Raw genomic sequence first — 48102 nt, forward strand, 5'->3', positions numbered from 1 at the left:
CGACCTGCTCATTTCGGCGTTGGGTAGGGTGTTTTCCTCATTTTTCATGCTGAAGAGATGGTTGCAACTGACCTAAATCACCAGACTTCTAAATTTTTTACAATTTGTAGTCACTTTCTAATATCAGCGTACAAGTTCGGAAATGTCCGGCAAACTTCTCTTGAAATCAACATACGATTAAGATATAGTCAGGTTGGAACTTATGAGCTGGAGGGTTACCATGGCAAACTTGCATGCCGTCGTACTTGCCGCTGGGCAGGGAACACGGATGAAATCGAAGCTTTATAAGGTTCTTCACCCTGTCTGCGGAAAGCCGATGGTTCAGCATGTAGTAGATACGTTAGACTTGTTGCGGGTGGAGGATGTCATTGTTGTTGTCGGTCACGGAGCTGAAGCAGTCCGGACTACCATTGGTGATCGCGTGACGTATGCGCTGCAAAGTGAACAACTAGGTACAGGTCACGCCGTCAAGCAGGCCGTGCCTTTTTTAACGGACAAACAAGGAACGACAATGATTTTATATGGTGATGTACCGCTGCTATCTGCGGAGACGCTTAAAGCGCTTGTGGAGCGTCATATCGAGCAAAATGCTGCGGCTACCGTGCTGACGGCGATGGTGGAAGACCCGACAGGTTACGGGCGGATTGTACGGGATGAGACAGGAGCGTTGTTGCGGATTGTTGAGCACAAGGATGCCTCGCTTGCCGAGCGGGAGATTCGTGAAATCAACACCGGAATTTACTGTTTTGATAACGAAAAAATGCTAAAGGTATTGTCTGAATTAAAAAATGACAATGCACAACGCGAATATTATATTACCGATTGCATCGGTCTATTACACCATGCCGGCGAAAAAGTGGACGCATTCATCGCGGCGGATGCCCAAGAAACAATGGGGGTAAACGATCGCGTTCAGCTTGCCGAAGCGGAGAGCTACATGCGGAAGCGGATTAATCAGGCGCACATGCGCAATGGCGTGACGATCATTGATCCTGCGACAACGTATATTGATGCCGATGTGACGATTGGCGCGGATACCGTGATCTTGCCGGGAACTTATTTGCGAGGGAAAACGGTGATCGGTGAAGATTGCAAAATTGGCCCGCAAACCGAGCTGAACGATGTGACGGTTGGCGATGGCGTCAATATTTCCTATTCCGTTCTCTTTGACGCAAAAGTGGGCGTTCATGCGGTTGTTGGACCGTTTGCCTATGTGCGTCCGGGATCGGAAATCGGTGAATCGGTAAAAATCGGTGATTTTGTTGAACTGAAAAATGCGAAAATAGGAAAAGGCAGTAAAATCCCGCACCTCAGCTATGTAGGGGATGCCGAAGTTGGTTCGGGTGTGAATATTGGCTGTGGGACAATCACCGTTAATTACGATGGGGCCAAAAAGCAAAAAACGATGATCGGAGACAATGCTTTCATCGGGTGCAACACCAATTTGATTGCGCCTGTCCAAATCGGGAAAGATGCATATATAGCAGCCGGATCGACTATCAATCAGGATGTGCCTGATGAAGCCATGGCGATTGCTCGGGAGCGGCAAACCAATAAACTTGGGTATGCGGCCAAATTACCCTATAAACAGGGGAAAAAGGAATAAAAACGGGAGGTTCTTTACGAAAATGGCTAACTACCGCGATCCAAAACTGAAAGTTTTTACATGCAATGCAAATCCTAAGCTTGCACGGGAGATTGCCGACCATATTGGCGTACAACTTGGAAATTCGGAGGCGATCCGTTTTAGTGACGGGGAATGCCAGATTAAATTGAATGAAAGTGTTCGCGGTGCCGACGTTTTCGTCATTCAACCGACAAGCGCTCCCGTTAACGAGCATTTGATGGAATTGTTGGTGATGGTAGATGCTTTAAAACGGGCATCGGCCAAAAGCATCAATGTTGTAATCCCTTATTATGGCTATGCCCGCCAGGATCGGAAAGCGCGGGCACGCGATCCGATTACGGCAAAATTGGTAGCGAATCTGATTGAAACTGCTGGAGCGCATCGTGTCATAACAATGGATTTGCATGCCACGCAAATCCAGGGGTTCTTCGATATTCCGGTTGATCACTTGCTGGGTGTGCCGATCTTGGGCAACTATTTCTCCGAAAAAGGGTTGGAAGATATTGTTGTGGTCTCCCCTGATCATGGCGGGGTGACTCGCGCGCGAAAACTGGCAGAACGGTTGGAAGCGCCGATCGCCATTATCGACAAAAGACGCCCTGAACCGAACGTGGCTGAAGTGATGAACATCGTGGGCAATATCGACGGAAAAACCGCGATTATTATCGACGATATTATTGATACAGCTGGTACGATTACACTTGCGGCCAATGCTTTGAAAGAAGCGGGTGCCCGCGATGTTTATGCTTGCTGCACCCATCCGGTGCTGTCCGGACCGGCGATTGAACGGATCAATAATTCCGTGATTCGTGAACTGGTTGTAACCAATACGATTCCGCTTTGCCAGGAACAGATGTGTGAAAAGATCAAGGTGCTCTCGGTAGCGCCGATCATTGGTGAGGCGATTATTCGGGTTCATGAGGAGTTATCCGTAAGCAAGCTGTTCGATTAGGCAACAGACTAATTTTGCGTGTCAAAATAACCTCCATTGGACAAGCTAGAAAGGAATCCATTCTGGCTGGTCAAAGGAGGTTTTTTTGTGGAGACAATTCAAGCAGAAAAACGAAGCGTTGGTCAGAGAAGTTCCAATAAAGCGCTGCGGCACTCCGGTTGGGTCCCTGCCGTTGTGTACGGTTCTGACGTGAGCCATCTAGCGATCCAGATCAGCAAACCGGTGTTGGAGCAGGCCCTGCGAAGCCAGGCGATGAGTAAACCTTTTAAGCTGGCAGTTGACGGCAGCGAATGGAATGTGATGGTTTACGAGATACAGCGCGAACCGGTCGGAAGAGAGATCATCCATGTCGATTTCAAGCAGATCAATATGAATGAACGAATCCACACTTCGGTTCCGATCGTCTTGACGGGAACCCCGCAAGATGGCGTAGCGGCATTGGTTCGCCATAACCTGGAGATCACCTGCCTGCCTGCCAACGTTCCGGAATCTTTTACGATTGATGTCGGTGAATTGTCGGTTGGAGATGTAGTAGTGGTCAGGGATCTGGACATTCCTGCGGGCGTGGAAGTGGAACTGGATGATTTGGAAGTTTTGGTTAGCGTATTGGCACCGAAAGTAAGTTCTGATGAAGCTGTCGAGGCAGAGCGGGAAGCGGAGGCTGTAGCGGAAGAAGCCGGCTCCTCGTAAGCAGCGTCAGACCTCGCTGCACGCTGTGTCGAACAAAGAGTCGACACAGTTTTTTTATTTTTCCTCTTTCTATTTGGTTCGCTACCTACCATAATAAAATCATAGGAAAATTTTCGGTAAAAAAGGAGTGGATAGGGCATGGAAAAAACATGGCTAGGCAATTCGGGGATCGCCTCCAGTCGGATTGGACTCGGTACTTGGGCGATTGGCGGATGGATGTGGGGCGGTACAGATGAACAAGAATCGATTCGCACCATTTTGCACGCATTGGACTTGGGGATCACTTTGATCGATACAGCGCCAGCGTATGGTGCCGGTGTATCCGAAGAGATCGTGGGCAAAGCGATCAAAGAATACGGCGAACGGGACAAGGTCATATTGGCCACAAAGGTTGGTCTGGAGCTGTTGCCGGGCGGAGCGGTTCGTCGCAATCTGACCAAGCAGCAAATTGAGAAAGAGGTCGACGATTCGCTGCGCCGCTTGCAAACCGACTATATTGACTTGTACCAGGTTCATTGGCCGGACCCATTGGTTCCGATTGAGCAAACAGCCGAGGTTTTGCATAGCTTGCTAAAAAGCGGAAAGATTCGCGCGATTGGCGTGAGCAATTTTTCAGTCGAGCAGATGCGCGCTTGGAAAGAAGTGGCGCCCTTACATACGAATCAGCCACCTTACAATCTGTTTGAACGGGAAATTGAGCAAGACATATTGCCGTATTGCCATGAACAGCAAATTGCGACTTTGCTGTACGGCAGCCTATCAAGAGGTTTGCTGACCGGAAAAATGAAAAAAGATACGGTATTTGCCGGCGACGACTTGCGGAAAACCGATCCGAAATTCCAATCGCCCCGCTATGAGCAATACTTGGCGGCTGTTGACAAACTGAGTGAAATCGCGCATCGGTATGACAAAACGATTACCGAATTCTCCATCCGCTGGGTGCTTGATCAGCCTGGGGCGTCCGTGGCCTTGTGGGGAGCGAGACATCCGGAGCAACTCACTCCGGTCCGTGGCGTGGACGGTTGGAAGATCAGTAAGGAAGATCTGGCGTTGGTCGACGCGATTTTGCGAGACACGATTACCGATCCGGTTGGTCCCGAGTTTATGGCGCCGCCTTCGCGCGAATCGTGAGCAACTTGGAAATCGCTTTTGTTCCCCGATCTGTTTTAGTACAATAAAATAGATTGGAGGGAAACACGTGAAAATTATTGTTGGCTTGGGCAATCCCGGCAAAAAATATGAGGATACCCGACATAATGTAGGATTTATGACCATAGATAAGATTAGCGAGCAGTGGGGAATCCCGGTGCAGCAGGCCAAGTTTCGCGCCTTGGTTGGCGAAGGGCGGATCGAAACGGAAAAGGTCCTGCTGGTGAAACCGCAAACCTACATGAATTTGTCAGGGGAATCCGTCGCGGAGATTTTGCATTTTTACAAACGGACTGCGGACGATATCCTCGTGATTTTTGATGATATGGATATTCCTCTGGGACAGGTCCGGTTGCGCGAAAAGGGAAGCGCCGGTGGACACAATGGAATCAAATCGATTATTCAGCATGTTGGCACCCAGGAGTTTCGCCGAATCAAGATTGGAATCGATCATCCGCTGCCCGGACGCAGTGTGAGCGATTACGTCCTGCAGTCGTTTGCCGGCAGTGAGCGTCCCGTGATAGACGATGCGGTTGCTTTGGCCGCCAAAGCCGTTGGCATGTGGATGAATGAAAGCTTCCCCCGGGTGATGAACCAGATCCATACGATGCAAAATTAACGTAAAGCAGCGACTGGTCAATTTGTATGTTTTTCCACCTTTCCGGTCATACTAGTCGATATGAACGGTTGGGGGTGGGGTTTTGAGCTATCAATACGTTTGTCGATGCTGTGGCATGAAAATTGCCGAATTTGACCAATCCCGGGTGACGGAAGGGCAATTGGGACTTGATTCCTTGACCCCGGATGAACGTCAACATATGATTACTCAAGATGCTGGCGGAGATACAGTTATTCGCATCATCTGCGATTACTGCCGCGACGCGCTTGAGCAACACCCGGAACTCTCATTGGTAGGAAACCCTCTGCAATGAGAATTCGCATAGTGCTGTAGGAGACAGAAGGCTTGGAACAGAAGAAGGCCTTGGCTTATGCAGAAGCTAAGGCTTATTTTTCTATTAAACAGCACACATTACGTTTTTGGTATGCACCTAAAAAACACAACATAAATAAACTAATACTAAAATTAGGCATTCATCTACCTCTTCACTCCAGGAATGCCAGATTGTTGTGCGCATTAGAGAAGGGCTAGAGAGGAGACTTAGTTAATGCAAGTCATCATTAACCCGATCAAAGAGGACTCCCACTTTGAAACAATTGTCGCCGGATTGACAAAAGGTTTACATGAACAGCTCATCTCAGGATTGGCAGGTTCCGCGCGGCAAGCAGCGATGGCAGCGCTTTATCAGGAAACGAAACGGCCAATGTGCGTGGTTACGCACAATATGTTTCAGGCGCAAAAAGTATACGAAGATCTGGTCGAGCTGGTACCTGCCGAAGACGTCCTGCTTTATCCCGGAAATGAATTAATCGGATCAGAATTGGCGATTGCCAGTCCGGAAATGCTGGCTCAGCGAATTCATGTCTTTAACCGTTTAGCCCAAGGCTTTACGGGTATTTTGGTTGTACCATTTGCCGGATTGCGCCGGTTGGTTGTACCGCCGCAAGTTTGGAAAGAATCCCAGCTTACCTTGCGCGTCGGCGAAGAACTGCAATTGGAGTCGTTTTTGCAGCATTTGGTTGAATTGGGCTACGAACGGGTGGAACTGGTCGAGCGAAAAGGGGAATTTTCCGTTAGAGGCGGGATTATCGACCTTTACCCGGTTGACTCGGAATGGCCGGTACGGATCGAACTGTTTGATGTGGAAATCGACTCAATCCGGACGTTTGATATGGTCACCCAGCGGTCGCACGAAAGCGTGCAAACTTACGTCGTTGGCCCTGTAAAAGAGATGTTTGTTTCCGCGTCATTGCTGCAGGAAGCGGCCGGTCGTCTGGAAAAGAAGCTCGGGGAAACGGTCGCCAAATTGAAAGATAACGGCACCAAGGAAAAAATGATGCAAAAAATCGGCGGCGATATAGAGCTGATGCGGCAAGGCCAGCGCCTGTCCACGTTGTACGCGTATATCTCCGTGATATATCCGGAACACAATACGCTTTTTTCCTATATGCCCAATAATACCGTGGTCATTATTGATGAACCTTCACGTGTATTGGAAACCGCTGCGCAACTGCAGAAAGAGGAAGCGGAATGGCTGACGGGCCGAATCGCCGAAGGAGAGTTTATGGGCAATCTCACTTTGTCCTCCACCTACGAAGAGCTTGTTTTGCCGAAAAGCAGACAGGTGGTTTATCTTTCCTTGTTTTTGCGGCAAACCCCGAAAACGCAACCGCAAAATATCGTCAATCTAAACTGTCGAACGATGCAGAACTTTCATGGCCAGATGAATGTCTTAAAAAACGAACTGGCTCGTTGGACGAAATCACACGATCGCATCGTTTTTGTCGCTGCCGATGCCGAACGCGCCAAACGACTGGAGCGGGTTCTGCACGATTACGACATGGAAGCGGATCTGCTGCTCGAGGCAGTCGATACCGTACCGCCAGGACGGCCGACGATTATTCTCGGCAACTTGCAAACAGGGTTCGAGTTGCCTTTAAATAAGCTCGTTGTGATCACCGAAGGAGAAGTGTTCACGGCCAAACAGCGCAAAGCTCGCAAAGTGCAGCAAACGATGAGCAATGCGGAACGGATCAAAAATTATCTTGAGCTGAAGCCGGGCGATTACGTCGTCCATATTAATCATGGGATCGGGAAATACCTCGGCATTGAAACGAAGGAAATATTGGGAATTCATAAAGATTACTTGCACATCCGTTACGCCGGCGGCGACAGTTTATTTGTTCCGATTGAGCAAATCGATCACGTCCAGAAATATGTCGGCAGCGAAGAGGCGGAGCCGAAAATTTACAGTCTGGGCGGAAGCGAGTGGAAGCGGGTCAAGAACAAGGTGCAATCTTCCGTCAAGGATATTGCCGAAGACTTGATCAAACTGTATGCGGCGCGGGAAGCGGCAAAAGGGCACGCATTCTCGCCGGATACGCTGGAACAGCGGGAGTTTGAAGCGATGTTTCCTTATCAGGAGACCCCCGATCAACTGCGGGCGATCAATGAAGTCAAGGCAGACATGGAACGTGAGCGGCCGATGGATCGGCTCGTCTGTGGCGATGTGGGCTATGGGAAAACCGAGGTGGCGATTCGGGCGGCATTCAAATCGGTCATGGACGGCAAACAGGTTGCCTTGCTTGTGCCAACGACGATATTGGCTCAACAGCACTACGAGACGTTTGTTGAGCGGTTTGCCGATTACCCGATTCGCGTGGAAGTGCTGAGCCGCTTTCGCTCCCGCAAAGAGCAGACCGCTACGATCAAAGGGTTGAAAGAAGGGACGGTCGACGTTGTCATCGGGACCCATCGCTTGTTGTCCAAAGACATCATTTTTCGCGATCTCGGCCTGTTGATTGTCGACGAAGAACAACGTTTTGGCGTCAGCCACAAGGAGAAGCTGAAGCAGTTTAAAACGAATGTCGATGTACTGACCCTTACGGCAACGCCAATTCCGCGAACTTTGCATATGTCGATGCTCGGTGTTCGTGATTTGTCCGTCATTGAAACACCGCCGGAAAACCGTTTTCCGGTGCAAACCTATGTTGTGGAGTACAGTCCGATGCTGGTGCGGGATGCAATCGAACGTGAACTGGCAAGGGACGGGCAGGTCTTTTTCCTCTACAACCAAGTGCAAGGAATCGAGCAGATGGCCGAGCATATTTCTACGCTTGTCCCGGATGCGCGGGTGGCTGTTGCCCACGGGCAGATGAATGAAGGGGAATTGGAGAGCGTGATTCTCGATTTTCTGGACGGCAACTATGATGTGCTGGTCAGCACAACGATTATTGAAACAGGAGTGGACATTCCCAATGTGAATACTTTGATTATTTACAATGCAGATAAAATGGGTCTGTCACAACTGTATCAGCTGCGGGGCCGGGTCGGTCGTTCTAACCGGATCGCCTACGCTTATTTTACTTATCAGCGGGATAAGGTTTTGAGTGAGGTCGCGGAAAAACGGCTGCAGGCCATCAAAGAGTTTACCGAGTTGGGTTCCGGTTTTAAAATTGCGATGCGCGATCTGTCCATACGCGGTGCGGGAAATCTGCTTGGAGCGGAGCAACACGGGTTTATCAATTCGGTAGGGTTTGATTTGTATACGCAGATGCTGAAAGATGCCATTGACGAACTGAAAGGGGAAGCGAAGAAAGAGATTGTTTCTCCCGTCGAGATCAATCTGCAGCTGGATGCTTATATTCCTTCGCTTTACATTACAGACAGCCGACAAAAAATTGAAATGTATAAAAAGTTTGTCGCCGCTTCCACATTAGAAGATGTGGACGATTTGCGCGATGAACTGGTGGATCGATATGGCGATATTCCGAAACCGGTGGAAAACTTATTGGTGATTTCCCGCCTGCGGGTTTATGCCCTGCAGCACAAAATCACGGAAATCAGCCAGAGAGAGACGGATATCATCAAAATTTACCTTGATCCGAGTCAAAACAGCAATATTGATGGCGGCGCCTTATTTGCTTTGTCCAATAAGTGGGAGAGAAGGGTTGGACTCACAGGTGGACAACAGATCATCATAACTGTTAAAGTAAAGGGACTGAGTATTGAACAAGGGGTGCAGCTTGTTGAGAACTTGCTGAGCGAATTCCATACGATACGCAAGGACACCACAGCAGGGAGTCCCGTCAGCTAGCAATCAACCCCGTTTTGAGAAGGGAGTTTTAATCCATGAACCGATTTGTGGCGATATTTTCAACGGCTGTCCTGACCCTCTCTTTGTTATCCGGCTGCGGAAAAGCAGAGGATAAGGCCAAACCGGATCAACAGCCTGCGGCGGAACAACCGCAAGATAACAAACAGGCGGCTGCCGATGATCCGTTGGCGATGTTTCCGGCAATCACCTTGCCTTATACAGCGAACGAGAATGATGTTTTCAGCGAATATCAAGGCGGCAAGGTGACGGCAAAAGAATTCAACACATTTTTAAAGACGTTAAATTTGGTTAACCCCCAACAAGGCAGCATGATTTCTGCAGCTGACGAAAATTCGTTGAAGTCGTTTATTCGCGAATATACCGGAACGAAGATTTTGGCGGCGAAAGCGGATGAAAAGATGAAGCAGGATGCGCATAAATTGTCTGCGACAACGTTTGAGCGAATCAAAGGTCAATATGTGCAAATGTTGGGCAATGACGAGAGCAAGTTTGCCAAACTGTTGGAAGGACATGGCTTGACCAGCGATGAGGTTATGGCGGAATTGGACTTGATCAACAGCTCGGTGGCCGTCTTGAAAAAAGATATCAGTGAAGACACCTTGAAGCAGGATTACGAAAAAGCGGATAAAGCGGAGTTTACCGTGGCTTCTGTCCGTCATATTCTGATTACCACCGATAACCATACGCAGGAAGAAGCGTTGAAATTGGCCAATGATATGGTTGCCCGCCTGAAAAAGGGTGAGGATTTTGCGGCGTTGGCCAAACAATACAGCGAAGATCCGGGCAGCAAAGATAACGGCGGTTTGTACGAAAACGCCAATGTGAACCAATGGGTGCCGGAATTTAAACAGGCGGCACTGACCTTGCCGATCGGGCAAATCAGCGAACCGGTGAAAACAGACTACGGCTACCATGTAATGAAAGTGGAAAGCCGCAACGTGCAAACATTTGAAGAAGTGAAGGACCAACTTGCACAAAGCGAGCTGCAAAAGTCATATGAACAATTTATGGGCAGCGATTTGGACAAGCAGATTACCAAATATAACGTGCCAAAATTGAATGCTGCTGCAAGCAAATAATGATCGAAACAGGGAACAGACCATGTTCCCTGTTTTTTCGTTTGATCGCATATTCTGCAAAAGAAGGTTAATACTATACTCACTTGCTGCCGCCCGGGGGAGAGAAAAAAGGCAAGTTGGGAAATTTTGCAGACCAAGGAGATAGTTAATTTTAGGAGCCAAGGAAAAAATAAAGGTAACCCACAAGGTTCACAACCCAAATTCTCAAGAAAGCGAGGCAACAACATGAAAGCAACCGGTATCGTTCGTCGAATTGACGACCTCGGACGGGTCGTGATTCCCAAAGAAATTCGTCGCACCCTTCGCATTCGTGAAGGCGACCCACTTGAGATTTTTGTTGATCGCGATGGGGAAGTTATTTTGAAAAAGTATTCGCCAATCGGCGAACTGGGTGACTTTGCCAAAGAATATGCGGATTCGCTTTATGAAAGCATGAACCATACGGTGTTGATTTCCGATCGGGACAGTGTGATCGCCGTCGCAGGCGCTTCCAAAAAGGAATACTTAGAAAAAGCGATTGGGAATATTGTGGAAAAAGCTTTGGAAGAACGGAAAAGCCGGGTGGAAAAAAACTCGGGACAATATGAGATCTGCCGTGATATGACTGAGCAATATTCCTCGTTTGTGATTGCCCCTATTGTAGCGGGCGGCGACCCGATTGGTTCGGTTATTCTGTTAAGCAAAAACGATGCGGCAAAAATGGGTGAACTGGAAATGAAGATGGCCGAAACTGCAGCAGGCTTTTTGGCCAAGCAGATGGAGCAATGACGGACAGCCTCGCGGATGCGAGGCTGTTTTTTCCTCTCTAACAGCGTTATGGTATAATGAACCCAGCTTCTGTATGGAGAGGAGAACTACGGTAAATGTCAGGCGCTAGAGATTCCGTGCATTTTGTAAAGGGTGCCGCCATATTGGGAATCGCTGCTTTGGTTTCCAAGCTGCTAGGCGCCGTATATCGTATTCCTTATCAAAACATTGCCGGTGATATCGGCTTGTACGTATATATGCAGGTATATCCTCTTTATACAACCTTGTTGATTCTCGCGACGGCAGGGTTCCCCTTGGCAATCTCCAAAATGGTTTCGGAACGTGTTGCCCTCGGTGATTACGTTGGGGCACGCAAGGCGTTTCGGCTCGCCAGTATCCTGCTGGTCGCACTCGGCGTTTTGTTTTTCCTGATCTTGTACATCGGCGCCCCGGCTATTTCCCGATTCATGGGGGACGAGCAATTAGCGAGGCCGCTTAGAGCAGTATCCTGGGCATTGCCCTTGGTGCCAATGGCCGCGATACTGCGCGGGTATTTTCAGGGATATCAAGATATGATGCCTACCGGAGTCTCCCAGGTAATGGAGCAGCTAGTCCGGGTTGTGTTTATCTTGGTGTCCGCTTTCTGGGCGATGGATGTCTATCAGGATGCTTATCTGGCGGGCATGGGGGCTGTGTTTGCCGCTTTTCCGGGGGCACTCGCCTCGATTTTGGTATTGCTTTATTACTGGCGGCGCAGAAGCCGGGCAGAAAACTCATTGATCACAGACGAACCGTCTGCGGGTCTTTCCTGGAGCAATCGAGAGATTTTGCGCAGCCTGTTGTATTATGCTCTCCCCATTTGCATCGGCTCCTTGGTGCTTCCGCTGATTCCTCTGGTAGATTCGGTCACAGTTGTAAACTTGCTGCAATGGAGTGGAATGCATGAGGATACGGCCAAAATATTAAAAGGGGCGTTTGACCGGGGACAGCCATTAATTCAGTTTGGGACCTTTTTTGCCACATCGCTTTCATTGGCTTTGGTTCCGGCAGTGAGTGAAGCCAACGCGCAAAAGCAGACAGCGTTAATTGCGAGCCGGACGGAAATGGCCTTGCGCCTGACGTTATTATTGGGTTTGCCGGCTTCCTTTGGCCTGTTTTTGCTGGCGGAGCCGATCAATGTAATGCTGTTCGGCGACTCCAAAGGTACGGACGCATTGGCTATTCAATCGTATACCATTCTGTTTGCGACATTGGGCATTACGACCGCCGGCATTTTGCAAGGCTTGGGACAAGTGGTTGCTCCCGCCCGCAATTTGTTTGTCGGCGTCGTCGCCAAACTGTTGTTCAACCTTTTGCTCGTTCCCGTCATAGGAATTGCGGGCGCTGCTTGCGCTACCGTGATTGCCTATGCGATCTCGATGTTACTGAATATGTTGGATATACATAAACACACCAAGGCGGTCGTTAGCTATCGGCAAGTGTTGGGCAAGCCTTTCCTTGCGGTGATCATCATGGTGGTTGCGGTTGGTTTGACGGACTGGATCGCTGCCGAAATCTTCGGCCGGGTGATTGGCTCTCAGCGGATGCAGCAAACCGCGGTCGGGCTTGTCTCTGTTTTGGCGGGCGGGCTCGTGTATTTTCTCGCTTTGCTGAAAACCGGCGGTATTTCCGTGGAGGATCTCCACTATTTGCCTAAGGGAAAGCGGGTTGGCAATCTGTTGTCACGATTCAACCTACTGAAAAATAAGTAAAGGAGGCCGCATGATGACGGCTGTAATCCGTGTAGTCGGACTGGGTGCCGGCGATTTGCAACAATTACCGGTTGGGATTTATCGAAGGTTAAAGGAAACCGCCCATCTCTATCTGCGTACAAAAGAGCATCCGGTTGTTGCTCAGTTGAGCGAAGAAGGCATCCGCTTTGAAACGTTTGACGAAATTTACGAAAAGCATGATACGTTTGAACCTGTCTATCTGGAAATCGCCGAAACCTTATTGAATAAGGCCGCTGAACAACGCGAAGTCGTTTATGCAGTGCCGGGACATCCGTTGGTGGCGGAACGGACGGTGCAGCTGTTGCTGGACATGGGCAAAACGCGCGGTTGTGAGATTGAGATTATGGGGGGCCAAAGTTTTTTGGACCCGCTGTTCGCTCGATTAAAGATCGATCCGATTGAAGGATTCTCGCTGCTGGATGCAACTGCGCTGAAGGCGGCACAGCTGCACCCCGGGTTGCATACGGTCATTGCTCAGGTATATGACAAGCTGGTTGCCTCCGATGTAAAACTGACGCTGATGGAGGTCTATCCCGACGAATATCCGGTGACCGTGGCTACGGCAGTCGGCGTCAAGGACATGGAGCGTGTGGAAACGATTCCGTTGTACCGGTTGGATCAGGTGGAGCATCTAGGCAATTTAAGTTTGGTCTACGTCGGGCCGACCGAGCAAGCTGATGTGCAAAATCGGCAGTTTTCCTATCTGAAAGAGATTGTCGCGATCTTGCGAAGCCCGGAAGGCTGTCCGTGGGATCGGGAGCAAACGCACCAAAGCATCCGCAAAAATCTGTTGGAAGAAACGTATGAAGTGCTGGAAACGATCGATGACGACGATCCAGATGCGATGTGTGAAGAGCTGGGTGATTTATTGCTGCAGATCATGCTTCATGCCCAGATGGCTGCGGAGGATGGCTATTTCACCATCGAAGATATCATCGCGGGGTTGAATGAAAAATTGATTCGCCGTCACCCGCATGTATTTGGAAACAGAGAGGCGGAAGATGCCGATCAAGCGATGGCCAACTGGCAGCAGATCAAGGCGGAAGAGAAGGCGAAAAAAGGAATCGATTTGGCCGAACTGTCCCATCTGGACGGGATTCCGCGCGATTTGCCGGCGCTGCCATTCGCTTACAAGTTGCAAAAGAAAGCGGCGGAAGTGGGATTTGACTGGGAAGATATCGCTGATGTTTATCGCAAGGTCGAAGAGGAGTATCGGGAACTGCGGGAAGCGGACGCTGGGGAAAAGCCGGGTGAATTGGGAGACTTGCTGTTCGCGGTCGTCAACCTGGCCCGTTTTTACAAAATTGATCCCGAGCAGGCGCTTGCTTTGACAAATCGCAAGTTTAAACGGCGCTTTGCCTATATCGAAGCCAAACTGCGGGAAGCGGGCCGCAGCTTTGCGGAAAGCGATCTGGCCGAGATGGATCGCTGGTGGGAAGAAGCGAAACAGCACACATAGGGGGAAAGAGAAAATGAGACTGGATAAATTTTTGAAGGTGTCACGACTAATCAAGCGGCGTACACTGGCCAAAGAGGTTTGTGACCAAAACCGGGTCGAAATCAATGAGCGGCCAGCCAAAGCATCAAGCAATGTGAAAATCGGCGATAAGCTGGCAATCCGCTTTGGCCAGAAAATTGTCGTCGTTCAGGTGGAAGAGATCAAAGAGAATCCACGCAAAGAAGAAGCAGCCAGTTTGTATCGGGTTATCGGGGAAGTGCCTGTCCCTCGAGACGAAAAAGAAGAAGAAGCTTACATTCGCGGAAATTAGCAAAGTGGACCGCTTGGGAAACCCCAAGCGGTCTTTTGCGTGCACCACTCTGTCAAAGTTGGTTAATTTCGCGATGAAATCGTCCGCTTCGGGTTCTAAACGGACATCCCTGCCCATAGGATGGTACAAGAATCGACTTGTTGGTACTTTGTGCAATCATAGGTAGGAGGGCTGGATTATGAGTGAGCAACTAAAGCGGCCTCGGCATGAGATCGTAATGATCAACCGGCGCAGCCTGGCGATTTCCGGGGTAAAGAAAGTAGAGAGTTTTGACAGCGAAGAATTTCTGCTTGAGACGGAAGGCGGCTTCTTAACCATTCGCGGCCAGAACTTACATATGAAAAATCTTAGCCTGGAGACGGGCGAAGTGGCGATCGAAGGCCTGGTCCATGAGATGGCCTATCTGGAACAAGGACAAATGGGGGATCGTTCGAAAGGATTTTTTGGCAGGTTATTCAAGTGAGTATCGCCGTCCAAATACAAACCGTAGCTTTTATGGCTTTCTGCGGAATGCTGATGGGCATGGGCTTTGACACGTACCATGTATTCAAAGGAAAAGGGCGGTTCCCCAAGTGGCTGGTCTTTATTACCGATCTTATCTTTTGGGCGTTCAGTATTTGGCTTGTTTTTTTTGTCCTTGTGAAAATAAACGACGGAATTGTACGATATCCAATCTTTATCAGTATTATGGTAGGTGCATGGACCTATTTTCTACTAGGTAGTAAGAAATATATTAAGTTGCTGCTTTCTGTGATAAGATTTTCTAAATGGTTATATCGAACGGGTGTATGGTTGATCAATACAATGGTTGTCCGGCCAATCTTGCTGCTCTACAAATTGGTCTGGATGCTGATTTCCTTTTTGATCTCTGTAATCTTGACAATTCTCAACTTTATCTGGAAGATCATTTCTTTCTTTTTTGCTCCTTTTATCAAATGGGGTCAAAAAATCGGGAGAAAATTCAGCAAGCGGCTGAGAGGAATCTGGACATCCGCAAAGAAATGGTTTCAATGGAAAAAGCGACAGTGACAAAGGTGGCTTGTTTATGAATGGAACCTCTCCCCAAATGAACAAAACGGGGCAAAAACGACGAATTCGCTTGCTACTCTTTTTTGTTCTCTGTTTTTCGATTTGGACTGGCTATACCGTCTATTTGCAAAGCGGCATTTTACAACAAAAAGAAGCCGAGCTGCAATCATTGCAGACGGAGGTAGCCAAAGTTCAGGCGCAGCAAGACGAGCTGATGTATAAAGCAAGTCGTCTGAACGACAAGGAGTATATCGCCGAGTTGGCCCGAAAACGGTACAATATGGCGAAGCCAGGTGAAATTTTATTTGTCATTCCTGAACAGTAGCACCCAGTCTCACAACCTTTAAAAGGGAGGATCTCTGTATTCATGCCAATTGAGGTCGGAGGCAAGCTTGAGGGAAAAGTGACCGGAATCACCAAGTTTGGGGCTTTTGTGGAATTGCCAGGAGGCATCACTGGATTGGTGCATATCAGTGAAGTGGCCAACACGTATGTAACCGATATTCATCAGCATCTGAAAGTTGGCGATATCGTTACGGTAAAGGTGCTGGCTGTCAAGGAAAACAAAATTGCACTGTCGATCAAAAAAGCGGTGGAACGTCCCCCTTTTTCCTCTAAGCAGGAGCGGCGTGAGGGATTTGAGGAGAAACTAAACAAGTTTTTAAAAGAAAGTGAAGATCATCAGTCCGGTCTCCGCAGGCATCTGGACAAAAAGGGGAAGGGACGTTAACAATATTGTCACCGGAAAACATCACGGTTTTGACAAAAATGCGTAAATTGGCGACAAAATCAGGAAGGTCATTTGCAATCGATAGCGAATGTATTTATATATAAGCCCGTTTCGCTAAGCGCGAATCACCCTGAAACCGACGTTGAGCGCCAAACGTCGGTTTTTTTTGTCCGTTTTTCCGGTTTGCCGGAAAGCGGACGCTTTTTTTTGCAATATCGCCTTGAAAAAGCAGAGATATTTGTCGGACGATTTTTGGAATATAGCTCGAGCTTTTGACAAATTTTACATAGCCGCCTCCGTATAATGAAAACCACATCATATCTTTGAACGGGGTGGTTGAAAAATGATTATTAGCAAAAATGTATCCAGTACCGGTCATGCCTGGTCGCAGCGATTGCAAAGCCAGTTAAGCCAAACGACAATCTTGTGGGGGGACAAGATTGCCGACTTTGCCCAAAGGTGGAAACTGCTCCCCTTCATTATGGGCTTCCTGCTAGGACGGGCGCTCATCTTGGAAGATTTAACACCGTTTGTTGTTCCCTACTTTATCGTTATGTACTTTCTCAAACGGGACTGTCTGGTTGCTTGCACCATATCTTTGATTGCCGGGGCATTTTCCAACACGGTTCCGCTAGGGCTGCAATCATTGCTAAGCGTTGTTGTCGCCTTTATCGCTTGCCGTCTGACCGAAAAAATGCGGCGGAAAGATTTTTCGTTAACCCCGTTCGTTGTATTGGTCAGTGTTTTTGCCAGTCATCTGCTGTTTGACGTCTTGACCAATCAAGTGAACACATACAATTTGATCATGGTTGCAGTGGAAGCGGCCTTGAGCTTCATTCTGACCCTGATCTTCGTTCAGTCATTATCGATTATTCACCTGGCCAAGCCCTACGAACCTTTGAAAAATGAAGAAATCGTCTCAATGGTCATCCTGCTGGCTTCACTGATGACCGGAACCGTCGGCTGGACGGTTGAAGGGATTTCGATGGAACATGTGCTTTCCCGTTATTTGCTGTTGCTCTTCGCTTTCACCGGAGGCGGAACGATTGGCGCTGCGGTCGGTGTCGTTACCGGTTTAATATTAAGTTTGGCAAATGTCAACGCATTGCAGCAAATTAATTTGCTGGCATTTTCCGGACTATTGGCCGGCTTGCTGAAAGAGGGCGGAAAACTGGGGGTTTCCGGCGGGTTGTTGATCGGTACTTCGATTCTCGCCATCTACGGCGGCGGACAAAATACGGTGTACCAATCGTTGATTGAAACGACACTGTCGATTCTGTTGTTTTTGCTGACACCGGCAGCGCTTTGGAAAAGAGTATCCCGCTTTATTCCGGGCACTCCGGAAAACTTGCAGTCACACCAGGAGTATATGCGCAGAGTCAGAGATGTTACCGCAGGCAAGATCCAACAATTTTCCGAACTATTCACACAATTGTCGAGAAGCTTTGCGCAAACTGCAGAAAAAGAAGTGAGCGAAGAAAAGGTAGATCTGTTTTTAAGTCGGGTTACAGAGTTCAGCTGTCAGAAGTGCTGGAAAAAGGAACAGTGCTGGGAACGGGAAACGGAAGCTACCTACGATGCGATGCGAAAGATGATCGAGACCGTTTATGAGACTGGTTCCTTGCCTGCTGCACAAATTCCCCGCGATTGGGAGAGGAAATGTGTCAAAACCGAAAAAGTCACCACCTTAATTGAGCAGGAGTATAAACGCCATTTAACCTATGTTGAGTTGAAAAAACAAGTGCAGGAAAGCAGGAAGCTGGTGGCCGACCAACTGTCCGGTGTCTCTCGCGTAATGAGTGATTTCGCCAAAGAGATTCAGCGGGAAGGAATTGAGCTGTCGTTTCAGGAGAAACAAGTGACGAAAGCGCTGGAAGGACTGGGATTGTCCGTACGCAGGGTGGATATTCACAGTTTGGAGGAGGGCAAGGTCGATATCGAGATCAGCCAACCGACTTGTTATGGACGCGATGAATGCGCCAAAATTGTCGCGCCGATGTTGACCGAAATTCTCGGGGAGAATATTGTGGTCAAAGAACGCCATTGCGAAGCGTACAAGGACGGCCACTGCACGATGTGCCTGGCATCGGCAAAAGCTTTTGAGATCGATATTGGCGTAGCCGGCGCTGCGAAAGACGGAAAACTTTTGTCCGGCGACAGTTTCAAAACAATGGATTTGGGTAATGGCCGGATGGCACTGGCGATCAGCGATGGAATGGGCAATGGTGAACGGGCTTATCTGGAGAGTCAGTCCGCCTTGGATATACTGCAACAGCTGCTGAAGTCGGGGATGGATGAGAAACTGTCCATAAAAACTGTCAATTCCATTTTGACGTTGCGTTCAACCGACGAGATGTTCGCCACGGTCGACCTGGCTCTGATCGATTTGCAAACCGCTCATACACGTTTTATCAAAATTGGCTCTACACCGAGCTTTATCAAACGCGGCTCCGATGTAATCACGGTAACGGCCAATAACTTGCCTGTGGGCATTTTGGAAGAGATAGAAGTAGATGTTGTTTCACGAACATTGAAACCGGGCGATCTGTTGATTATGATGTCCGATGGAATTTACGAGGCGCCGCGGCATATTGAAAACAGACAAATGTGGATGAAGCGGCTTATCTCCGAATTGGACACGGAAAACCCGCAAGAAGTTGCTGATCTGCTGTTGGAAAAAGTTATTCGGCAGCATGCCGGTGAGATTGTTGATGATATGACGGTGTTGGTTGCGCGGATTGACCGGTTCATGCCGCAGTGGTCGGCGATTCATGTCAAAGGCATGGAACGATTGGAACGACCGAGAATAGTGAGTTAACGGATGTGGAGGTTAACTTACGGCTGTTGTAACGGGTATGTTTTGTACTCTCCCCGTCGATAATGGTAGAAAAACGAGCAGAACGGGGAGATTGCGATGAAACAAGCAACTTTGCGTCAGATTTTGATTGTGACAGATGGTTGTTCCAATTCCGGGATGAGTCCGGTTGCAGCCGCCGCACTGGCGAAAGAGCAGGGCATCACCGTAAATGTGATTGGCGTAGTCGAACGCAACGAGGTCGGCGAGCAGGGTGAAGCGGAAATTAAAGAAATTGCAGAAGCGGGAGGCGGTTTGTTTGATATCGTCTACCCTGCACAGCTCGCTCAAACCGTTCAAATGTTAACCCGCAAGGCAATGACGCGAACGATTCACCAGGTTGTCAATAAAGAGCTGAAAGAGATTCTGGGCGAATCGGCTCTGGAAGGTTTGACGCCGGAAAAACGCATGCAGGTGGCCGGTATGGTTGATGATTTGGGCGAGCGAAGCACTCTTGAAGTTGCGATGCTTGTGGATACATCCGCCAGCATGAAACCGAAATTGTCCGCCGTGCAGCAGGCAATCCATGATTTTAGCATCAGTTTGCGTTCCCGCAGCGGAACCAGCCGAATGTCTGTTTGTTTATTTCCCGGGAAAGACAAATATCTCGACATTGTTATCCCTTGGACAGAGCAAATCGAAAAAGCGCATCAAATTACTTCCAATCTGACCATGAGCGGATTAACGCCAACCGGTCCAGCTATTGTTGAAGCCATTGCCTTGTTTAACCATGTTCCGCTGCCAGCAGAACTGGCTGATTCATATCGCTCGAGATACAATGAAACCGAAGACGACGACGGGTTCTTGCGTGACCATGTCTTCTAAACTTGCCATACCTGAACTGCCAAAACAAATTTGCGGGAAATGGTACAAAAAGGTTTATTCCATTCATAAAAGGATCGGACAAGGGGCTAACGGGGTTGTTTATCTTGCTGAGTCCGCAGGTCAAAAACTTGCCCTAAAGGTTGGCCAGGAGCCCTTGGATATGTTAATGGAAGTAAACATGTTAAAAGCGGTTCAACAGAACGCTGCCGAAAAGATCGGACCGCGCCTGTGCGATGTAGATGATATTCAACTGGATGGACAAACCTATACTTTCTATGTCATGGAATTTCTGCAGGGAGAGCAGTTGGACAAATATATTGCCCAGGCGGGAGAAGAATGGGTGCCCATCCTCGTTTTGCAGCTGCTGAACCGACTGCAAATCTTGCATGAGCAAGGGTGGATTTTTGGCGACCTTAAGCCGGAAAATATGATCGTCACCTATCAAGACAAACAAATTCGATTGATTGATTTTGGCGGAGTGACGAAAATCGGCAATGCTGTGCGGCAATTTACCGAAGATTATGATCGGGCAACTTGGCAAGCCGGCGATCGACGGGCGGAAATTGCTTACGATCTGTTCTCTCTGGCAATGGTAATGATTCGCTTGTTGCTCAAGCCGGCGGAATGGAAAGATTTGCGGGTGCAAACTCATGAAATTCAGGAGCTCTGTGCTATAATACTGAATAATGAGAGGTTATACCCTTATCGAATACCACTGGTAAGGGCCTTGCATGGCAAATATGACAGCGCGGATGCAATGAGACAGGAAATGCTGGCTTCCTTGCAAAATCGGAAAAAGGATCAGACGGCCCGATCGCATGTCCGCCATCAACATGGCGGCGATTCTGCGGAAAAGTGGATTGGCGGGATTTTTGTCGCTTCCTTGCTGTTGCTTGCCGGTTCTTTGTACTATGCATGGTTGTAAAGGGTGAGTAGACCGTGGGAGAAGATCTGGTGATGGATACTTGCCTGCTGGCAGGTGAGATTATGTTGAGAAGCGGCGGTGAAACATACCGGACAGAGGATACAATGGTGCTGATTGCCCGAGCGGCCGGCATGGATGAAGTACATAGTTTCGTTACGCCAACCAGCATCATTTTGTCTTACCGCTATATGGATAAAAGTTACACGCGGATGATCCGTACACCTGAGCGGACGATCGATCTGAATAAGGTAACTTTGGTGAATGATGTTTCCCGCAAGTATGTTTCGGGAAAGATTACTCTGATTTCCGCATACCAATTGTTACAGGAAATTGATCAGAAAAAGCACATTTACCCGATGTGGCTTCAAAATGTGGCGGCTGGCGTTGCCAGCGGCTCTTTTGCTGTTCTCAGCGGTGCTACTTATTATGCCTTGCTTCCGACTGCATTGGCAGGAATGATCGTAAATATCTGTCTTTTTTATTTCGGAAAATACTTGCCATTTCGTTTTTTCATTGACTTCATGTCAGCGATCATCGGCGGTATGTTTGTCTTGCTGATCTACTCCCTGTTCCCCACTTTGCGTCTTGATCTGATGCTTGTCGGAACAATGATTCCTCTGTTTCCGGGGGTGGCCGTAACCAATTCGCTTCGCGATCTGCTGTCGGGCGATCTGATGGCTGGAGTATCGAGGGGGGTCGAAGCTGTGCTGACCGCTGTGTCAGTCGCAGTGGCAACGGTGATTATTCTTTCCTTGGCGAGGTGAATGGGGTGGCTTGGTGGCATGGCATTATTCTCAGTCTTTGTTCCACAACGGCGTATTGCCTGTTGTTTAATGTGCCGGTTCGCGTTTTACCCGCAGGCGGTGCAGTCGGCGTAATCGGTTGGATCGTATTCAGCTTGTCCCCTTATTTTGGTGCCAGTCAAATCATGGCAACCTTTCTTGCGGCGATTACGCTGTCGCTGGTAAGTCAAATTTTATCCATTTATATGCGCGTTCCCTCCACCAATTTCAGTATTTCCGGAATTATCCCGCTCGTACCGGGATCAATCGCTTATAAGGCGATGCTTTCATTCGTCAATGGAGATAATTTGGGAGGAATCACGCTGTCGACGCAAACTTTTTTGCTGGCTGGGGCAATCGCTTCCGGGTTGATTATGGGCGTCTCGATTTTTTCGCTTTGGAAAGGAATTGTGATGAGAAATGCTCTCAAGCGTACGAAAGCAAATTGAGCAGGAAAGGCTCATGCTCCCTGGCGAAAACATCGTGGTAGGGGTTTCCGGTGGAGTAGATTCTTCTGCTCTTCTGCATATCTTGTGGTCGCTAAATAAACAATATCAATACGGTTGGCGACTTTACGCCGTTCATTTGAATCATTGCTTTCGCGGCGAAGAATCAAGGCTTGACGCGCTCTATGTGCAGTCGCTGGCAGAACAGCTCGCTATTCCTTGTTTTGCTTTTGAGCGAGATATACCACTATATATGGAAAAAACGGGGATGGGCGCGGAAGAAGCATCACGAGAAGTCCGATACGAATTGTTTCGTGAAGTCGCCGAGCAGGTCGGCGCTACAAAAGTAGTCCTTGCTCATCATGCTGATGATCAGGTGGAGACCGTCCTGTTCCGGATGGTGCGCGGCACACGATTGGCTGGATTGGCGGGCATTCCGGTTCGCCGCTGGCTTGTACCGGGAAAAGTCGAGGTGGTTCGCCCGTTGTTGGCAACGAAGCGAAGCCAGTTGGAGGCATATTGCCGGGAGCATGCGCTGTCTCCCCGTGAAGACAGCAGCAATCAGTCCCGCAAATTCAAGCGCAACCTGATCAGGCTGGAGATCGCCCCTTTGCTGGAAGAAGTTAATGCAAGGTACCGCGAACACATCTTGGAGTTAGCGGCGGCTGTCAGGCAGGACGAAGCTTTTTTGACCAAAATGAGCCAAAATCAACTCAACACAGTCATAATGGAGCAAACCGGGAATAAAGTAGTAATCTCAGGCAAGAAGTTGCAAAGTTGTGACCTTGCTTTACAAAGGAGAATGATTAATCTAATATTAAGTTATCTGTCAAATGGAATAGAATGGTCTTCCCAGCATGTGGAGGCCGTCTTAAACTTGATACAAAGCAACAGTCCATCGGCTGTTATTCATTTGCCAGAACGAATGATTGTGAAACGGTCTTATGAGCAAGTTTCTTTTTTGTTTAGTGATTCGAGTGAAAAAACGCACTCTTTTTGTTATGAACTGATGGTTCCAGGTAGCACCTATGTTTGGGAAAGCAACGCGACCATACGGACTTCTTTACACCCCCATTTTTCTGACTGGAATCGGCTTCCGGCCAATGCGATCGTGTTGGATGCAGAGCGGCTTCCAGGCAAATTGCTGATTCGCAATCGGTTGCCAGGGGATCGGATCAAGCTGTTTGGAACAAAAGCATCAAAAAAACTAAAAGATCTGTTGATCGATGCAAAAGTGCCAAAAAGCTACCGTGAAAAAATTCCGGTATTGGTTTCGGGGGAGGAAATCGTTTGGGTGCCAAAGTTGCGAAGATCTTCAACAGCGGTAGTGACCCGAGAAACAACCAGGTTCCTAATGGTAGAGGTTGAGTACGGAGAAGATTGGCAGGAGGTTTTTCAATGAGAGACGACATCAAGGAGATTTTGCTTTCGGAAGAAGAGATCGCCGAAAAAGTAAAGGAATTGGGCACTATCCTAAGCAATGAGTACAGGGATAAAAATCCGCTGGTGATCTGTGTTCTGCGGGGAGCTGTCGTATTTATGGCTGACTTGATCCGCGAGATGGACATTCCTTGTGAAATGGATTTCATGGCCGTTTCCAGCTATGGCAGCGGTACGGAGTCAACCGGCGTGGTGAAAATCCTCAAGGATCTCGATACTTCGGTACAGAATCGGCATGTACTGGTGGTGGAAGACATCATGGACAGCGGGTTGACCCTCAGCAGACTGGTTGAGCTGTTGCGTCACCGCGAAGCTGCTTCTGTGAAAGTAGTCACACTGCTGAACAAACCGGAGCGCCGGAAAGTGGATATTACACCGGATTACAGCGGTTTCACGATTCCGGATGAGTTTGTTGTAGGGTATGGACTCGACTATGCGGAAAAATACCGCAACTTGCCATATATCGGTATTTTAAAACCGGAGGTATATACGAAGTAGTTGAGTTGTAGATACTATTAGTAGTGTGATAAAATGTGAAAAGTGTCTTTTTCGCGAGAGGAGGTAAGAAATGAATCGCTTTTTTCGAAATACCGGGTTCTATCTACTTATATTCCTTGTCACGGTTGGGATCGTGAATTTTATCCTCTCCGGGACTGATAAGCTAACGCCTATCACCTATTATGAATTCCGTAACGAGTTAAAAGCGGATAACGTAGCGGAGATTACGCTTCGCCCTGAAGGTGGTACATATCGAGTTGACGGAGTGCTGAAGAAGGCGCCGGTCGGCAAGGAGAAATTTTACACCAATATTCCGCTGTACAACTCGGATATTGGGATGATCCTTGACCAAAAAATTGATCAACAGATGGTGAAGGTTGTTGAATATAAACCACAAGAAGGTAACAATATTTGGTTAACTTTCTTGACCTCCATCATTCCGTTTGTGATCATCTTTATTTTGTTCTTCTTCCTGCTCAATCAGGCTCAGGGTGGCGGCAGCCGGGTGATGAATTTCGGCAAAAGCCGGGCCAAGTTGTACAATGATGAGAAAAAGCGAGTCACATTCGATGATGTAGCCGGTGCTGACGAAGAAAAGGCAGAACTGGTGGAGGTCGTTGAATTCCTCAAAGATCCGCGGAAGTTTGCCGCAGTTGGTGCCCGTATTCCCAAAGGCGTTTTGTTGGTTGGTCCTCCAGGGACAGGGAAAACATTGCTTGCACGCGCGGTAGCGGGGGAAGCAGGGGTACCATTCTTCAGCATTTCTGGTTCTGATTTCGTGGAAATGTTTGTCGGTGTTGGTGCTTCCCGTGTTCGCGATCTGTTTGAGAATGCGAAAAAAAATGCGCCTTGCATTATCTTTATTGATGAGATCGACGCTGTTGGCCGTCAGCGTGGAGCTGGTTTGGGCGGCGGTCATGATGAACGTGAACAAACGTTGAACCAATTGCTTGTTGAGATGGATGGTTTTGGCGCAAATGAAGGAATTATTATCATTGCGGCAACCAACCGTCCGGATATTCTTGATCCGGCTTTGCTCCGGCCTGGCCGTTTTGACCGCCAGATTACGGTTGATCGTCCCGATATTAAAGGCCGGGAAGCGGTACTACGGGTACACGCCCGCAACAAACCGCTGGGTGATGATGTGAAATTGGATGTGATCGCTCGCGGTACGTCCGGATTTACCGGCGCTGATTTGGAAAACTTGTTGAACGAGGCCGCTTTGCTGACGGCACGACGCAACAAAAAACTGATCGGCATGCAGGAAGTAGATGAGGCGATCGATCGCGTCATCGCCGGTCCTGCGAAAAAATCGCGCGTGATCAGTGAAGATGAAAAACGACTGGTTGCTTTCCATGAGGCCGGTCATACCATTATTGGGTACTATTTGAAAAACGCCGAAATGGTGCATAAAGTAACGATTATCCCGCGTGGTCAAGCTGGCGGTTATACCGTAATGCTGCCAAAAGAGGATCGTTATTTTGCGACCAAAGGCGACTTGCTGGATAAAATCGTCGGCCTGCTTGGCGGACGCGTGGCTGAGGAATTGGTGTTGGGCGATATCAGTACAGGTGCCCACAATGACTTCCAACGGGCTACCGCGATTGCCCGCAGCATGATTACCGAGTATGGTATGAGCAACTTGGGACCGATGCAGTTTGGGCGTTCGCAAGGTCAAGTCTTTTTGGGGCGTGATCTGGGACATGAACGGAACTATTCCGAACAAATTGCTTATGAAATCGACCAGGAAATGCGCCGCATCATTACGGAATGCTATGATCGTTGCAAGGAGCTGTTGACAACTCATCGCGACAAGCTCGATTTGGTGGCGACGACGCTGATGCGTGTGGAAACGCTCGATGCAGATCAAATCAAGCAATTGATTGAAACAGGGAAATTGGACAGCGATCCTGCTGAAAATACGACAGAAAACAAAGATGTCGTGATTAATATTCAACCAAAAACCGATTCTGAGGAAAAACAGGATTGATTCGCAAAAACGGGGGCGCCTTGGGTGCTCCCGTTTTTGGACAATCGATAGAAAATTTAGCCGGCATTTCCGGAGGGAGGTTTACCCATGGTTTTATCGCAAGTGCGTTTGGCTGCCTTTGACATGGATGGGACGTTATTGAACAAAGACGGAAAAATGGCAGAGACAACAAAGGAAGCTTGTCGATTGCTGCAAGCAACAGGGTGTAAATTGGTCATCTCCACAGGAAGAACATTTGCGACAGCACAGACGCCGATTGATGCTTTTCCTTTTGACGGGTTTGTTTGCAGCAATGGGGCAACGGTACATGAGAAGGATGGTACGCTGATTGAAAGTACGATCTTGCCGACAGACATGCTGTTGGATGCCCTGCATCGGATACGCCAACAACCTGTCTTTTTTGAAATGCACGATACAGAGAGCACTCGTTGGATGGTAGAAGAGGATAAGGAGATGATCGAACAGATCATTCAAACGGAAAGCGTCACACCGGAAGATGTTGCTCTGCGTCGATTCACTTTTTATAATTTGGCCAAGATTGTCCCATTGCAGGAATTGGAACAAAAGATCAAAACCGGCGAAAAACAGTTCGTAAAAATTTTTGTCTGGCACCAGCAGGAAGAAGTGCTGAAGCAAGTACAGGAACAGATGCAGCTGTGGTCAGAAGTCGCCTTTGTGACGTCCTCCGGGTCGACAAATGTGGAGATTATGCCAAAAGGCGTCAGCAAATGGACCGGCCTGCAATATTTTTGTCGAAAATGGGGGGTAACCCCTGATCAGGTGATGGCCTTTGGCGATGCAGACAATGATCTGGAGATCTTGAGCAATGCCGGGGTGTCAGTTGCCATGGGAAATGCTTTTCCGCACGTAAAAGCGATTGCCAAATTTACAGCGAAAGACCATGATGAAAATGGCGTTGCCCAGTTTATTCTGGAACAAGTGTTGCCGGCTTTAAGCAAATAAATCTGCCTTTCCGGGAAGAGCCAGCACGATTGATGTCTCCTGGCCAGATGGAGCGGTTTGTATGAAATGGAGGGTTGCCATGCGGTTGGCAGCCCTTTTTTATGTAAAAAGGCTCCTGCTTGCGTTTGAAGCAGGAGCGCTGATGGTACTGTCAAGATGGCATTGGAGTGGGAGTGGGCTTGGCGAAGCCTTCCTTAAAGGCATTGTCGATAAACTGGCGAATCTCAACAGCGGATTTACCTTCCGCTTTCATCTGTGAGGAGACGACGGCAATTTCCATACAAGTGCCGCAACGAGTGCCATGATCATCCCAAACGACGGAACCGTCCTGGTTAACTTCCTTGATGAAGCAATTGCCATTGTGCTGATGTCCGGCACTTTCCCCACAGCCGCAATAACACGGCATCGTTTTCAACAAATCTTGGTTGGCAGCTGCCACTTTATATGCTTCCACAATCTGCGGATCAAGATGATCTAAAAAGCTGGGCAGTTGATCCAGCGAGGCGGTTGTTTCAAGTAAGTCGCCATTTGGTGCATAGGCGGTATGGGCGGCATGTTCATGCGCGGCCGGCTGTTGTTCAGCCTGATTGCCGTCGCAGCCTGCCAGCAAAGATACCGCTAACACGCCAAGACAGAGCAAATGAGCTCGTTTCATCGATAAAAATCCTCCTACTATACCGGCTTTTATGTCTGTTTGGATTATAGCATACCAAAGGAGGGGAGATTGTTACAAATATAGATCAAATCGTAATAATTCTTATTTACAATTTTCCTGTAAGCAAGTATAATGAAAAGCGTCAAATAAATCGGAATGATTCTTATTAAGGAGTGGGAGTGAAAACATGAACAAAGTGAAGCGTAACGTTGTTGGATTTTTGCTGGCCGCTGTCGCATTGGTTGCCGCAGGCTGCGGTACGGCCAATGAACAAGCTGCAAGTGGGGTTCCGGATAAAGACGACAATATAACAGTATACACTTCTTTTTACCCTTTGCAATATGTAGCAGAGCGAATTGGTGGCGATTTGGTGGAGGTAAAAAATATCGTGCCGACCGGTGTTGAGCCCCATGATTTTGAGCCTACTGCAAAGGATATTGTCGATATCACCAATGCAGACCTGTTTGTTTATAACGGAAGCGGTTTTGAAGCATGGGCGGAAAAAGCAATCGAAGGATTGGATCAAGCAAAAATTACCGTTGTGAAAGCAACGGATGGGTTGGAGTTACTTCCTGCCGGCGAAGAGCATGGCGAAGAGCATGAGGAAACTCATGAGCATGGGACAGAAGACCATGGGCACGGTGAGTTTGATCCGCATGTCTGGCTCGATCCGACGCTTTTGAAAGCGGAGGCGGAAAAAGTAAAAGACGCGCTTGTCGCTCGGGACCAGGCTAACAGCCAAGTTTATGAGCAAAACTATCAACAATTGGCCGCCGATCTGGATAAACTTGACGGGGAATTTCAGCAGATGGCCAATGGGGCGACGCACAAGGAGTTTTTGGTGGCACACAGTGCGTTCGGTTATTTGGCTCACCGCTATGGTTTAACGCAAATCGCCGTTTCGGGAATATCGCCCTCGGATGAGCCGTCTCCAGCCGAATTGAAGGCATTGGTGGACCTCGTAAAGGAACACCAGATCGGTTATGTTTTGTTTGAAACGCTTGCCTCTCCAAAGGTTGCTGAAGTAATCGCCCGTGAGGCAAACATTCAAACGGCAACGCTCAATCCGCTGGAAGGGTTGACGAAAGAGGAAGCTGAAGCAGGCAAGGATTACTTGTCGATTATGCGGGATAATATGGAAACGCTGCGTACGGTCTTGCAGTGATCGATTGTTCTGCCGTCTTAACGGGCGGCATATTTATTCTTGTGCTTTGTGCGATGGCGTAGTACGATGAAAAATGATAAATAGGAATCGATACGATTTATTCTTATAATAAGGAAGATGGTGCTTGATGAGAAACGGGAATGCAGATGATGAAATTATCCGTCTGGCCTCTGTCTCATTTCATTATGAAGATAAGCATGTGTTGGATCAAGTAAACTTGGAGCTGTTTCGCGGCGATTTTGTCGGCATTGTCGGCCCCAATGGTTCGGGAAAGTCCACATTGATGAAGTTGATCCTGGGATTGCTGACGCCGACAGCGGGTCGTATTTTACTGTTCGGCCAGCCGCAGGAACGGTTTCGCGACTGGTCAAAAGTCGGTTATGTCGCTCAGCAGGCAGCCCACGGTGCAGGCGGATTTCCGGCTACTGTACGGGAAGTTGTCTCATCCGGTTTGGTTGGGAAACTCGGTTTGTTTCGTCGCTTGAAGCCGGCTGATCGGGAGAAGGTGGCTGCTGTTGTGGAACGGGTCGGTTTGGCCGACAAGCTGGATAAACGCATCGGCAGTTTGTCCGGCGGGCAGCTTCAACGGGTTTTTATTGCCCGCGCCTTGGTGGCTGATCCGGAGTTGCTGATCCTCGATGAACCGACGGTCGGGGTGGACCAGGAATCAATTGAGCAGTTTTATGAATTGCTCCGTTCGTTAAAAGACGAACATAAAATGACGATGATGATCGTGAGCCACGATGTTGGCATGATGACGCAATGGGTCAACAAGGTGGCATGTTTGCAGCATACGCTGCACTTGCACAGCAAACACGAATTTGAGCATCATCAGGAAGAGATTCTTCAGGTGATGTATGGCGATACGGTAAGGGTATTGGCCCATCATCATTAAAGCGGATGGGAAAGAAGGAATACGAATGATTGCCGATTGGTTTCACTATGATTTTCTGCGTTATACGTTGTTGTCAGGCGTCTTGATTGGCGTTATTTGCCCTCTGCTTGGCACATTTCTGGTTGTGCGGCGCTTGTCGATGATGGCAGACGGACTGTCCCATGTCACTTTGTCGGGTGTTGCCGCCGGGATGTTGCTCTCCAAGAACGTGGCGTTTTTGGGGGCCGTCAATCCGCTGTTTTTCGGGATGATCTTTTCCGTAATCGGTTCACTGTTCATCGAACGCTTGCGTAAATTATACAAGTCGCAGCAAGACTTGGCGATTCCGATTATTCTTTCCGGGGGGTTGGGGCTGTTTACCGTATTGGTTAGTATGGCGGACGGTTTTACCACCGATTTGTACTCCTATTTGTTTGGTAACATTGTCACGGTGACCAAAGAGGATATGTTTGCCTTGATCGGTGTGGCCGTATTCGTCATCGGCACGGTATTGGCCATTTACAAGGAATTGTTTGCCGTCTCATTTGATGAGGAGTTTGCCCGGGTATCGGGAGTAGCGCGGAAGTTCATCAATTTTTGGTTTATCGTGTTGGTCGCGCTGACGATCGCAGCCTCTATGCGAATTGTCGGGGTATTGCTGATTTCGGCGATGATCACGCTGCCGGTTGCCAGCAGCCTGCAAATTGCCAAGAGTTTTCGCCAAACCATATTTTATGCTATTCTGTTTGCAGAGATATCAGTTTTGGTCGGACTTTATTTTGCCTATTTGCTTGATTGGGCATCAGGCGGGACAATCGTATTGGTGGCGGTCTTGCTTTTGCTTGGTGTACTGGCAAGCAAGAAGTTGAAGCGGATCTGGAATTGAATGGGAAGGAGAGGCAGCGATGACTGTTGAGGAAGCGTTACAGATCTTAAAGGAACGTGGGTTTAAATATACCGGCAAGCGAGAAGAGATCATTCGAATCTGTGCGGCAGAAAAGCGCTATCTCTCCGCTCGCGATATTATGGAGAAGATAAAAGAGATGTATCCAAATTTAAGTTTTGATACGGTGTATCGCAATATCTCCACTTTTGTGCAGCTGGGGATTTTGGAGGAAACCGAACTGGAAGGCGAGGGGAAATTCAGGCTCGCTTGCTCGGTTGACGGGGATCACCATCACCATGTGATTTGTACGGTTTGCGGAAAAACCTTGTCCCTTCCTGATTGTCCGATGAGTATCTTACATGCAGTACCCGATGAATTTCAGGTGACCGGCCACAAGTTTGAGATTTACGGGACGTGCAAGGAATGCCGCACGCACTGAATTGCCGGTTGATTTAGGCAGACATGCGCAAAGCGAAATCCCATTCGGCCATTGCGGAGCAGACAGCCGGGTGGTTTTTTTCAAATCTTGATTTGGATGAGATCGAGGGATCATGATATGTTACTGGTAATCGATATCGGCAACAGCAATCTTGTGCTTGGCATCTATCAAGGGGAAATCCTCAAATATCATTGGCGAATCGGCACAGACCGCAACAAGACGGAAGATGAGTACGGCATGCTTGTGCTCAATCTGTTTACGAGTGCGGGCATTGCGTTTCAGCACGTGCAAGGTGTCATCGTTTCGTCAGTCGTTCCCCCGTTGAATGCAACGATTGAGCGGATGTGTCTAAAGTATTTTGGCAAAAGGCCGCTGGTGGTCGGTCCGGGTGTAAAGACAGGCCTCAACATTAAATATGAATACCCGCGTGAAGTAGGCGCGGATCGAATTGTCAACGCCGTCGCCGCTATCCATTATTACGGGACGCCCTTAATCGTTGTTGATTTTGGGACAGCGACCACTTTTTGCTATATCGATGAACAAGGACGATATTGGGGCGGTTCCATCGCGCCGGGAATTGCGATCTCCACAGAAGCGCTGGTTAGCCGGGCTGCCAAATTGCCGCGGATTGAAATCGCCAAGCCTCCTGGGGTAGTCGGACGCAATACAATTACCGCGATGCAATCGGGAATTTACTACGGCTTTGTCGGCCAAGTGGAAGGAATCGTCAACCGCATGAAAGCGGAGTATAAAAACAATCCGGTTGTTGTCGCAACAGGAGGGTTGGCTTCGTTGATCGCCGGGGAAACGGACTGCATTACGATCGTCGATCCGGAATTAACCCTAAAAGGCTTGCGGCTGATTTACGAAAGAAATACATAAGCATAGGCGGGGAGTTCTCTCCGCGTTCCGATTTTGCCCGGTGCAACGATGGCTTGCACCGGGCAGTTTTTTTGTCCCAACCGTATCCTGTATGCTAGGCAAAAAACAGAACGGGGGAACGCGAGTATGACCATCAGTCCCATCCGACTGGTTGCAGCGCTGCTTCTGGCGGTTTGTCTAGGCTGTGGAGCTTATATGATTCTCAAGCCGCAGACATTTCACTATTTGAAGCTGAGGGAGGGAGAAGTTGTGGAAGCGGGAACCTTGTTGAAGGAAGAACAGATTGAACAGGGGGTTCTTGTACTCGGCAGCATGTTTGCCAAACAATCGACTCCGCTTCCCAATCTGATCCCTTGGGAGGAAGCAGAGTCCTACCTTGCCTTGCCACTCAGTCGGCAAGTGGCAGGCCCGATGCCGTTGTTTGTCAATGATTTCGCGCAGCAGGATGAAAAAGGGTTGAGCCAACTGCAAGATGAAACGTGGACGGGGATGAGCATTCCGGTCGATAACATTATTGGAGTGACGCCTTATCTGGAGATCGGAGACTATGTGCATTTGTTCGCCTCATTTGAGGATGAAGAGGGGGCACACAGCGGGTTGTTGTTTAAAAACATGCCCGTTGTTGCGCTGCAGCGGGAGCTGGATGGGGAGATTCCCCGGCTGGTCGCGGTGACGATCGCTGTAAAACTTGACGAGGCTGTCCTGCTGACCCATGCCATTCATTACGGCAAGATTCATCTCGCCAAAGCTGCGCTTGTCGGGGAAAAACGGTCAGGTATAGGCGATTCCGCTTTTGCCCAGGCGCTGATGAGGACGAAGAAACGTTGGAGCAGCGAGGAGGAACCGGAATGAATCGTGAAAAGAAACGCTTGCTTATCTTTGACGACGAGCGGTCACTCTATCAGCTAAGACAAAATCTAGCCGGAAGCAGTCGAATTGAGCCGGTAGCGGAGATTGCCCGCTGGGAAGAGTTATGGCAGGCAATGGCTGAGGTGAAGCCGGATGCGGTCTTGCTTGGCAGCTTGCCTGAGATTGATTGGGGAGAATTCTCGCGGCAAATGCAGCTTTATTATCCGCAAACGGCTTTGATGGCGGCGTGTTCCTTGCGGGAATTAAACTGGGAACCGTTTTTGCGCAATCTTGGATTTTGGGTCATCGGCAAACCGATCCAAGTTGCTCAGTTGGAGATGCTAGTTTCCCGTATGGAAATGCCCTGTATTCCCGTTCATCCCGGTTCGTCTGTTGCAGTTGGCGATAACAAGCCGCCGGCTGACTCCGCGCCCGCGCCGTCAGCCAACGAGTCCAAGCAGATTATTACGGTTTACGGCCCAAAGGGCGGTGTAGGCAAGACGTTTTTGTCCCGGGAACTGGCTGTTTATTTTACACAACAAAAAAGGGAGAATCGACCGCTAAAAGTGCTAGCCGTCGACTTTAATCTCGATCTTGGCACATTTGCCACTTCATTAAACTTGCCGCGAACGCCCAATCTGTTCGGTTGGGTGCAGGCAATCGACCAGTTGTTGATGGCGGTGGTGGAACGGGAGGGGCGTCATCCCCAATCGTTGTCGCATGCCGAGTGGCAGGAGCATGCTGCCGCCGTGCGGATATCTCCGCAAGAGATCCGGCAGTATGTTGTCGTCCATGAGCCGACCGGATTGCATGTCCTCACTTCTCCTCGGGATATTCGTTACAGTTTTGAGATTAAAGATTATCATCTTTATCTGATGTTGGAAGCGCTGCGGCTCAGCGATTACGATGTGATCCTGATTGATACGGCTCCGGATACGACGGATGCTACCGTACAAGCACTGTTTTTTGCGCAGCGGGTGATTATGGTCGGCAATCCTGTGGTGGATTCAATCGAAAATATTCAACGTATGCTCAAACTGCTGCGCGAAGCGGAATACCCGGAGGAGCGGATTCAGCTTTGCATTAACCGGCTGCAGCGAAAAGAGATGTTCACGCTGGAGGAGATGCGTGCCTATTTTCAGCTGCATCCGAGCAAAAAGCTGTATACGATACCTGACGACGAGGAGGTGAAAAAATCGATCAATACAGGCATGCCGATGATATTGCAAGGGAAGTCGGCTGCGCGCGAGGCGTTGGAGATGCTGGGACGCTCGCTGCTGCCTGTTCAAGCGGAGAAGCCAGAGGAGGAAAAGGGTTTGGGAGGGAAACCCAAGAAGCGGGCCTCCCTGTTCAGTTGGTTATGGGGATAACTCGTTGCTGTGGTTTTCGGCTTGATTTACGCCGGCAGCCTGCAACGGATGCAATGACGATAACAATGTTTTGGTGTAAGCTTGGCGGGGGTGTTGGAAGATGTCCTCAATGGGACCTGTCTCCACAATCTCTCCTTTATACATGACGGCAGTCTGGTCACACATGTAGCGGATGACTGACATGTTGTGCGAAATAAACAGGTAGGTCAGCTGGTGTTCGTGCTTTAATTCTTTCAACAGATTGAGCACGTTGGCCTGCACTGAGACGTCCAATGCAGAAGTCGGCTCATCAAGGATGACAAACTTCGGTTCGGTGATCAAAGCGCGGGCAATCGCGATCCGCTGACGCTGTCCGCCACTAAATTCATGCGGGTAACGGGAAAGCTGATCCGTTTTCAGGCCCACCCGGGTGATTAACTGCTGAAGCCGTTCCATTGAACCTTTTTGCTTCCGTTCTCCAGCTGACAGCGCGTAAAGCGGTTCCAAGATGATCTCTTTGACCGTCATGCGCGGATCGAGCGATGATTGAGGGTCTTGAAACACGATTTGCATTTCGCCAGGCCGCTGCGGTTTGAATTTATCTCCTTCCCACAACGGCTTTCCGGCAAGCTCGATTGTACCGGAACTTGGGGGTTCCAGGCCGATCAGCATTTTCGCCAGTGTGCTCTTGCCGGAACCTGATTCACCGATCAGTCCGAAGCTTTCGCCTTTTTGAATCGTTAAATTGATGTCAGTTACCGCTTGAAAACGTTTTTTGCCGGAACCGTACGTTTTACTGACAGATTTCAGTTCAATCAATGGTTGCATTTCTATGTTCACCTCACCCAGCACGCAACGCGATGTTCTTGGTTATCTTGATACGCTTCTAAGGCAGGACGATCCTCGCGGCACAAAGGCAAGGCCTGCGGGCACCGATCAGCAAATACGCAACCAGCCGGTCGATTGAATAAATTCGGCGTTTCCCCAGGAATTGCCGACAACGGCTCATTCGGATCGGCCCAGTCGGGCAAGGCGCCAATCAAAGCACGGGTATAAGGATGTGCAGGCCGATGCAAGACATCGGAGGTAATGCCTGTTTCCATGACTTCCCCGGCATACATCACAATCACGCGGTTGCAAAGGCGGGCGACCACTCCCAGATCGTGCGTAATAAACATAATCGCTGTTCCGCGTTTGACGGAAAGCTCCTTCATCAGCTTGAGGATTTCATCCTGAATCGTTACGTCCAGCGCAGTGGTCGGCTCGTCGGCAATCAACAGCGTAGGCGGAGCGGACATGGCCAAGGCAATGACCACACGCTGCCGCATTCCGCCGCTGAGTTCAAAAGGGTATTTGCCCGCGACCAGCTCGGGATGATCAATATGCACTTCAGCCAAGCTGCGAATGGCCAATTGAGCCGCTTCCTTGCTGGAAACTTGTCGGTGACGTTTGATTACGCCAGCCAGTTGGTCACCGATCCGCATGGTGGGATGCAGAGCGGTCATCGGCTCCTGAAAAACCATGCCGATCTCTTTGCCGCGCAATTGCTGCTGCTCTTTTCGACCGAGACGCAACACATCTTTTCCTTTATAAAAGACCGATCCTTGCGTAATTTTTGCGTTTTTCTCCAGCAACCCCAGGATGCTTAACGCCGTCACCGATTTTCCCGATCCCGACTCGCCGACAACTCCGATGATTTCCCCTTCGTCCATGGAGAACGAGACATTTTTCAAAGCTTGCAGTTTGCCTTGTATCGATTGAAATTCAACGGACAATTCCTTAATTTCCAACAACATTGTCTATTTGCCCTCCTTACCGATTCGCTTTCGGATCGAGAATATCGCGAATGCCGTCACCGATCAGATTAAAGCCGCAAGAGGCGAGAAATAGGGCCAATCCGGGGAAAGTCGGATACCACCAGTAATCGAGCAGGTATTTCCACCCTACGCTGATCATTGCCCCCCATTCGGGAGTGGGCGGTTGAGCCCCTAGACCAAGAAAGCCAAGCGTTGCCACCATCAAAATGGCATCGCCAATGTCAAGCGTAACCTGGATAATCACCGGGGTTACGGCATTGGGAATAATATGGCGGGTAATAATACGCCAGGGCTTGATTCCAAACGTATACGCAGCTTTGACATACAGCCTTTCCCGCAAGGCGAGCGTTTCGGCGCGAGCCAAACGGACATAAACGGGTACTTTGATGATCGCGATCGCCAGCAGGGCATTGAACAGATTGGGACCGAGCGTCGCCGCCACCGCCATGGCGAGCACCAAAGAAGGAAATGCCAACACAATATCCATGAGACGCATAATGATTTGATCAATGCGGCCGCCGAAATAACCGGAGACAGCGCCGATCGCCGTACCGATCACTCCTGCTGACAGGACAACAGCGACACCCATACCCAAAGAAAGTCTTGCGCCGTACAAAATACGCGTAAAAATGTCTCGGCCAACCTCATCGGTTCCAAACAAGTGCTTGGCGGAAGGTGGAGAGAAACGCTCTACTACATGAATTTTGGTCGGTTCGTACGGACTGATCAACGGGACGAAGATCGCCAGCAAAATAATGAACAGCAGGACAACAAGACCAACAAGGGTTAATGGATTTTTTCTGAACTTGTACCATAAGGGGTTGACCGTACGTTTCGCTGGAAGAAGCTCTGTTTGGACAGACATGCTGAATCCCCCTATTCTTTGATTTGCGGGTCTAGCATATAGTAAGCAATATCGACTAGCAAATTGATCAGGACATAACCAATAGAAATAACAAAAGTAAAGCCCATAATCGCCGGAAAATCGAGATAGGCGATCGAGTCAACCACATATTTGCCCATTCCCGGCCAGCTGAAGATGGTTTCGGTTACGACCGCCCCTCCCAGCAAGGAGCCGAAGGAGAGCCCGACTACTGTAATCGTAGGGATGAGGGCATTGCGCAAGGCATAACGAAACAACAGCACCGGGCCATTGATGCCATTGGCCAATGCGGTGCGGATGTAGTCTTGACCGAGTACCTCCAGCATGCTGGAGCGAACTTGACGTGTCACGATCGCCAACTGCGCAAAGGCGAGAGTAAATGCAGGGAGCAGGAGATGCCACAAACTGTTTTTAAAAGCAGCCCAGTTCCCGGTGAATAGACTGTCGACAAGATAAAGGCCTGTGATTCGGGCCGGCGGAGCAATCGCAAGATCCAAGCGGCCGCTGGACGGCAACCAGTCCAAAAACTTGTAAAAGATCAGGATGCCGACAAGACCGCTCCAAAAAACAGGGGTGGACACGCCCGCGATTGAAAAAATTCGTCCAGCGTGATCCCAGCCGGTATCTTTTTTGACGGCCGATAAAATACCGAGCGGGATGCCGATGATAATGGCGATGACAAAGGCCAGAAGCGCCAACTCAATCGTTGCCGGAAAAAAGGTGAGCAGATCATGGCTAACTGGCTGCTGCGTTCGAATGGAAGTACCGAAATCACCGACAAGAAGTCCTTTCAAATAAGTAAAATATTGGACCCAGACTGGTTGGTCCAGGCCCAATTGATGCCGAACTTCTTGCAGTGTTTCCTCGGAGGCGCGCTGTCCAACCATCATTCTTGCCGGATCGCCGGGGATCACGTGGGAAAGAAAGAATGTGAGCAGCGTGACACCCAGCAGCACAAACAGAAGCATGGACAGACGCTTCGTGATGATCCGTTTCATGCGGGAAACACTCCTTATTCGATTATTTCGACATGTCAGCTAAATTATAGATGCCTTCCAGCATCGGGTTGTAGACCAACCCTTTGAGGTTTTTATTAATCGGCAGGAGATAATCTTTTTGATACAAATAAAGGTAGGGTGCTTCTTCGATCACGATTTTTTGGGCCTCTTGATAGAGCTTCTCCCGTTCTGCTTGGTCATTTATCGTAGCCGCCTGACGGACAAGGTTGTCCACTTGCTCATTTTTATAGAAGGCTCTGTTGCCAGAGAGACCAAAGTTGTTGGAGTCAAACCAGTAGTTCATAAACATGTACGGGTCGCCGAAGTCCGGACTCCACACGCCCAAGGCCAAATCAAAGTCGCCTTTATCGATCATCTCCCGGGAAGTGGCATAGGCAACTTTATTCAAATTCAGCTTTACTCCGATGTCGGCAAAGAAGGCTTGCAGGGTAATCGCTTCCGTTTCCCACCATGCTTTGTTATCGGAGTACAGCAAGTTTAGCGACAAATTGGAGGCACCGGCTTCCGCCAGCAGCGCTTTCGCTTTTTCCGCATCATAGGTATATTGCAGAGCGGATTCATCGTGTCCCCACAGCCCCTTCGGAATCGGTCCGCGCATTTGCGTGGCGTAACCTTCCTGAACAGAGGCGGTCAATGCTTCGTAATCAATGGCGTAGCTTAAAGCTTGGCGAACTTTCGGGTTTTGCAGCGCTGGATTGCCTTTCGAAGTATTCACATACACATAGTCCACGAGCAAGCTGGGCTTTTGCAGGAGCTGGACATTCGGCAGTTCTTTTACCGAATTGAGCTGTTCTGCGGGAATTCCTTCGGCAATATCGATTTCACCTTGTTCGAGTTGCAGGCGCTGAGCTGTAGCATCTGGGATAATTCTGAAGTAGACTTCTTTGAATGTAGGTTTGACTGAGGAGTTCGGGTTGACGGTAAGCTTGAGATACTCTCCTTTTTTCCATTCCGAGAGTTGATAAGGGCCGCTTCCCATGGTGTTGTTGGCGAGGTAGTTTTGGCCGAGATCTCCGTTTTGTTCCTTTTCCATCACTTTAGGGTTAACGATTCCGCCATAGTTTGCAGCCAGGGTGGAGAGGAACGGCGGGAAAGTTTTCGAGAGAACAAAGGTGACTGAGGTGGGAGAGTTGACTTTAATTTCCTTGATTACATTGTAAACGTCGACTGGCCCTTTTTTGATTTTTAACGTTCGATCAAAGCTGAATTTGACGGCATCTGCGGTGACAGGCGTACCGTCGGCAAATTTGTTTCCTTCCGCGAGGGTGAAGGTCCATTCCAGACCATCGTCGCTCACCTTCCACTCTTTGGCCAGGCCTGGTTTTAACTCGGTGCTCTCTCCGTCATATTCAACCAGACGTTGGTAGGCAGGATAGGTAATTTTCCAGGCGCTGTTGTCCATCGTCACAGCAGGATCCAATGTTCCCTGATCCGATGTCATTCCGACAACGAGGGTGTCCGAAGCGGTTTCTTTCTGTGGTTCGGACGTTGGCTGTGCCGAATTGGTCGGCTTTGTTTCCGGCGGACTGCTGGCAGGGTTGCTGCTACAAGCGGTTAACAGCAGGCAACCTGCGAGAAACAGACTGCTGATCAGCGAAATCTTTCGTCGAATCAAAAGAATCCCCCCAAAAAATATTAAATTGAACATAATTTAAATATATTGCAAATATTCACTTTGTTCAATATTTTCCTTTGGTTTTCTGATTGCTTGTCCAATGAAGCCGGATGTTAGCACACTTCTAATACCCCGCCGTAAATGGCTTCCGCCCGTTTCTTTTGTGCCCAGGAAAGGGTGCCAAACTCATAATGCCACCATTCCGCAGCATAATTGACAAAGCCTGCCTCAACCATCAAGTGGTAAAGCATGCGGCGGTTTTCGCGAATTTGCAAGGTGGCAGGGGTGTGTACCGGTAATGTCTCAAAATAACAAGTGGCAGCTCGCTCCGAAAAATCATCGAACGCCGTGCCCATGTCCAGCCAACTGTCTGCCGTTGCAATGGTCAGGTCAATTGCTCCTCCGCTTAGGTGAGGGGCGGGACGCCGAATATCCTGAGTCGGTTTGGCCACAAATTTGCACAACTCCCGCTCCAGTTCTTCTCCTGCGGACAAGCCTTGTTCCAGCAAGCTTTGTTTGAAGCGCTCATAGAGCGATTGCTGCACCTGGAAAGGACGCCAGCCATCCAGTACGACGAAAAAGTGGCCTTCAGGCAGTTGTTCCGCCGCCTTTTTCAGCAGCTGCGCAGCCCCTGTACGCAAAAAGGCTTCTTCTTTGGCTCCGCTGTGTCCCTGCTTGAAGTAATACGGATACACTTTGATTTTTTCGGACAGGGTGGACAGGGCTATCAACGGTTCGCCAGATTCGCGGAGTTGCGGCGAGAAAGTGGTTGTTTGCTCGGCAATAGGAATGGGGTGATCAACAAGCATAAGTTCGACCTCCATTGGCTCTTTTTGGGACTTATCGTACCGTAGAAAGCGGTTGAGGTAAATCGGAAATTTCTCGGCAAATCGTTGTACCGTTGCAGGAAGGCTGGCGATAATCAATCCGGCGATCCACAACGGTACGGGCTAAAGCGTCTTTAACGGTTGACTTGGCTTGTCCGGTTCAGTCCGTATACGCCTTCAGGACAATCACGGCATTGTGACCGCCAAAGCCAAACGAATTGGACAGTCCAATGGAAAGGCGGGCAGACCTGGCAGTGTTTGGCACATAGTCCAAGTCACAAGCGGGGTCAGGTTGCTCGAGATTGATGGTAGGAGGAATCAATCCCTCATTGAGGCTTTTTACCAGAGCAATCGCTTCGATACCGCCGGCCGCCCCGAGCATGTGGCCGGTCATCGACTTGTTGGCTGTGATCGGTATACGGTAAGCAGCCTCGCCAAACAACCGCTTGATGGCCAAAGTCTCCGATATATCGCCAATCTGCGTGCTGGTGGCATGGGCGCTGATCAGATCGACTTGTTCTGGAGATATGCCCGCTTCAAGCAAAGCAGCTTTCATGGCCAAATAGGGACCAATCCCTTCCGGATGGGTGGCTACCATATGATAGGCGTCCGAACTTGCCCCATAGCCGATGACCTCGGCATAAATACGGGCATCTCGTTTCAAGGCGTGTGACAGGGACTCCAGGACGAGAATGCCGGCCCCTTCCGCCATGACAAAACCATCGCGTCCAGCGTCAAACGGCCGACTCGCTTTGGCTGGTTCGTCATTGCGGCTGGAGATGGCTGTGGCATTGCCAAAGCTGGCCAGGGAAATTTCCGTAATCGCTGCTTCCGTCCCGCCGGCGATAATCACGTCGGCACCTCCCAAGCGGATCAGGCGGAACGCCTCACCAATCGCCGTGTTGCCGATCGAGCAGGCGGTGACCGGCGCGAGGGATGGCCCTTGTGCTCCATATTTGATGCTGATCATGGCGGCTGCCATGTTGGCGATCATCATCGGGACGAGTGTCGGGCTGACGCGCTCGGGGCCTCTTTCTGTCAGCACAGCTTCTTGCTGCAGCAAGGTTTGGATACCGCCGATGCCTGAACCGACATACACGCCGAATCGTTCCCGATCGATTTGTTCTGGTGACAAACCGGAATCCGTTACCGCCTCCTCCGCTGCAGCCAAGGCGAATTGGCAAAATCGATCCATTCGTCGCGCCTCTTTTCGGCCGAAGCGTTCTTCTCCATCAAAATTGCGCACCATTCCGGCGATTTTTGTTTTATATCGTGAGGTGTCAAAACGATCTATCAAGGTAATGCCCGATTCCCCTTGGCACATTTTCCGCCAAAACGTCTCAACATCATTTCCCAGCGGGGAGATAACTCCCATTCCTGTGATGACGACTCTTTCCATCATTACCGCCTCCTTACAAGAAATTCCTTCTGGAAGCTATCTTTGCATAGCTGTTATCCTATTACAAGTTGTTGTTTATCCTATTATAAAAACTACTATCTTGCGCAAAATGCTGAACAGTCAAAGCTGTCCTTGTAAATATTGGAAGGAAGGGCAATAATGGATGGTAGTAATGACCAAGGAGTGATAAACCGATGACCGTACGCTTGATACCGTATTTGGTGATGAATGGAAATGCAAGAGAAGCGATTCAATTTTACGAGAGCGCCTTGGGAGCAACGGTAGTTTTTCAGCAAAAATTTACAGACATGCCGCAGCATCCCGATTATTCGCTGCCAGAGGAAGCAAAAGAGCGCATTGCGCATGCCTCGCTCAAGGTGGGGGATTCTGAGTTGATGTTTTCTGACACGTTCCCCGGCCAACCGCATCACAGCGGAAATCAGGTAACCATTTGCATAAGTTCGGATAGCAAAGAGCAATCGCAAAAACTGTATGAAGCACTTCGGGAAGGCGGCCAAGTCCATATGCCTTTACAGGAAACCCATTTTAGCCCGGCGTATGCGATAGTGACAGACAAGTTCGGGGTTACTTTTCAAATCAATACAGAAGGCAAACAGTAACCATCCTCATACCATACCCAAAAGAACAACAGGGCTGCCTCTCGGGTAGGTAACTACCTTTAGGTCAGCCCTTTGGCATTAAACGCAAATTTTTAGAGGGGGTTACACTTTAAATTGCGAGATTTGCTGTTGAAGTTCTTCTGCCATCTTCGAAAGCGCAGCGGACGATGCAGCAATTTCCTCCATGGATGCCAATTGTTCTTCTGTTCCGGCAGAAATATTTTGAGTCCCTTGAGCGGTTGTGCCGGAGATTGCATTGATTTCATCCATTGATGAAACAACCGCCTCGGTATTTGCCGACAACATTTGCGCAGCTAAGGACACTTCTTGGATTTGCGCTGCCACCTCGTTGACCGAACGGTGGATCTGTTGGAATGCGAAGCCCGCATTGTTTACCACATAAATCCCTTCGAGCACTTCTTTTGTCCCCGTTTCCATGGAATGGACCGCTTTATCGGTATCAGCTTGAATGGTTTTGGTTAATCCGGATATTTGCTGGGCAGACAGGGAAGAAACCTCTGCGAGCTTACGAACCTCGTCGGCGACGACTGCAAATCCTCTGCCATGTTCACCTGCTCTTGCCGCTTCAATCGCTGCATTGAGTGCGAGAAGGTTCGTCTGTCCGGCGATATCGGTTATCGTTTCGATAATCGTACCGATTTCTTGTGATCGTTTGCCTAATCCCATGACGACCTCCGCCAAATTTGTAATAGTAGCGTGTATGGAATTCATTTGTTGAACAGCCGTCTCAATCGAATCATTGCCTGTTTGGGCAATTTCTGCTGTTTGATTGGCCGCATCAGATACATTTTGAGTACGAGCCGATATTTGCTTAACCCCTGTGGACATGCTTGTTATGCTGGCAGTACCTTGTCTTACAATTTGCGCTTGTTGCTCACTGCCGGCAGCCAATTCCTGAATGGTACCCGCAATTTGTTCGGTTGCCTTATTCGTTTGGTCCGCACTGGCATTAAGCTGTTCAGCCGAAGCAGCCACCTGTTCGGTGTTAATCCCGACCTGCTGGATCAAGCTCCTCAAACTGGCGATCATCTGGTTAAAGCTTGCGCCAACCATGCTCATTTCATCTTTTGTCTCAAAATGAATGAAAGTGGTTAAGTTTCCTTCAGCCAATGATAGCGAAGCGTCTTTCAGCTGTTGAATATTCCGATGGATGGATAAGAAAAAGGCAAGGAAACCGTAAGTCGCCAATAGGATAACAGCGGCTGATACCGATATATTGACGGTTCGCTGCTTCGCAAGTTGGTCAGCCATAATTCCCAACTTTCCTTCCATGTAAGTTTGCTGTTCAGACAGTAACTCATAACACATGTCAATAACTTTGGTAGACAAGTCAAAATAGGCAGATGCCTTGTAATCCAAGGCGGTGCTATTCAGAAGTTCTTTCTCCACCAAGTTTATAAATTCGCTAGTTTGTTGACTCATCTTTTTATAAACTTCCAGTACGGCAGAAGAGGTGTTGTTGTCCATTTCGTGGCCGAGCTCATTTAAATTTGTTTCAATGAACGATATTGTACCGATCAATCCGCTTTGCAAATCCGGTGTTAACGTTTTGGTGTTGAGAACAGTCAGTCCGTTTGCTCTTAATACACCTAGATGTTCTGTCAAATTCGGCAATGTATCAACCACACTTTTAATTGCATAATAATTTTCCAAGTTTTGAGCCAGTAAGAGGTTGCTTTCATCCGCCAGTGTCGAAGTGAAGTTCAGGATATTCCCAATGTGCGATGAATGCTGTGCAATCGCATCAATGGCGGATTGTTTTTCAAAGGTAGGCACCATAGCCAGCCATTCTTTTTTTAAAGCCGTCCACTTATCCGTGAGGTTCAGAAGCGAACCGTCACCTTCCATACAGGCATCGATCTCTGCGATATCGTTTACAATTTCCTGCTGCTTGCTGTTCATCATTTCTTTATAGCTTTGATCTCCGCTTAAAAACGAACTGGTCATTGCCCTATGTTGTTGTACGTCCTGTAAATATTTGATGGTTAAGCCATTCAAAGTTAACCCGATTTGTCGTTTTTGCAATACGGTCAGATCCTGATTGATTTGCAGTACATTGTAAAAGACGAGAACGAAGATAGGCACGATTAAAATGGCCCCGATAAGGGCGAATTTAGGAAGGTATTTTAATCGGTTCAATAGGTTGATTCCTGGTGTAAATATTCGCTTCATTTCGTTTCCCCCTTGAAATATTGAGCAACAAAATATCTATTCCCGCTATATATAGAAGATAAACAAAACCGATATGATTACCTGTCCCCGATATAGTAAACAAACCGGTCAGACAGAAATACAATGATTGGACAAGACAACAGCCTCGTTAACCTCGTATAATGAGTGGCAACAAGGTAGAAAGCGAGGGAATCGGGATGAATCAGCATACGAGGCTGCAAGCTCTATCTGCCTTTCTGAAAGCCCAGCGCGCCAAAATACAGCCGGAGACAGTCGGCTTGCCAAGCGGTACACGCCGGCGTACCCCCGGACTTAGACGGGAGGAAGTGGCCCAGTTGGCTGGCGTCAGCACGACCTGGTACACATGGCTCGAACAAGGACGCGACATTAAAGTATCTGCATCGGTACTGGATGCGATCGCCCAGGTGCTGCAACTGACGGCAGATGAGCGTCGCTATTTATACGCATTGGCGGGCGAAGCCGGTCCAGCGGGCAGCCCCCTGTTGCAAGAAGGGCAACCGGAAATAAGTCCGTCGCTGCAGCGCATTTTGCAAGAATTGCGTTATTGTCCGACGATTATTTCCGATCGGCGCTGTCAGATTGTCGGTTGGAACCCGGCGGCTTCGCACGTTTTTTTCAATCTGGAACAGGTGCCATTTGAGGAGCGCAATCTGATCCGGCTCGTCTTTACCCGCAAAGAGTTTCAACGGCTGGCCGTGAATTGGGAACATTTTGTCAGCGGGTTTCTCGCCATTTTCCGCTCGTATTATGGTCAATACGTAGAAGATGCATGGTACGAAGAATTTTTGCAGGAGATGGGCGAAGTTCACCCGGAGTTTAATCGATTATGGGAGCAGAGCCGGGTCAGCTTTGCCCCAGAAGTACTGTTGGAATTTCGCCACGCAAAGGCAGGCAAAATGCTGTTTCATTTGACCTCCTTGCAGGTACATGGCGGCGCCGACTTGCGCTGCAGCATTTATACTCCTTTACCTGATTCAAATACGGAAGCAAAATTGAGAAAGCTGATGGAGCAGTAACGTACCTGTTTGACAAAGGGCGCTACGGCTCTTTTTTTGTCCTATCCGTCTGCTGTAAGCTGGCTGACAAAAACGGAAGGCGGGAGGAATGCTCGATGTCTTTTGATCGAAAAAGTTTGCTCGGATTCGGCTCCAGTACAAAAACAGAACGCTTTGATTTGCAGGGAAGCGCCAAGAAAGATGGCCCTCCGCTACGAAGGCTGAGTGAAGCCAAGCGGGATGACCCGTTGACGGCGCTGGAGCGGCCGCTGGTTATCTCCAAGGAAATGGAGACAGCGATTCGCATGCAAATCGTGGAAAAGCACGGGAAACGACTGTGGGAGGAAAAAAGCAATCCGGATTTCCTTGAAGAATTGTGCAGAGATATACGCTTGTTGCTGGAACTGAAGACGCCGCTGACCTCGCTGCAAATGGAAGCAGAAGTGGATCGTTTGCTGCATTCGCTGATCGGCTGGGGACCATTGGATGCATTATTGGAGGACCCTGACATTACGGAAATCATGTTTCATCGTTATGATGACTTGGTTGTCGAGCGGAAAAGCAGCGGGCGTTTGGAGCGGTACCCGACGCAAGTGTTTCGCGAGGAGGAGGAACTGCTGCGCTTGATTGAACAAATGGCCGCTTCGATGGGGCGTGAATTTAATGAGACAAAAGTGGAATTAAATACCCAGCTGGCTGACGGCTCGCGCATCGCGGCCACTCATCGGGTCATTACCCCGGACGGACATATGCTGACGATTCGCAAGCATCGGGAACTGCTGACAGAAGCGGATTATTTACGCTACGGTTCCATTTGTGAGCCAATGCTGCAGTTTTTGCGCTGGGCAATCGGCTTGTCGCGGGCTTCCGGTTTGGTCAGCGGAGGTACAGGAAGCGGAAAAACGCACCTGCTGAATATGCTTTCCCACTTTATTCCCGAGCATTTGAGCATCATTACGATTGAGGACGTGTTGGAAATGAAGCTACACCACCCGTTCGTCCGGCGTTTTTTGGCAAAACCGCCCAACCACGAGGGGATCGGCGGATTCAGCATTCGTGACTGCGTCCGTTTGTCCCTGCGAAAACGTCCTGATGTCATTATTGTCGGAGAGACAAGAGGCGGGGAAATCATCGATATTTTGTGGGCGATGAACACCGATCATCCGGGGAGCTGGTCGACGGCGCATGCCAATTCGCCGCGCGCGTTGATTGATTCCACGTTGCCGATTTTGTTTGGCAAAGCCGATGAAAAGTACAGCAGTATCGAACGAAATTTGATGATTGGCTCCGCACTTGATTTAATCGTCCAGGTAAAACGTTTCGAAGAGGATGGGAGCAGAAAGGTGGTGGCCATCACCGAAGTCGTCGGAACCGGAGAATCGCATCAAGAGCAGATACGTCGGTCATGCAACGTTAAACAAATTGTTCCGGAACGAGTCTATTTGCAGGATATATATGTTTTTGAACCGCGAGAAGTGGTGAACGGAAAAGTGGTCGGAGAGTTTCGCTGGACCGGGTATAAACCGGAACGGATGATCCGTACCTGGCTGGCCAAAGGGATTCGAGCAGAGGAGATTGAGCGAATCTTTTTTGCCGAGCCGATTCCGGTGTAAGAAGGGTGATGAGCGGATGAGCATCCTGTTGCATGAACTGGTCTCGACTGTGCTCGGAACCTCTGTAGCGCTGCTTTTGTTGCCCCAGCCGCAAAAATTCAGCGGGCAAAGCCATACGGTTCTCGAACAATTAAGGCAGGACAGGTCCAATCTATATAGCCGTTTCCAAAGCAGGCTGGATCGGACGCGCACAGAGATTACACCGGCGCATTATTTGCTCATGGCGGCGGCACTTGGCGGACTGGCCTTTTGGCTGACCAGTCAAATTTTACAATCATGGCTGCTGGCCATACCTGCGTTTTTTGCCGGAGTTTTGCTCGTTGAGCGGCTGATCCAGGTGTTGAGTGCCCGCAACCGCGAACGTTTTGAAGCGGCAAATCTGCGGGCAATTCGCATTATCGCCAGTTCGTTGCGAACCTCACCATCTTATCTGCATGCCTTTGAGCAGGTTGTCAAAAGTCCGTTTATTGATCCAATCGCGGCAGAGGAATACAAACGGCTTGTTGATCTGCTGCATGCGCACATACCGCTGGAGACGGCGATGCAACAGATGTCTTCGCGTACCGGTTCGGCGGATGTAGCCTATTTGGCGACAGTGATCCAGGTTCAAAAGGAGTTGGGCGGTGATATGGCCAAAACGCTGGATTTGGCCGTCACCTCGATTTTGCGAAGGCGACAGCAGCAGCGGAGACAAAGAGCGGCAATGTCGCAAATTTTGGCACAGGTAAATCTGTTGAGCGTGATGCCGTTTGTTTTTGTGTTTAGCCTGTATGCGAATAATCCGCACCATTTTGCGCCGCTTACGCAAACCATCGGAGGCCGCCTGCTGCTGCTTGGCTGTTTGCTGTCTATTTTGGCGGGGGGAGAATTGATCCGTTTTGTTGCTATGCATCGCTTTGCAAGAAGGAGCCATTCCTGTAATGAATGAATTTGGGGTTTGAATGAAAAAAGCACCTTCTGTAAACTGGGAATCGTTCCGCGCAAAGAACAATTACCCG

Annotated in this window: 45 protein-coding genes and 1 pseudogene; 37 read left to right on the plus strand and 9 right to left on the minus strand. The window is 49.1% G+C overall.

Features of this window, described 5'->3' with window-relative positions; translation table 11 throughout:
- Positions 1-220: 220 nt before the first annotated feature.
- From glmU to JOD01_RS18805, 26 genes and pseudogenes are all read left to right on the plus strand, one after another.
- Positions 221-1606 carry a bifunctional UDP-N-acetylglucosamine diphosphorylase/glucosamine-1-phosphate N-acetyltransferase GlmU gene (gene glmU / locus JOD01_RS18685; RefSeq protein WP_204519872.1) on the plus strand — a complete coding sequence of 462 codons (1386 nt, stop codon included), beginning with the start codon at positions 221-223 and terminating at the stop codon, positions 1604-1606.
- A gap of 22 nt (positions 1607-1628) precedes the next feature.
- A complete protein-coding gene (locus JOD01_RS18690; RefSeq protein ID WP_204519874.1) occupies positions 1629-2579 on the plus strand; it encodes a ribose-phosphate diphosphokinase in 951 nt (316 codons plus the stop codon).
- An 87-nt stretch (positions 2580-2666) separates the two neighbouring features.
- Positions 2667-3269, plus strand: a complete 603-nt coding sequence (locus JOD01_RS18695; RefSeq protein ID WP_204519876.1) for a 50S ribosomal protein L25 — start codon at positions 2667-2669, stop codon at positions 3267-3269.
- 138 nt (positions 3270-3407) lie between these two features.
- The gene (locus JOD01_RS18700; RefSeq protein ID WP_204519879.1) at positions 3408-4400 is read left to right on the plus strand and encodes an aldo/keto reductase; all 993 of its coding nucleotides are present in this window, start codon (positions 3408-3410) and stop codon (positions 4398-4400) included.
- Between the two features lie 67 nt (positions 4401-4467).
- Entirely contained in the window at positions 4468-5037 is a 570-nt protein-coding gene (pth, locus tag JOD01_RS18705) for an aminoacyl-tRNA hydrolase (protein ID WP_204519881.1), read from the plus strand.
- 82 nt (positions 5038-5119) lie between these two features.
- The gene (locus tag JOD01_RS18710; RefSeq protein ID WP_204519883.1) at positions 5120-5350 is read left to right on the plus strand and encodes an anti-sigma-F factor Fin; all 231 of its coding nucleotides are present in this window, start codon (positions 5120-5122) and stop codon (positions 5348-5350) included.
- A 234-nt stretch (positions 5351-5584) separates the two neighbouring features.
- Complete coding sequence (gene mfd, locus JOD01_RS18715) at positions 5585-9133, plus strand: transcription-repair coupling factor (RefSeq protein WP_204519885.1); 3549 nt, start codon at positions 5585-5587, stop codon at positions 9131-9133.
- Between the two features lie 35 nt (positions 9134-9168).
- Entirely contained in the window at positions 9169-10233 is a 1065-nt protein-coding gene (locus tag JOD01_RS18720) for a peptidylprolyl isomerase (RefSeq protein WP_204519887.1), read from the plus strand.
- 225 nt (positions 10234-10458) lie between these two features.
- Positions 10459-11001: a stage V sporulation protein T gene (gene spoVT, locus JOD01_RS18725; protein ID WP_204519889.1), complete on the plus strand. Its 543-nt coding sequence runs from the start codon at positions 10459-10461 to the stop codon at positions 10999-11001.
- Between the two features lie 95 nt (positions 11002-11096).
- Positions 11097-12731, plus strand: coding sequence for a putative polysaccharide biosynthesis protein (locus tag JOD01_RS18730; RefSeq protein WP_204519891.1), 1635 nt, complete (start codon positions 11097-11099; stop codon positions 12729-12731).
- Between the two features lie 13 nt (positions 12732-12744).
- The gene (gene yabN, locus JOD01_RS18735; RefSeq protein ID WP_204519893.1) at positions 12745-14211 is read left to right on the plus strand and encodes a bifunctional methyltransferase/pyrophosphohydrolase YabN; all 1467 of its coding nucleotides are present in this window, start codon (positions 12745-12747) and stop codon (positions 14209-14211) included.
- Between the two features lie 13 nt (positions 14212-14224).
- The gene (locus JOD01_RS18740; RefSeq protein WP_204519895.1) at positions 14225-14521 is read left to right on the plus strand and encodes an RNA-binding S4 domain-containing protein; all 297 of its coding nucleotides are present in this window, start codon (positions 14225-14227) and stop codon (positions 14519-14521) included.
- A gap of 178 nt (positions 14522-14699) precedes the next feature.
- The gene (gene yabP / locus JOD01_RS18745) at positions 14700-14984 is read left to right on the plus strand and encodes a sporulation protein YabP (protein WP_204519897.1); all 285 of its coding nucleotides are present in this window, start codon (positions 14700-14702) and stop codon (positions 14982-14984) included.
- Positions 14981-15235, plus strand: a pseudogene (gene yabQ / locus JOD01_RS19795) (spore cortex biosynthesis protein YabQ); the annotation flags it as partial. The gene yabP and the pseudogene yabQ, both read left to right, overlap by 4 nt.
- A gap of 74 nt (positions 15236-15309) precedes the next feature.
- Entirely contained in the window at positions 15310-15570 is a 261-nt protein-coding gene (locus JOD01_RS19800; protein WP_239565591.1) for a hypothetical protein, read from the plus strand.
- A complete protein-coding gene (locus JOD01_RS18755) occupies positions 15567-15875 on the plus strand; it encodes an FtsB family cell division protein (protein WP_204519901.1) in 309 nt (102 codons plus the stop codon). Before JOD01_RS19800 ends, JOD01_RS18755 begins: the two co-directional genes overlap by 4 nt.
- Before the next feature lie 42 nt (positions 15876-15917).
- Entirely contained in the window at positions 15918-16280 is a 363-nt protein-coding gene (locus tag JOD01_RS18760; protein WP_204519903.1) for a S1 RNA-binding domain-containing protein, read from the plus strand.
- A 343-nt stretch (positions 16281-16623) separates the two neighbouring features.
- On the plus strand, positions 16624-19098 hold the full coding sequence (gene spoIIE / locus JOD01_RS18765) for a stage II sporulation protein E (RefSeq protein ID WP_204519905.1): 2475 nt from the start codon (positions 16624-16626) through the stop codon (positions 19096-19098).
- A gap of 96 nt (positions 19099-19194) precedes the next feature.
- Positions 19195-19959 carry a VWA domain-containing protein gene (locus JOD01_RS18770; RefSeq protein WP_204519907.1) on the plus strand — a complete coding sequence of 255 codons (765 nt, stop codon included), beginning with the start codon at positions 19195-19197 and terminating at the stop codon, positions 19957-19959.
- Complete coding sequence (locus tag JOD01_RS18775) at positions 19949-20884, plus strand: serine/threonine protein kinase (protein WP_204519909.1); 936 nt, start codon at positions 19949-19951, stop codon at positions 20882-20884. The genes JOD01_RS18770 and JOD01_RS18775 overlap by 11 nt, the downstream gene beginning before the upstream one ends.
- 14 nt (positions 20885-20898) lie before the next feature.
- A complete protein-coding gene (locus JOD01_RS18780; protein WP_204519911.1) occupies positions 20899-21648 on the plus strand; it encodes a threonine/serine exporter family protein in 750 nt (249 codons plus the stop codon).
- Between the two features lie 5 nt (positions 21649-21653).
- Positions 21654-22115, plus strand: a complete 462-nt coding sequence (locus tag JOD01_RS18785) for a threonine/serine exporter family protein (protein ID WP_204519913.1) — start codon at positions 21654-21656, stop codon at positions 22113-22115.
- A 13-nt stretch (positions 22116-22128) separates the two neighbouring features.
- Positions 22129-23514: a tRNA lysidine(34) synthetase TilS gene (gene tilS, locus JOD01_RS18790; protein ID WP_338028581.1), complete on the plus strand. Its 1386-nt coding sequence runs from the start codon at positions 22129-22131 to the stop codon at positions 23512-23514.
- Complete coding sequence (gene hpt / locus JOD01_RS18795) at positions 23511-24050, plus strand: hypoxanthine phosphoribosyltransferase (RefSeq protein WP_204519922.1); 540 nt, start codon at positions 23511-23513, stop codon at positions 24048-24050. The genes tilS and hpt overlap by 4 nt, the downstream gene beginning before the upstream one ends.
- A gap of 70 nt (positions 24051-24120) precedes the next feature.
- Positions 24121-26040: an ATP-dependent zinc metalloprotease FtsH gene (gene ftsH / locus JOD01_RS18800; RefSeq protein WP_204519929.1), complete on the plus strand. Its 1920-nt coding sequence runs from the start codon at positions 24121-24123 to the stop codon at positions 26038-26040.
- Positions 26041-26127: 87 nt separating this feature from the next.
- Positions 26128-27003, plus strand: coding sequence for an HAD family hydrolase (locus JOD01_RS18805; protein WP_204519931.1), 876 nt, complete (start codon positions 26128-26130; stop codon positions 27001-27003).
- Positions 27004-27154: 151 nt separating this feature from the next.
- On the opposite strand, the gene JOD01_RS18810 is transcribed toward JOD01_RS18805, so the two are convergent.
- Positions 27155-27658, minus strand: a complete 504-nt coding sequence (locus tag JOD01_RS18810) for a PCYCGC motif-containing (lipo)protein (protein ID WP_204519933.1) — start codon at positions 27656-27658, stop codon at positions 27155-27157.
- A gap of 187 nt (positions 27659-27845) precedes the next feature.
- Between JOD01_RS18810 and JOD01_RS18815 the strand changes: the two genes are divergently transcribed.
- The 7 genes from JOD01_RS18815 to JOD01_RS18845 all read left to right on the plus strand — a co-directional run bounded on the left by JOD01_RS18815 (position 27846) and on the right by JOD01_RS18845 (position 34123).
- Complete coding sequence (locus tag JOD01_RS18815; RefSeq protein ID WP_204519935.1) at positions 27846-28823, plus strand: metal ABC transporter substrate-binding protein; 978 nt, start codon at positions 27846-27848, stop codon at positions 28821-28823.
- A gap of 127 nt (positions 28824-28950) precedes the next feature.
- On the plus strand, positions 28951-29718 hold the full coding sequence (locus JOD01_RS18820; protein ID WP_204519937.1) for a metal ABC transporter ATP-binding protein: 768 nt from the start codon (positions 28951-28953) through the stop codon (positions 29716-29718).
- Between the two features lie 25 nt (positions 29719-29743).
- Positions 29744-30583, plus strand: coding sequence for a metal ABC transporter permease (locus tag JOD01_RS18825; protein WP_204519939.1), 840 nt, complete (start codon positions 29744-29746; stop codon positions 30581-30583).
- Between the two features lie 19 nt (positions 30584-30602).
- A complete protein-coding gene (locus JOD01_RS18830; RefSeq protein WP_204519941.1) occupies positions 30603-31022 on the plus strand; it encodes a Fur family transcriptional regulator in 420 nt (139 codons plus the stop codon).
- 117 nt (positions 31023-31139) lie between these two features.
- Positions 31140-31904: a type III pantothenate kinase gene (locus JOD01_RS18835; RefSeq protein WP_204519943.1), complete on the plus strand. Its 765-nt coding sequence runs from the start codon at positions 31140-31142 to the stop codon at positions 31902-31904.
- Between the two features lie 126 nt (positions 31905-32030).
- The gene (locus JOD01_RS18840; RefSeq protein WP_204519945.1) at positions 32031-32756 is read left to right on the plus strand and encodes a CpaB family protein; all 726 of its coding nucleotides are present in this window, start codon (positions 32031-32033) and stop codon (positions 32754-32756) included.
- On the plus strand, positions 32753-34123 hold the full coding sequence (locus JOD01_RS18845; protein WP_204519947.1) for a CpaE/TadZ family protein: 1371 nt from the start codon (positions 32753-32755) through the stop codon (positions 34121-34123). Before JOD01_RS18840 ends, JOD01_RS18845 begins: the two co-directional genes overlap by 4 nt.
- Here JOD01_RS18845 and JOD01_RS18850 read toward each other — a convergent pair.
- The 7 genes from JOD01_RS18850 to fabF form a co-directional block, all read right to left on the minus strand.
- Positions 34112-34930: an ABC transporter ATP-binding protein gene (locus JOD01_RS18850; RefSeq protein WP_204519949.1), complete on the minus strand. Its 819-nt coding sequence runs from the start codon at positions 34928-34930 to the stop codon at positions 34112-34114. The genes JOD01_RS18845 and JOD01_RS18850 overlap by 12 nt on opposite strands.
- Positions 34931-34938: 8 nt before the next feature.
- Positions 34939-35898 (minus strand): ABC transporter ATP-binding protein, encoded by a 960-nt coding sequence (locus JOD01_RS18855; protein WP_204519951.1) that lies wholly within the window; start codon positions 35896-35898, stop codon positions 34939-34941.
- A gap of 16 nt (positions 35899-35914) precedes the next feature.
- Positions 35915-36784: an ABC transporter permease subunit gene (locus JOD01_RS18860; protein ID WP_204519953.1), complete on the minus strand. Its 870-nt coding sequence runs from the start codon at positions 36782-36784 to the stop codon at positions 35915-35917.
- 11 nt (positions 36785-36795) lie between these two features.
- Positions 36796-37800 carry an ABC transporter permease gene (locus JOD01_RS18865; RefSeq protein WP_204519954.1) on the minus strand — a complete coding sequence of 335 codons (1005 nt, stop codon included), beginning with the start codon at positions 37798-37800 and terminating at the stop codon, positions 36796-36798.
- A gap of 22 nt (positions 37801-37822) precedes the next feature.
- Complete coding sequence (locus JOD01_RS18870) at positions 37823-39436, minus strand: ABC transporter substrate-binding protein (RefSeq protein WP_239565585.1); 1614 nt, start codon at positions 39434-39436, stop codon at positions 37823-37825.
- A 113-nt stretch (positions 39437-39549) separates the two neighbouring features.
- Positions 39550-40245 (minus strand): M15 family metallopeptidase, encoded by a 696-nt coding sequence (locus JOD01_RS18875; RefSeq protein ID WP_204519958.1) that lies wholly within the window; start codon positions 40243-40245, stop codon positions 39550-39552.
- A gap of 178 nt (positions 40246-40423) precedes the next feature.
- Positions 40424-41662, minus strand: coding sequence for a beta-ketoacyl-ACP synthase II (gene fabF, locus JOD01_RS18880; protein ID WP_204519971.1), 1239 nt, complete (start codon positions 41660-41662; stop codon positions 40424-40426).
- Positions 41663-41856: 194 nt separating this feature from the next.
- Here fabF and JOD01_RS18885 point away from each other — a divergent pair, with 194 nt between their 5' ends.
- Positions 41857-42282: a VOC family protein gene (locus JOD01_RS18885; RefSeq protein ID WP_204519960.1), complete on the plus strand. Its 426-nt coding sequence runs from the start codon at positions 41857-41859 to the stop codon at positions 42280-42282.
- A gap of 102 nt (positions 42283-42384) precedes the next feature.
- Here the strand turns inward: JOD01_RS18885 and JOD01_RS18890 are convergent, their stop codons facing one another.
- A complete protein-coding gene (locus JOD01_RS18890) occupies positions 42385-44475 on the minus strand; it encodes a methyl-accepting chemotaxis protein (protein ID WP_239565586.1) in 2091 nt (696 codons plus the stop codon).
- 197 nt (positions 44476-44672) lie between these two features.
- Between JOD01_RS18890 and JOD01_RS18895 the strand changes: the two genes are divergently transcribed.
- The 3 genes from JOD01_RS18895 to JOD01_RS18905 all read left to right on the plus strand — a co-directional run bounded on the left by JOD01_RS18895 (position 44673) and on the right by JOD01_RS18905 (position 48032).
- On the plus strand, positions 44673-45512 hold the full coding sequence (locus JOD01_RS18895) for a helix-turn-helix transcriptional regulator (protein ID WP_204519962.1): 840 nt from the start codon (positions 44673-44675) through the stop codon (positions 45510-45512).
- A gap of 95 nt (positions 45513-45607) precedes the next feature.
- The gene (locus JOD01_RS18900; protein WP_204519964.1) at positions 45608-47104 is read left to right on the plus strand and encodes a TadA family conjugal transfer-associated ATPase; all 1497 of its coding nucleotides are present in this window, start codon (positions 45608-45610) and stop codon (positions 47102-47104) included.
- A 16-nt stretch (positions 47105-47120) separates the two neighbouring features.
- The gene (locus JOD01_RS18905) at positions 47121-48032 is read left to right on the plus strand and encodes a type II secretion system F family protein (protein WP_204519969.1); all 912 of its coding nucleotides are present in this window, start codon (positions 47121-47123) and stop codon (positions 48030-48032) included.
- The last annotated feature ends 70 nt before the right edge of the window (positions 48033-48102 follow it).

Source organism: Brevibacillus fulvus, assembly GCF_016908525.1.
GTDB lineage: Bacteria > Bacillota > Bacilli > Brevibacillales > Brevibacillaceae > Brevibacillus_G > Brevibacillus_G fulvus.

Bases quoted from the DNA above. Each gene is read 5' to 3' on its own strand.
- JOD01_RS18840 (WP_204519945.1), top strand. From the start codon at position 32,031: ATGACCATCAGTCCCATCCGACTGGTTGCAGCGCTGCTTCTGGCGGTT.
- JOD01_RS18770 (WP_204519907.1), top strand. From the start codon at position 19,195: ATGAAACAAGCAACTTTGCGTCAGATTTTGATTGTGACAGATGGTTGT.
- tilS (WP_338028581.1), top strand. From the start codon at position 22,129: ATGCTCCCTGGCGAAAACATCGTGGTAGGGGTTTCCGGTGGAGTAGAT.
- JOD01_RS18755 (WP_204519901.1), top strand. From the start codon at position 15,567: ATGAATGGAACCTCTCCCCAAATGAACAAAACGGGGCAAAAACGACGA.
- JOD01_RS18895 (WP_204519962.1), top strand. From the start codon at position 44,673: ATGAATCAGCATACGAGGCTGCAAGCTCTATCTGCCTTTCTGAAAGCC.
- yabP (WP_204519897.1), top strand. From the start codon at position 14,700: ATGAGTGAGCAACTAAAGCGGCCTCGGCATGAGATCGTAATGATCAAC.
- JOD01_RS18720 (WP_204519887.1), top strand. From the start codon at position 9,169: ATGAACCGATTTGTGGCGATATTTTCAACGGCTGTCCTGACCCTCTCT.
- JOD01_RS18805 (WP_204519931.1), top strand. From the start codon at position 26,128: ATGGTTTTATCGCAAGTGCGTTTGGCTGCCTTTGACATGGATGGGACG.
- JOD01_RS19800 (WP_239565591.1), top strand. From the start codon at position 15,310: ATGGTTGATCAATACAATGGTTGTCCGGCCAATCTTGCTGCTCTACAA.
- JOD01_RS18825 (WP_204519939.1), top strand. From the start codon at position 29,744: ATGATTGCCGATTGGTTTCACTATGATTTTCTGCGTTATACGTTGTTG.
- JOD01_RS18850 (WP_204519949.1), bottom strand. From the start codon at position 34,930: ATGCAACCATTGATTGAACTGAAATCTGTCAGTAAAACGTACGGTTCC.
- JOD01_RS18740 (WP_204519895.1), top strand. From the start codon at position 14,225: ATGAGACTGGATAAATTTTTGAAGGTGTCACGACTAATCAAGCGGCGT.
- hpt (WP_204519922.1), top strand. From the start codon at position 23,511: ATGAGAGACGACATCAAGGAGATTTTGCTTTCGGAAGAAGAGATCGCC.
- JOD01_RS18830 (WP_204519941.1), top strand. From the start codon at position 30,603: ATGACTGTTGAGGAAGCGTTACAGATCTTAAAGGAACGTGGGTTTAAA.
- JOD01_RS18820 (WP_204519937.1), top strand. From the start codon at position 28,951: ATGAGAAACGGGAATGCAGATGATGAAATTATCCGTCTGGCCTCTGTC.
- ftsH (WP_204519929.1), top strand. From the start codon at position 24,121: ATGAATCGCTTTTTTCGAAATACCGGGTTCTATCTACTTATATTCCTT.
- spoIIE (WP_204519905.1), top strand. From the start codon at position 16,624: ATGATTATTAGCAAAAATGTATCCAGTACCGGTCATGCCTGGTCGCAG.
- JOD01_RS18885 (WP_204519960.1), top strand. From the start codon at position 41,857: ATGACCGTACGCTTGATACCGTATTTGGTGATGAATGGAAATGCAAGA.
- spoVT (WP_204519889.1), top strand. From the start codon at position 10,459: ATGAAAGCAACCGGTATCGTTCGTCGAATTGACGACCTCGGACGGGTC.
- JOD01_RS18700 (WP_204519879.1), top strand. From the start codon at position 3,408: ATGGAAAAAACATGGCTAGGCAATTCGGGGATCGCCTCCAGTCGGATT.
- yabN (WP_204519893.1), top strand. From the start codon at position 12,745: ATGACGGCTGTAATCCGTGTAGTCGGACTGGGTGCCGGCGATTTGCAA.
- JOD01_RS18890 (WP_239565586.1), bottom strand. From the start codon at position 44,475: ATGAAGCGAATATTTACACCAGGAATCAACCTATTGAACCGATTAAAA.
- JOD01_RS18760 (WP_204519903.1), top strand. From the start codon at position 15,918: ATGCCAATTGAGGTCGGAGGCAAGCTTGAGGGAAAAGTGACCGGAATC.
- JOD01_RS18860 (WP_204519953.1), bottom strand. From the start codon at position 36,784: ATGTCTGTCCAAACAGAGCTTCTTCCAGCGAAACGTACGGTCAACCCC.
- JOD01_RS18815 (WP_204519935.1), top strand. From the start codon at position 27,846: ATGAACAAAGTGAAGCGTAACGTTGTTGGATTTTTGCTGGCCGCTGTC.
- JOD01_RS18845 (WP_204519947.1), top strand. From the start codon at position 32,753: ATGAATCGTGAAAAGAAACGCTTGCTTATCTTTGACGACGAGCGGTCA.
- JOD01_RS18900 (WP_204519964.1), top strand. From the start codon at position 45,608: ATGTCTTTTGATCGAAAAAGTTTGCTCGGATTCGGCTCCAGTACAAAA.
- JOD01_RS18730 (WP_204519891.1), top strand. From the start codon at position 11,097: ATGTCAGGCGCTAGAGATTCCGTGCATTTTGTAAAGGGTGCCGCCATA.
- JOD01_RS18875 (WP_204519958.1), bottom strand. From the start codon at position 40,245: ATGCTTGTTGATCACCCCATTCCTATTGCCGAGCAAACAACCACTTTC.
- JOD01_RS18865 (WP_204519954.1), bottom strand. From the start codon at position 37,800: ATGAAACGGATCATCACGAAGCGTCTGTCCATGCTTCTGTTTGTGCTG.
- JOD01_RS18905 (WP_204519969.1), top strand. From the start codon at position 47,121: ATGAGCATCCTGTTGCATGAACTGGTCTCGACTGTGCTCGGAACCTCT.
- JOD01_RS18775 (WP_204519909.1), top strand. From the start codon at position 19,949: ATGTCTTCTAAACTTGCCATACCTGAACTGCCAAAACAAATTTGCGGG.
- mfd (WP_204519885.1), top strand. From the start codon at position 5,585: ATGCAAGTCATCATTAACCCGATCAAAGAGGACTCCCACTTTGAAACA.
- JOD01_RS18690 (WP_204519874.1), top strand. From the start codon at position 1,629: ATGGCTAACTACCGCGATCCAAAACTGAAAGTTTTTACATGCAATGCA.
- JOD01_RS18810 (WP_204519933.1), bottom strand. From the start codon at position 27,658: ATGAAACGAGCTCATTTGCTCTGTCTTGGCGTGTTAGCGGTATCTTTG.
- fabF (WP_204519971.1), bottom strand. From the start codon at position 41,662: ATGGAAAGAGTCGTCATCACAGGAATGGGAGTTATCTCCCCGCTGGGA.
- JOD01_RS18855 (WP_204519951.1), bottom strand. From the start codon at position 35,898: ATGTTGTTGGAAATTAAGGAATTGTCCGTTGAATTTCAATCGATACAA.
- JOD01_RS18835 (WP_204519943.1), top strand. From the start codon at position 31,140: ATGTTACTGGTAATCGATATCGGCAACAGCAATCTTGTGCTTGGCATC.
- glmU (WP_204519872.1), top strand. From the start codon at position 221: ATGGCAAACTTGCATGCCGTCGTACTTGCCGCTGGGCAGGGAACACGG.